The sequence below is a fragment of the Ruegeria lacuscaerulensis genome (assembly GCF_013033355.1).
Lineage (GTDB): Bacteria > Pseudomonadota > Alphaproteobacteria > Rhodobacterales > Rhodobacteraceae > Ruegeria > Ruegeria lacuscaerulensis_A.
Map to the genome: position 1 here is coordinate 1 of NZ_WQDY01000009.1, position 57,671 is coordinate 57,671.

At 54.8% G+C, this 57,671-nt stretch carries 53 protein-coding genes, 1 tRNA gene and 1 riboswitch (1 of these 55 running past the window's edge); of the genes, 27 read left to right on the plus strand and 27 right to left on the minus strand.

The annotated features are described in order from the left end of the window. Positions 1-372: 372 nt before the first annotated feature. The 7 genes from GOW48_RS15345 to GOW48_RS15375 all read right to left on the minus strand — a co-directional run bounded on the left by GOW48_RS15345 (position 373) and on the right by GOW48_RS15375 (position 9,411). On the minus strand, positions 373-765 hold the full coding sequence (locus tag GOW48_RS15345; RefSeq protein WP_214648671.1) for an FkbM family methyltransferase: 393 nt from the start codon (positions 763-765) through the stop codon (positions 373-375). A gap of 54 nt (positions 766-819) precedes the next feature. After that, a complete protein-coding gene (locus GOW48_RS15350) occupies positions 820-2,070 on the minus strand; it encodes an FkbM family methyltransferase (protein ID WP_170755116.1) in 1,251 nt (416 codons plus the stop codon). Between the two features lie 205 nt (positions 2,071-2,275). Then, the gene (locus tag GOW48_RS15355) at positions 2,276-3,445 is read right to left on the minus strand and encodes a class I SAM-dependent methyltransferase (protein WP_170755117.1); all 1,170 of its coding nucleotides are present in this window, start codon (positions 3,443-3,445) and stop codon (positions 2,276-2,278) included. Between the two features lie 71 nt (positions 3,446-3,516). After that, complete coding sequence (locus GOW48_RS15360) at positions 3,517-6,711, minus strand: glycosyltransferase (RefSeq protein ID WP_170755118.1); 3,195 nt, start codon at positions 6,709-6,711, stop codon at positions 3,517-3,519. A 728-nt stretch (positions 6,712-7,439) separates the two neighbouring features. Then, complete coding sequence (locus GOW48_RS15365) at positions 7,440-8,375, minus strand: UDP-glucuronic acid decarboxylase family protein (protein WP_414478920.1); 936 nt, start codon at positions 8,373-8,375, stop codon at positions 7,440-7,442. An 80-nt stretch (positions 8,376-8,455) separates the two neighbouring features. Further along, positions 8,456-8,875, minus strand: a complete 420-nt coding sequence (locus tag GOW48_RS15370; RefSeq protein ID WP_170755119.1) for a hypothetical protein — start codon at positions 8,873-8,875, stop codon at positions 8,456-8,458. A 191-nt stretch (positions 8,876-9,066) separates the two neighbouring features. Beyond that, positions 9,067-9,411: a hypothetical protein gene (locus GOW48_RS15375; RefSeq protein ID WP_170755120.1), complete on the minus strand. Its 345-nt coding sequence runs from the start codon at positions 9,409-9,411 to the stop codon at positions 9,067-9,069. A 335-nt stretch (positions 9,412-9,746) separates the two neighbouring features. Between GOW48_RS15375 and GOW48_RS15380 the strand changes: the two genes are divergently transcribed. Continuing rightward, a complete protein-coding gene (locus GOW48_RS15380; protein WP_170755121.1) occupies positions 9,747-11,315 on the plus strand; it encodes an alkaline phosphatase D family protein in 1,569 nt (522 codons plus the stop codon). Positions 11,316-11,368: 53 nt separating this feature from the next. Here GOW48_RS15380 and cobO read toward each other — a convergent pair whose 3' ends face one another. The 5 genes from cobO to GOW48_RS15405 all read right to left on the minus strand — a co-directional run bounded on the left by cobO (position 11,369) and on the right by GOW48_RS15405 (position 15,318). After that, complete coding sequence (cobO, locus tag GOW48_RS15385) at positions 11,369-11,968, minus strand: cob(I)yrinic acid a,c-diamide adenosyltransferase (protein WP_170755122.1); 600 nt, start codon at positions 11,966-11,968, stop codon at positions 11,369-11,371. A gap of 58 nt (positions 11,969-12,026) precedes the next feature. Further along, positions 12,027-12,962 (minus strand): DMT family transporter, encoded by a 936-nt coding sequence (locus GOW48_RS15390; RefSeq protein WP_170755123.1) that lies wholly within the window; start codon positions 12,960-12,962, stop codon positions 12,027-12,029. Positions 12,963-12,994: 32 nt separating this feature from the next. Further along, complete coding sequence (locus tag GOW48_RS15395) at positions 12,995-13,669, minus strand: HD domain-containing protein (protein ID WP_170755124.1); 675 nt, start codon at positions 13,667-13,669, stop codon at positions 12,995-12,997. Beyond that, positions 13,653-14,753 (minus strand): chorismate synthase, encoded by a 1,101-nt coding sequence (aroC, locus tag GOW48_RS15400; protein ID WP_170755125.1) that lies wholly within the window; start codon positions 14,751-14,753, stop codon positions 13,653-13,655. Before aroC ends, GOW48_RS15395 begins: the two co-directional genes overlap by 17 nt. 124 nt (positions 14,754-14,877) lie before the next feature. Beyond that, positions 14,878-15,318, minus strand: coding sequence for a 6,7-dimethyl-8-ribityllumazine synthase (locus GOW48_RS15405; protein ID WP_170755126.1), 441 nt, complete (start codon positions 15,316-15,318; stop codon positions 14,878-14,880). A 68-nt stretch (positions 15,319-15,386) separates the two neighbouring features. Beyond that, positions 15,387-15,535, minus strand: a riboswitch (FMN riboswitch). Between the two features lie 55 nt (positions 15,536-15,590). Between GOW48_RS15405 and GOW48_RS15410 the strand changes: the two genes are divergently transcribed. Then, complete coding sequence (locus tag GOW48_RS15410) at positions 15,591-16,205, plus strand: FMN-binding negative transcriptional regulator (RefSeq protein WP_170755127.1); 615 nt, start codon at positions 15,591-15,593, stop codon at positions 16,203-16,205. 2 nt (positions 16,206-16,207) lie between these two features. On the opposite strand, the gene GOW48_RS15415 is transcribed toward GOW48_RS15410, so the two are convergent. Both GOW48_RS15415 and GOW48_RS15420 read right to left on the minus strand, forming a co-directional pair. Continuing rightward, a complete protein-coding gene (locus tag GOW48_RS15415; protein ID WP_170755128.1) occupies positions 16,208-16,651 on the minus strand; it encodes a c-type cytochrome in 444 nt (147 codons plus the stop codon). Positions 16,652-16,755: 104 nt separating this feature from the next. Continuing rightward, positions 16,756-16,992, minus strand: a complete 237-nt coding sequence (locus GOW48_RS15420; protein WP_170755129.1) for a hypothetical protein — start codon at positions 16,990-16,992, stop codon at positions 16,756-16,758. A gap of 149 nt (positions 16,993-17,141) precedes the next feature. On the opposite strand from GOW48_RS15420, the gene petA reads away from it, so the two are divergent. Genes petA through GOW48_RS15435 form a run of 3 tightly spaced genes read left to right on the plus strand, consistent with a single transcriptional unit; the run spans position 17,142 to position 19,872 of the window. Further along, on the plus strand, positions 17,142-17,726 hold the full coding sequence (petA, locus tag GOW48_RS15425) for a ubiquinol-cytochrome c reductase iron-sulfur subunit (RefSeq protein ID WP_170355724.1): 585 nt from the start codon (positions 17,142-17,144) through the stop codon (positions 17,724-17,726). An 11-nt stretch (positions 17,727-17,737) separates the two neighbouring features. Then, a complete protein-coding gene (gene petB, locus GOW48_RS15430; protein WP_170355725.1) occupies positions 17,738-19,069 on the plus strand; it encodes a cytochrome b in 1,332 nt (443 codons plus the stop codon). A gap of 17 nt (positions 19,070-19,086) precedes the next feature. Then, positions 19,087-19,872 carry a cytochrome c1 gene (locus GOW48_RS15435; protein WP_170755130.1) on the plus strand — a complete coding sequence of 262 codons (786 nt, stop codon included), beginning with the start codon at positions 19,087-19,089 and terminating at the stop codon, positions 19,870-19,872. 142 nt (positions 19,873-20,014) lie between these two features. Here the strand turns inward: GOW48_RS15435 and mtaB are convergent, their stop codons facing one another. After that, positions 20,015-21,271 (minus strand): tRNA (N(6)-L-threonylcarbamoyladenosine(37)-C(2))-methylthiotransferase MtaB, encoded by a 1,257-nt coding sequence (gene mtaB / locus GOW48_RS15440; protein ID WP_170755131.1) that lies wholly within the window; start codon positions 21,269-21,271, stop codon positions 20,015-20,017. Beyond that, the gene (gene dapF, locus GOW48_RS15445; RefSeq protein ID WP_170755132.1) at positions 21,268-22,110 is read right to left on the minus strand and encodes a diaminopimelate epimerase; all 843 of its coding nucleotides are present in this window, start codon (positions 22,108-22,110) and stop codon (positions 21,268-21,270) included. Before dapF ends, mtaB begins: the two co-directional genes overlap by 4 nt. Positions 22,111-22,321: 211 nt before the next feature. On the opposite strand from dapF, the gene GOW48_RS15450 reads away from it, so the two are divergent. The 6 genes from GOW48_RS15450 (at position 22,322) to rfbC (ending at position 28,701) form a co-directional block, all read left to right on the plus strand. Beyond that, positions 22,322-22,397: transfer RNA gene (locus GOW48_RS15450), tRNA-Lys, on the plus strand. Positions 22,398-22,955: 558 nt separating this feature from the next. Beyond that, on the plus strand, positions 22,956-24,023 hold the full coding sequence (locus GOW48_RS15455) for a hypothetical protein (protein WP_170755133.1): 1,068 nt from the start codon (positions 22,956-22,958) through the stop codon (positions 24,021-24,023). Positions 24,024-24,353: 330 nt separating this feature from the next. After that, on the plus strand, positions 24,354-25,658 hold the full coding sequence (locus GOW48_RS15460) for an NAD(P)H-dependent oxidoreductase (protein ID WP_170755134.1): 1,305 nt from the start codon (positions 24,354-24,356) through the stop codon (positions 25,656-25,658). A 19-nt stretch (positions 25,659-25,677) separates the two neighbouring features. Further along, positions 25,678-26,787: an NAD-dependent epimerase/dehydratase family protein gene (locus GOW48_RS15465; RefSeq protein ID WP_214648672.1), complete on the plus strand. Its 1,110-nt coding sequence runs from the start codon at positions 25,678-25,680 to the stop codon at positions 26,785-26,787. Then, positions 26,787-28,136 carry a UDP-glucose dehydrogenase family protein gene (locus tag GOW48_RS15470; RefSeq protein ID WP_170755136.1) on the plus strand — a complete coding sequence of 450 codons (1,350 nt, stop codon included), beginning with the start codon at positions 26,787-26,789 and terminating at the stop codon, positions 28,134-28,136. Before GOW48_RS15465 ends, GOW48_RS15470 begins: the two co-directional genes overlap by 1 nt. Before the next feature lie 31 nt (positions 28,137-28,167). Next, positions 28,168-28,701 (plus strand): dTDP-4-dehydrorhamnose 3,5-epimerase, encoded by a 534-nt coding sequence (gene rfbC, locus GOW48_RS15475; protein ID WP_170755137.1) that lies wholly within the window; start codon positions 28,168-28,170, stop codon positions 28,699-28,701. Between the two features lie 248 nt (positions 28,702-28,949). Here rfbC and GOW48_RS22735 read toward each other — a convergent pair whose 3' ends face one another. The 3 genes from GOW48_RS22735 to GOW48_RS15490 all read right to left on the minus strand — a co-directional run bounded on the left by GOW48_RS22735 (position 28,950) and on the right by GOW48_RS15490 (position 32,533). Next, complete coding sequence (locus tag GOW48_RS22735; RefSeq protein ID WP_170755138.1) at positions 28,950-30,119, minus strand: glycosyltransferase; 1,170 nt, start codon at positions 30,117-30,119, stop codon at positions 28,950-28,952. A 109-nt stretch (positions 30,120-30,228) separates the two neighbouring features. Beyond that, a complete protein-coding gene (rfbF, locus tag GOW48_RS15485; RefSeq protein ID WP_170755139.1) occupies positions 30,229-31,143 on the minus strand; it encodes a glucose-1-phosphate cytidylyltransferase in 915 nt (304 codons plus the stop codon). Positions 31,144-31,330: 187 nt separating this feature from the next. Continuing rightward, on the minus strand, positions 31,331-32,533 hold the full coding sequence (locus tag GOW48_RS15490; protein ID WP_170756511.1) for an O-antigen ligase family protein: 1,203 nt from the start codon (positions 32,531-32,533) through the stop codon (positions 31,331-31,333). 395 nt (positions 32,534-32,928) lie between these two features. Here GOW48_RS15490 and GOW48_RS15495 point away from each other — a divergent pair, with 395 nt between their 5' ends. From GOW48_RS15495 to GOW48_RS15510, 4 genes are all read left to right on the plus strand, one after another. Beyond that, entirely contained in the window at positions 32,929-34,356 is a 1,428-nt protein-coding gene (locus tag GOW48_RS15495) for an oligosaccharide flippase family protein (RefSeq protein ID WP_170755141.1), read from the plus strand. Between the two features lie 285 nt (positions 34,357-34,641). Beyond that, positions 34,642-34,872: a hypothetical protein gene (locus GOW48_RS15500; protein WP_170755142.1), complete on the plus strand. Its 231-nt coding sequence runs from the start codon at positions 34,642-34,644 to the stop codon at positions 34,870-34,872. Between the two features lie 390 nt (positions 34,873-35,262). Then, entirely contained in the window at positions 35,263-35,967 is a 705-nt protein-coding gene (locus GOW48_RS15505) for a sugar transferase (protein ID WP_170355789.1), read from the plus strand. Positions 35,968-36,009: 42 nt separating this feature from the next. Continuing rightward, a complete protein-coding gene (locus GOW48_RS15510) occupies positions 36,010-37,314 on the plus strand; it encodes a polysaccharide biosynthesis/export family protein (RefSeq protein ID WP_170355791.1) in 1,305 nt (434 codons plus the stop codon). A gap of 120 nt (positions 37,315-37,434) precedes the next feature. Here GOW48_RS15510 and GOW48_RS15515 read toward each other — a convergent pair whose 3' ends face one another. Continuing rightward, entirely contained in the window at positions 37,435-39,669 is a 2,235-nt protein-coding gene (locus tag GOW48_RS15515) for an exopolysaccharide transport family protein (RefSeq protein ID WP_170755143.1), read from the minus strand. A gap of 356 nt (positions 39,670-40,025) precedes the next feature. Between GOW48_RS15515 and GOW48_RS15520 the strand changes: the two genes are divergently transcribed. The 11 genes from GOW48_RS15520 to GOW48_RS15570 all read left to right on the plus strand — a co-directional run bounded on the left by GOW48_RS15520 (position 40,026) and on the right by GOW48_RS15570 (position 50,718). Then, positions 40,026-40,736 (plus strand): WecB/TagA/CpsF family glycosyltransferase, encoded by a 711-nt coding sequence (locus GOW48_RS15520; protein WP_170755144.1) that lies wholly within the window; start codon positions 40,026-40,028, stop codon positions 40,734-40,736. Between the two features lie 73 nt (positions 40,737-40,809). Continuing rightward, a complete protein-coding gene (locus tag GOW48_RS15525) occupies positions 40,810-41,691 on the plus strand; it encodes a sulfotransferase family protein (RefSeq protein WP_170755145.1) in 882 nt (293 codons plus the stop codon). 37 nt (positions 41,692-41,728) lie between these two features. Next, complete coding sequence (locus GOW48_RS15530) at positions 41,729-42,694, plus strand: glycosyltransferase family 2 protein (protein WP_170755146.1); 966 nt, start codon at positions 41,729-41,731, stop codon at positions 42,692-42,694. Between the two features lies 1 nt (position 42,695). Beyond that, positions 42,696-43,622: a glycosyltransferase family 2 protein gene (locus tag GOW48_RS15535; protein ID WP_170755147.1), complete on the plus strand. Its 927-nt coding sequence runs from the start codon at positions 42,696-42,698 to the stop codon at positions 43,620-43,622. 334 nt (positions 43,623-43,956) lie between these two features. After that, the gene (locus tag GOW48_RS15540) at positions 43,957-46,245 is read left to right on the plus strand and encodes a glycoside hydrolase family 9 protein (RefSeq protein ID WP_170755148.1); all 2,289 of its coding nucleotides are present in this window, start codon (positions 43,957-43,959) and stop codon (positions 46,243-46,245) included. Between the two features lie 135 nt (positions 46,246-46,380). Next, the gene (locus GOW48_RS15545; RefSeq protein WP_170755149.1) at positions 46,381-46,815 is read left to right on the plus strand and encodes a hypothetical protein; all 435 of its coding nucleotides are present in this window, start codon (positions 46,381-46,383) and stop codon (positions 46,813-46,815) included. Then, on the plus strand, positions 46,812-47,477 hold the full coding sequence (locus GOW48_RS15550; RefSeq protein WP_170755150.1) for a MotA/TolQ/ExbB proton channel family protein: 666 nt from the start codon (positions 46,812-46,814) through the stop codon (positions 47,475-47,477). The genes GOW48_RS15545 and GOW48_RS15550 overlap by 4 nt, the downstream gene beginning before the upstream one ends. 31 nt (positions 47,478-47,508) lie before the next feature. Then, on the plus strand, positions 47,509-47,835 hold the full coding sequence (locus GOW48_RS15555) for a biopolymer transporter ExbD (protein WP_170356050.1): 327 nt from the start codon (positions 47,509-47,511) through the stop codon (positions 47,833-47,835). Further along, entirely contained in the window at positions 47,832-48,209 is a 378-nt protein-coding gene (locus GOW48_RS15560) for an ExbD/TolR family protein (RefSeq protein WP_170755151.1), read from the plus strand. The genes GOW48_RS15555 and GOW48_RS15560 overlap by 4 nt, the downstream gene beginning before the upstream one ends. Further along, complete coding sequence (locus GOW48_RS15565; RefSeq protein WP_170755152.1) at positions 48,206-49,369, plus strand: TonB family protein; 1,164 nt, start codon at positions 48,206-48,208, stop codon at positions 49,367-49,369. Before GOW48_RS15560 ends, GOW48_RS15565 begins: the two co-directional genes overlap by 4 nt. A gap of 341 nt (positions 49,370-49,710) precedes the next feature. Beyond that, complete coding sequence (locus GOW48_RS15570; protein ID WP_170355807.1) at positions 49,711-50,718, plus strand: porin; 1,008 nt, start codon at positions 49,711-49,713, stop codon at positions 50,716-50,718. Between the two features lie 51 nt (positions 50,719-50,769). On the opposite strand, the gene GOW48_RS15575 is transcribed toward GOW48_RS15570, so the two are convergent. The 5 genes from GOW48_RS15575 to GOW48_RS15595 are packed head-to-tail and all read right to left on the minus strand — an operon-like array spanning position 50,770 to position 54,967. After that, positions 50,770-51,312 carry a DUF3833 domain-containing protein gene (locus GOW48_RS15575; RefSeq protein ID WP_170355810.1) on the minus strand — a complete coding sequence of 181 codons (543 nt, stop codon included), beginning with the start codon at positions 51,310-51,312 and terminating at the stop codon, positions 50,770-50,772. After that, the gene (locus GOW48_RS15580; protein ID WP_170755153.1) at positions 51,309-51,926 is read right to left on the minus strand and encodes a DUF3833 domain-containing protein; all 618 of its coding nucleotides are present in this window, start codon (positions 51,924-51,926) and stop codon (positions 51,309-51,311) included. The genes GOW48_RS15575 and GOW48_RS15580 overlap by 4 nt, the downstream gene beginning before the upstream one ends. Then, a complete protein-coding gene (locus tag GOW48_RS15585) occupies positions 51,923-53,146 on the minus strand; it encodes an MFS transporter (RefSeq protein WP_170755154.1) in 1,224 nt (407 codons plus the stop codon). The genes GOW48_RS15580 and GOW48_RS15585 overlap by 4 nt, the downstream gene beginning before the upstream one ends. Then, positions 53,146-53,682 (minus strand): chalcone isomerase family protein, encoded by a 537-nt coding sequence (locus GOW48_RS15590; RefSeq protein ID WP_170755155.1) that lies wholly within the window; start codon positions 53,680-53,682, stop codon positions 53,146-53,148. Before GOW48_RS15590 ends, GOW48_RS15585 begins: the two co-directional genes overlap by 1 nt. Continuing rightward, entirely contained in the window at positions 53,645-54,967 is a 1,323-nt protein-coding gene (locus GOW48_RS15595; RefSeq protein ID WP_170755156.1) for an NAD(P)/FAD-dependent oxidoreductase, read from the minus strand. The genes GOW48_RS15590 and GOW48_RS15595 overlap by 38 nt, the downstream gene beginning before the upstream one ends. Before the next feature lie 189 nt (positions 54,968-55,156). On the opposite strand from GOW48_RS15595, the gene GOW48_RS15600 reads away from it, so the two are divergent. Next, the gene (locus tag GOW48_RS15600) at positions 55,157-55,882 is read left to right on the plus strand and encodes an SDR family NAD(P)-dependent oxidoreductase (RefSeq protein WP_170755157.1); all 726 of its coding nucleotides are present in this window, start codon (positions 55,157-55,159) and stop codon (positions 55,880-55,882) included. A gap of 15 nt (positions 55,883-55,897) precedes the next feature. On the opposite strand, the gene GOW48_RS15605 is transcribed toward GOW48_RS15600, so the two are convergent. Together GOW48_RS15605 and GOW48_RS15610 are read right to left on the minus strand one after the other, a co-directional pair. Beyond that, positions 55,898-57,550, minus strand: a complete 1,653-nt coding sequence (locus GOW48_RS15605; RefSeq protein WP_170755158.1) for a Y-family DNA polymerase — start codon at positions 57,548-57,550, stop codon at positions 55,898-55,900. 61 nt (positions 57,551-57,611) lie between these two features. Next, a protein-coding gene (locus tag GOW48_RS15610; protein WP_170755159.1) for an I78 family peptidase inhibitor crosses the window boundary here: on the minus strand, positions 57,612-57,671 show its end. The gene runs 228 nt beyond the window's last position; only the last 60 of its 288 coding nucleotides appear in the window; its start codon lies beyond the right edge, outside the window — the gene reads right to left on this strand; it ends in the stop codon at positions 57,612-57,614.

Below are 57,671 nucleotides of genomic sequence, written 5' to 3' on the forward strand. Positions count from 1 at the left end.
TCGCTCTAGCAGCAACCGTGCTATTCTGGCTGTAAATCAATGAGGCCAGAACATAAAGACGGTCGTCCAAGACTATCTCCCATGCGAGTGGTTACTTGCAAACTTGCTACATTCCTACCTCACCCCGGCTGAGCCTCCCCAACTGAACTGATTCACCTTCACGTAGCACGACGGGTTCCTTCGGTTGAGTGCTAGGCGGCGGGTCTTGGTTGGCAAGCCACTCCGTCAAAGGATGAAAAAATACTGCGACTGTATCGCAAGAATTCCAAAGTTTTTCGACAGGTCTCATGTTGGTATCTGTGCGAACGCGCCTGGAGTAGGAAGCGTCGTAAATGACGACCGGAAAGCAACGTCAAGTGGGATACTTCAGGATTAGGGATTAACATCCTGTCGTTGCCTCGCCCACAGTGTCAAAGAATAAGGTCGGCCAGCATCTTCGAGCGGGTGGCCAAGGTACTCGGATAGCGAAAAGTACCAAGCACGAGAAATTTCCGAGACAAATCCATGTTCCGCGAGGCGCGTCACCAGCTGTCCGAACAATGCCTGATTTGTTGCATCCACATGCACCTCACATACGATACGTCGAACAAGGTGAAACTTGTCTTCGATATCCTCAAACACATCGTATTCAGCCCCTTCGATATCAAGCTTTAGCAGGTCAATAGGGCCATCGATCCAGTCCCTAAGCCGGCGTAGATAGACTTGGATTACAAAACCGGAATAACGCAGCTTCTGACAGTCCAAAGTTGCGGAGGAGAGCACCACTCAATGCGTTAATCTGTCTTACACAGCCATCAGTCAAATAATGAGATCAAGCATCTATGGTCGGTTTCCATACAAAAGCGCTGAGGGGATTGAGTTTTCGTCGATCCTTCCTACTGGAGGTCCTGAGAAGGACAGCATAAACCCAGATTGAGTCAGCTGCGAGATCAATGTCGCGAGACGGTTTCCTGCATCTGGGATATCAAAGTGAATTTCGATCGCCAGTCGGCGAACTCTAGAAAGGCAGGCAACGTCATCGATGAGTGTGTCATATTCCGCGCCTTCAATATCAACTTTCAAGAAATCAACTTCTTCTGTTATTAGGTCCGCAAGCCGGATGCGAGGGACCTCGATAGTTCTCAAATCCCTTGAATCAAATCGTTGACGGCTCTGGGTACTTGCGCCCAATCCACCCCAAATGTTGTAATCTTGTGGAACAACAAGCTCTACGTTAGGCGAGGTACCGGATGCTACCGCGCCGCCAATAATGTGAACTCTATCCGATTTATACGGCGAAAGATTTTTTTTCAAAAGTTCTACGTTTTGGGGATCGGCTTCAACCGCAATAACCCTTGCATCCTTAAAACTCTCCAAAACCGAGGCAGCGAAGATACCATTGGAAGCACCCAAATCAACGATTAATGGATCTGGTTGACTCGGCACATAGCGGTAACAATCCTGCAAGAGAATTTCATCAATCAACATTACTGCATCATTCAAGTTCGCAAAAGTGAACTCACGCCCCAGTAGGCGAACCGGCCCATCTCCAAAAACTTTCTGCAACAGAATTTTGCGAAAATTAGGCGCCTCTACGATCGCAAAGTCATTCCGTTCGCACACAGCAATGCAAGCGTCGTAATCATCATCAGATAAGTATGTGTGTAAAGACGCAACAAAATCGAGCAGTGCTGATACTTCGCTGTAACGGTTGTCAGAAAGCAGTGTCGCGTAGGACGCAGAGGGGCCGGGTTGAACCACTGCCTCCCTTGAAAACGACAGTGTTTCTCCGTCGAAACAGACGTTCACCGTAACTGGCATTAAATCGGAGAGTTCGCCAAAAAATATAGTCTGAAGTTCCCAGCCTGGCGCAGGATCTTCATACTCCGGAAACTTGCTGGAAACATCTGTGCGACTCTTCCTAAGAATGACAGAGAACGAACTGTCTCCTGATGCTGTTACCAATTCGACAGATTGCAGATTTCCAAGAGCCCATCCAGAAACCAGCAAAAGGCCAGAGGATGGCGTATACTCACATCTGCTGAAACCGGCTCTGTTTGGAAGGGGGTCGTTTTGCGGCAGATTAGTCATTCGATTTCTTCCTATTGGTTTCTCGCCACCTAAAAGTTGACGCAGCCTTTGATAAGTTCCCTCCCCAAAAAAACGGCCTATCGAACCCAAACACAGAAACCGGTTACTTTAAAGTACCTTCGTATCTGACAGCCACCAAACACAGCGCGGACATGGTTAAGTTTTGCGAAGTGCCCGTCCGCCCGCCTTTCAAAAGGAAAAATTGTTAAGACAGCGCAATCAATGATGCGTCACTATTTTTTCTAAACTCGTGATCAAAAAACTCCAGATCTCGCGCCATCACGATGCTCCAAGAATTCATAAGATATTCGGTATGAAAGTCTCCATCGTCGTCAGCCAGCTTCTGGTTAAATCTGTCCACATACGCATCTAGCGCCGATTGCGCATGGGGTCGGTCATCCGCTTCCAAATAAGAGAGTATCTCTGATTCGAACTGTGCCTGGAAGTTTGCAACCGCCGATACCGCTCTTTCACGGCTCATAAATTCCGCACCACTACGAAAGTTTCGTTCAGGACTAACCATTGCACTGTGCCAACCTTGTTTTGAAAATACACTGGTCTCGGGCCATTTATTCACGACGTATTCGGCAGGACTACTAATCCTCTGTTTCTTCAAAAGAATTTTTATCACTATGTCCGTTGGCATAATAGTGAGAAATGGAATGCGGTAATGTGGCTCTGAAAGCACAATCGGTATTGCACGTGAGTTACCCTGATAGAAAAATATGGTTCCCTTTTCCGGTGTCATATTGCAAGCGCGGTCTATTGATTGATCGATGTCAACCACATGCTCGAGAACATCGAAGAAAGTAATGAGTGAATATGGAGGATTCAAATTCTCAGTCATGAAATCTCCAAACACATAGCCAACGTTACCCTCCGTTCCGGCATCAATGAGAGACAGGCCTGTATTGGCAAATGCTTGGTCGACTTCCACACCGTGAGCCTTTTGAAAACCAAGTTCCCGTGCGGCCATCATGGTGAAGCCAAGGCCACAGCCAACATCAAGATACCCCGTTTTGTCTTCGCAGAGAGAGGATAGCTGTCGCATCACATTCAAGTTCTTTTCGTATACTGCAAAGCGAGCCGATATCTTTTCTCTCAAGCTATCCCAACGCCGAGCCTCGCCGTTAACAACAGCGTTCTTCCAGGCGAGCGTATCGCGAACAATAAGCTTTTCGACAATAGTTCTATCAAGCGAGACAGCTTCCGCAATGTAATCGATGAAGGTGTCTCTTTTTGCTAGCATAAACCAATTAAAGAGAGCGTCATCATTCCACAATGCAGCATCAAATTCTTCATCAAGTATAGGCGCAATGTCGTGGCATAGCCGGTTACTGATATCGCCACGAAGCTGGTTAAGTTTGTCTTCCATCTTAATGACCGCCTTCTTTGTCCGATTTGTTTAGTTGGGTTGGCGACTTCTCAATTTGGGCCAACACAAGATTATGTCTCAATTGCTTTGGCCAGTCCCCGCAACATCGCGGCGATTTCCGTACGTGCGTCATTTTCCGGAAGCCCTTTCGCCAGCGCAGCTGTTAATTTGTTCAACCGTTCCCGCTCGTAGATTTCCGCAGCTTTGGCGCGAAATTCATCTGCTTCGAAATTTGATGCAGCTCGACTTGGTCTTACCAGCATCCTGGCAAATAACGAATCGATATCTTGGGCGAACCTCTGCCCTGAAGCAACTTGGGAGATGCCTTCATGGAGCCGGCGAGGCTCAGTCTGCGGTTTGGTGATCATTGAGGCAAGTGCTGAGCGCATCGCTGTAATGTCTCCCCGGGGAACAAACGTCGTCAACCCGTCGCTGAATTCTCGAAGGACTGGCAAATCATAGGCGATACAGGGCCGCCCCATATAAAGTGCTTCGATCGGTGGATATCCGAATCCTTCGAAAAGAGTCGGGAAAACCATGCATTTGGAGCGAGCAATCTGTTCGAACTTTTCGATGTCCGAGATTTTATGGAGCAGTTTTAGCTTCACATCATGAGCGGCGAATGCGGCACGTAATTTGTCTATTTCTTCGCCGTCGGGCAGATCAGCTGTTCCGACAATCAGCGCAAGAGTGTGCCCCCGGGTCGCGTCCGACAAAAGTGACGTCATGGCCCGGATGTTCTTGTGCTCCGAACCGGTGCCAAAACGGCTGATGCAAATGATTTGGTTTTCGGGCTGGAGGTCGCGAGCACGCACAAGATCCGCGATCGGTGTGTTTATCGACGGCGGTACCGCTGCGAACTCGCAGGAATCGGAGACTGTTGTATAGTAATCTTTGGCATAACCGACCGCCGCTTCAGCCGACGAGACGATGGCGTCCACATGACTCGACATTGCCTTCCAGAAACGCCATTTCGCAGGGTCTCTAGGGATCTTTGCGAGCTCGTTGAACCAATTCGGAGTCTCGAAATTGATCAATGATGTTATGGCACCAGTATCGCGTGCGAGGGTGAGCGCCTTTTCAAAAGGTGTAGAATCTGCGCTCATATCCGGAACGATAATCACGACATCGAAATCGCCAGCCGGCGGTTCACTGAATGGATTAACATGCAACTGAAGCCGGTAATGAGCAGGCTGGAGTGTAAGATTATTAAGCCAAGACGGATAGTTGTTTGTCCAGACAACAACGTCATCTCCCAATGAGCCAAGCGCCTCTGCCAACAACAAGGCATGATACCGTCCACCTGAGAAAAGCGCGTGTGGAGCTCGCATGACTAGACATATTCTTCGGCCGCTTGAAGGAACGGCGGTTACCGGCGTGTCCCTCAGCGCAATCTTCCCTTCCCCGCCATCTTTGAGAAAGGAACCGGGAACCGGTCGAGCCTTGAGAGCGGGCGTGTGAGACGGTCGTAATGCAAAGTAACGTTTGCCCTGAATTTCCCCTTCGACGCAGGATCGCTCCGTGCTGTCTAGAAAGCGTGCATGCGTTGCGATCTGGCGCCGCGCATTGAAGGTTGGATGGCACAAATGACCCGTGTCGACGAGTTCATGGTAATGAGCTCGAGGCGAATGAGCCCAGAAGTCCTCGTTCTTGTCCACGTCCGGATTCTTTCCATCGCATCCCAGAAAATAAATCGTTTTTGCGACTGTGGCGGCCAAGGGCAGCATGTGAATGTTCAATGTGCTATCGAGCCGCGGAAGGGCGAAGAAGGCCTCGAGGTCCGTGACTGGGTCGTCCGTTATTTGTTCTATGAGGATAATCCGTTCGGCGATCTCGGGGTGATGCGCGGCGATGACATAGCCAAGCCGCGCTGTCGTTACGAACCAAGCATCTGACCTCAAGATAAAACTGCACAGATCGGACCGAAATTGCCCAGCGTATTCCGACACACCCATGTGGCTGACGGCGTCACCCGCACAGACGAATTCGGGGCGAACATGGGCCAGAAGGGCGGGGTCAGAAACCGCAGTATTGCACACAATCGTCAGGCAATCGCGAAAATCATAGTCGAACGCGTGGTCGATGGATGGACCGGTTCCAAATACGACTGCTTTTTTGAGACCGCGCGAGCGACAAGACTCAATTGCGCGCCCAAGCCGGCGTTTACTCTGTTGCAGAATGTCTGTCCGCTGATCCGGGGTGAGCGCTTGCCAATTCGCTCGGGCATAGTTCCCGAATTCGACGGACGTAGGATCTTCTGTGGCCACGGGTAAGATTTCTGCGCCTGGGAGCATCTGCCGCATCGCGCGCAAGGCGTCGTCAGATATGGTCTTCCAGACTAGGATCAGTCGCGCTTTGGAAACGCGCTCGAAATAGTCTGCTTCATCAGAGATTAACTCGACAATATCCGGCCGTCCTGACGTTACTTCTGCAAACCCCGCCGGGCGCAAGTTGGGCCGTTCTAGCGACGTCCCTATCGTGCACCTGCGGACTTGGCCCGCTGGGCCCGTCAGATACCAAACCGCCCGAAAATAGTGATTAGCGAGGTCTTCTGGTGCCTTGAAATCCGGAAAAAGGGCGACGTCGTTGGACCCTTCCCGCTCTCGCACCGATATTCTATTGGGTGTATTCTTAGCCAGATCTTCAAGGTCTTCGGTCGATATAGATGAAAGTGATGGATCCCGCTCAATCGTCACGACTGGTGGCTTGTTGGGATTTTCCACCTTGATCGGTTGAGGCGATGACCGCACAACCCGTTCCCCTGGTATCTCTGCAATGACCGACTCTTTGTCCAGTACGCCAGCAGAGAGGCCTTCGAAAATCCAGCGCCTCACGGTTCCTTTCGATTGTTGCAGGCTTACCGCGAGCCCCGTCGAGGTTCGCCCAGAAGAAAAAGTCAAAACAGGAACCCGGTCGCTTTCCTGCGACTGAAGTTGGACCTCTATCCTCAACCACCGGCGGTCAGCGAAGTACGTAGCATTGACCGATGCATATTGCAGAATTTCAGGCCCGCGGTTGATTTTAGCATCTGGTGCCACTGCCTCAAGTGAGTCGGCTCTCCCGTGCGCGCTTAATTTACGCAGCGAGGAAAAAAGATCTCCGATCTGAGCCTTGATCAGAGATCGTCGAAACCGCAGCTTGGTACTAACAGGCAGACCAGGCAACTTAAGTGCAAGCCGCAGCACAGCTTTTTGCAGAATGGACTTTCGCTTTCGTTCTTCCGCCGGAACAACGTCTTGGATCACTTTGAGTAGTTCAGGATACATAATAGTTCGGTATCAGCCTCAGGTTCATGGAGCCGTAGTGCCTGAGAATGCATACATTGTGGTCGAGCCAGCGGCAACCATGTGGATTTTCCAATTTACTCAACATTCTGTCCTAAGCTGCAATTGGTTTCGCGCCCCACTGAGATGGCACACCCACCTGTCTAGGTCTTTGTTTCAGTACCACTGATTTGAGGTCTCTCTAGTACAGTTCCCGGAATTTGATGGGCGCAAATTTAATGCTTGTGCGGTCGGATTTGGTTTTATTGCTAGTGCCAGGCATTTGTGGTGACTTGGGCTTGCCTGGTGTGGAACCACTATGAATTGAGGCGTTGTCGACGTAGAGTTCCGTTGAAGCGTTGGTTGTTTCCTTTTTACCAAGGGATATCCGGGTAGATCTGCATCGGTTGGATACCAACCCGTCTGAGCCGATCCTGCAGATGCCTGGCAATCAACTCGGGGACATTTTTTTGATCGCAAATACTCAGGTTTGCTTTGTTTCATCGGCAGCCGATGTATTACATCCGGAATATCGTTGGCATTCATCTTTGATCGCCTAGCATCGGTCATTAGAGCTCAGAGCGTTCATTCGCTGCATGGTGAATCAGTGACAACTGCGCCGACAAAGCGTACACCTCGGTTTCTTTATTGCGCAGCCAATTTCAAACAAGGGCTATCGTCCGGCCACAACCGTTATAGACGAGCTCATGGATGGAAATCCTTTTCGCTGCTCATGCAGTCCTTAGCGTCGGAAGCAGTTCGCGGAAGTATTCGACAGTCTTGATCAGTCCGTCTTCCAGCAGTACTTCCGGCTGCCACCCAAGTACATCAATTGCGTTCGAGATATCCGGTTTACGCTGTCTTGGATCATCTGGCGGTAGTGCCTGCCGATCAATGCTCGACTTCGAATCCGTTAGGTTTACGACCATCTCGGCAAGTTGGCGGATAGAAAATTCGTCCGGGTTTCCTAGGTTTATGGGACCTGTCACCGAGGTATCTGTTTCCATCATGCGTAATAGCCCCTCTACTAGGTCGTCGACATAGCAGAAGGATCGGGTCTGCCGTCCATCGCCGAATATCGTGATTGGTTTGTCTTGTAGGGCCTGAACGATGAAGTTCGAGACTACGCGCCCGTCGGCGTGGTGAACGCGAGGACCGTAGGTGTTGAAGATACGAGCGACTTTGATCTTGATGTCGTGTTGGCGCCAGTAATCGAAGAAAAGGGTCTCTGCGCAGCGCTTTCCTTCATCATAGCAGGAACGAGGACCGACAGGGTTGACATTGCCCCAGTACTCTTCGACCTGTGGATGGGTGTTCGGGTCGCCATATACCTCGCTGGTCGAAGCTTGAAGGGTCTTGCAATTTAGACGTTTCGCCAGCCCGAGCATATTTATCGCGCCATGAACAGAGGTCTTTGTCGTTTGAACTGGATCGTGCTGATAGTGGAGTGGCGCCGCTGGGCACGCGAGGTTATAAATCTCGTCAACCTCGACGTAGAGCGGAAACGTCACATCGTGGCGCATGAATTCAAAAAGAGGATTGCCGTGCAGATGATCGATGTTCCGTTTGGTTCCAGTGAACAGGTTGTCCACGCAGATCACTTCGTGACCCTGATCCAGCAATCGATCGATAAGGTGCGAGCCTAGGAATCCCGCACCGCCTGTCACGAGAATCCTCTTTCTGCTGTCTTAAAAACGCACCAAAAATTTTCTCCATAAGCCTTTTGCTAGGCGTTCACGCGTACCCGTTACCTGCTTGAATACAACGCTTCAATATCTGGAAAAGCTGTATGTGTACCGCCTGCGAAGTGCATCATTACCCCGGGACGAACCGACCTTGGCCATTTCACCTGGATCGTGCTGATATCATCGCCCTTGATAGACACATCGTAGAGGCGGTCTGCGGGTGGATTCGTAATCGCGATATCGATAGGGCTGAGGATATTCAGCGTAGTTTCAAACTCAGCATTCAAGGCTGAGAGGCAGCGGAAGAAATCTTGGTCATGCCAACCAAAACCAAACTCATTACTATTCTTATTCGCGTTGAATGGCTCTGAAAGCATAAAAGCAGTCCATGCCTCCAACAATTCGAGAAATTGCTCACGATTTGCCATAAACAATCCGGTGCAGACCTCGGGTTTGGTTCGAGCAATTCCGATATTTTCCATCTGCCCTGCGTCGACAGCCTTCTGGAGGCGAGACACGCACGTATGCGCTATAGTTGGCAAGAGGCTCTGCGATACAGTAACCCTGTCAAGTTTATGTAACCCGAAGAGCTTTGAAACGGGGGCCACCATCAAGGTGTCGGGATCAGTGTAAATGTAGAGTCTCGAATGACGATGGCTCTCAAGAAACCATCTCAGGAAGAAAGGTTTGGCAATCTTTCCAAGCGGATGCACGTTTGAGGCAAGCACAGCATTGAGTCGTCTATCTCGCCGACTGGCAGCATTTCGACCTGAATGTCGGCCTCAGTGAGCCGATCAATTGATTCCACCGAGAGGTCGTCCGAAACCACAACTGTTTCCAGCTCCGTTTCCAAGTCCCAAAATGTTCGGAAGGACGCGAACATCGCCTCTATCATCTGAACTTGACCGTCGTTCCCATTTGTGACGACTGTGATACTATTGGACGTAAATTGAGTGCCTCCATTGGCGAGCAAAGGCTGGATTAGATCAGCTTTTGGTGGTCGTACCACGTCAAACATGGAGTATCTAGTCGTTCTCCGGGGTCTATATCGCAGTTTGTACTCCGCCTATATTGTCCTGTTGAGCTCTGGTGTGCATCGGCGGTGGTAATTCGCAAGATGCAAACTATCCACAAGTACGGATGGTGACTGTTTTTTCAGTTAGCTGTAGTGCAGCGATTGGCCCTACTGGGCCTATTTTGTTGAAAAATTCTTCCTTGATCGACGCATGAACTGCTGATCCGGATGCTGCTGGTCGGCTATAGCTTCGGCATCCGCTCCGAGCGGCGGCTGTGCTATTCTGGCTGTAAATCAATGAGTCCAGAACCTAAGGGCCACCAAACAGGAGAGCCCAAATGACCCGAATCTTACGCCCCAATCGCCGAGCCTTTCTGGCTGGCAGCACCGCCTTCGCCGCATCACTGTCCATGCCGGCCATCAGTCGCGCATCCTCGCGCCCGGTTTTCACCCACGGCGTTCAGTCGGGTGATGTTGACACCACCTCGGGTATGATCTGGACCCGCACGGATCGTCCCGCCCGCGTGATGATGGAAGTTTCCACTACCGAGAGCTTTGCTGATGCGCGCAAATTGACTCCGATGGATGCAATCCCCAACAGTGATCTGGCTGTCAAGCGACTGGTCGATGGGCTGCCGTCGGATCAGGATATCTTTTACCGTTTTGTGGCCGCCGATTTGCACGACATCAACGCCGTATCAGAGCCTATTGTTGGCCAATTCCGCACTGCACCGACCTCACGCCGGAATATCCGTTTTGCCTGGTCGGGTGATACGGCCGGTCAAGGCTGGGGGATCGACGACGACGGAATGCGCACCTACGCCACCATGGCGCAGCACAAACCAGATTTTTTCATCCACTCGGGCGACACGATTTATGCCGATGGTCCGATGCAAGATGAGGTCGTCAAGGATGATCAACTGATCTGGAAAAACACCACCTTGATCGACGAGAAACGCAAAGTGGCTGAAACGCTGGACGAATTCCGTGGTCAGTGGAAATACAACATGATGGACGAGCATGTGCGCGCCATGAACGCCGTCTGCCCGACCTTTTTTCAGTGGGATGACCATGAGGTCGTGAACAACTGGTCGGATGCGAAAGATCTGATCTCGGACGACCGCTATACCGAGAAGTCGGTCCACGTGCTGCAATCCCGCGCCGCGCGCGCCTTCCACGAGATGACACCGCTGCGCATCACCCCGGCCGAGCCGGGGCGGGTGTATCGCAAGATTTCATATGGGCCGATGCTGGACGTGTTCTTTTTGGACCTGCGCAGCTATCGCGGGCCGAATGGTGCCTCGATGGAGGATGAGATCAACGATCAGTCCCGCATTCTGGGGGCCGAGCAACTGGCTTGGCTGAAACGGGAACTGGCCGCATCTGAGGCGACGTGGAAGGTTATCGCGTCCGACATGCCGATTGGGTTGATCGTCTGGGACAACTGGCGCGAAAAGTCCGGGGCCGAGGCGATCTCGAACGGCGATAGTGGCCCAGCCAAAGGGCGCGAGTTGGAGATTGCCGAACTGCTGCGATTTATCAAAACTGCTGGGATCACAAATACGGTTTGGTTCACGGCTGACGTTCACTATACTGCTGCGCACTACTATGACCCTAACAAAGCGCAATTTCAGGACTTTGAGCCGTTCTGGGAATTCGTCTCGGGCCCGCTGCACGCTGGAACCTTTGGTCCGAACGCGATGGATGGGACCTTTGGTCCCGAGGTCAAATTCGTCAAAGCCCCGACTGAGGATCAGGGTGCCAACCTGCCGCCCAGCGCTGGCCTTCAGTTCTTTGGATTGGTGGATATCGACGGTGCAACCGAACAGATGACTGTACGCCTGATGGACCGTGCCGATACCGAGCTTTGGTCGATCACGCTGGACCCGAAGTCTCGCGCAATTTGATAGGATCAGAGCGCCCCTGACTTATGATCGGGGGCGCTCTTTCATCCCAATGTTTAGTAGTCCACGCCGCGCTGGGCCTTGATGCCAGCTTGAAACGGGTGTTTTACTTCGGTCATTTCCGTGACCAGATCGGCATAGTCTCGCAGGGCTTGCGGCGCGTCGCGGCCCGTCAGGAACACGCCAGTCTTGACTGCCCGTTCGTTCAGACCGTCAATCACCTGATCCTCCGTCAGATATTCATAGCGCAGGGCGATGTTGATCTCGTCCAGCACCACAAGGTCGTATTCGCCACTGGCCATCAACGCCCGCGCTTTGTCAAAGGCCGCGTTGGCGGCGGCGATGTCACGCTCGCGGTCTTGCGTGTCCCAGGTAAAGCCCTCGCCCATCGTGTGCCAGGTGACCAGATCGCGCTCTTCGAAAAAGCGGCGCTCGCCCGTTTTCCACTTGCCCTTGATGAACTGCACCACGGCCACTCTCTGACCCCAGCCAAGCGCCCGGATCACCACACCAAACGCAGCCGAGGATTTGCCTTTGCCCTTGCCTGTGTTGATCAAGACTAACCCGCGATCCGGGTCTACGGCCTCGGATACTTTCTTGCGGTGCTGGGCCTGCACCTTTTGCATCTTTTCCTTGTGATCCTGCGCGTCACTCATGAGAGGAACCTTTCATTCTGTTGCGCCCAACCTAGGTGAAGTTCGGCAAAGGTAAAGATCAGGTCTTGGGATCGGTTGCAGATTGGGCTTTATTGCGTTCCAAGCCCAGCTGACGTTCGCGTAGGATCACCACAACGTTGCCCGCAATTACCAAAGTGGCACCGATCAACATGACGAGTGTGGGCAGTTCGTCGAACCAAACGTACCCGATAACCACGGCAAACAGCATCGTTGTATAGTCGTAAGGCGCCAGCATGGAGGCCTGCGCGAACTTGTAAGACGTGGTCACCAAAATCTGAGCAACACCGCCTGTTATTCCTATAACTGCCAGTGTCAGAGTCTGTTCAAGGGTTGGTGTCGTCCAGCCCCACAAGGCCGTACAGGACGATAAAAGGGTTGCTGTCAGTGAAAAGTAAAAGGCCACGGCGGCGGGGTGATCGACCTGCACCAATTGTCGGATTTGGATTTGTACAAACCCACGCGCCATCGTCGCAACCAAAACGCAAAGCGCCCCGATCGCCGCTGTGCTTTCCATGTTGTTGCCGCCCAGCCGGGGCCAGATCATGATCAATACGCCGAGCAGCCCAAGACTGACTGCGCCGATGCGGATCATACGAATACGTTCGCCCAACATGAAGGCCGCCAGAATCAGGGTGAAGATCGGTGTGGCATACCCAATCGCCGTAACCTCAGGCAGGGGTAGTAAAGCCAGTCCGGTGAAGGTTAGTCCCATGGCTGACGTTCCCAGAACCCCTCGCCAGAAATGCCCCATGGGTTTTCTAGTGATTAGACCTTTTGCCAGTTCTCCGCGCCAAAGCAGCCAGCCAACGACAACCGGTATCGCAAAAAGTGATCGGAAGAACACGATTTCGCCGGGTGGAAAGTCATCCGACACCGCTTTGACCACTGCAGCCATCGCCGTGAACAGGAACAAAGCGCCCAGCTTCAGACCCACCGCCAGGACGGGTCGATGCGATGTTAAGGATTTTGCCATGGGCCGAACCCTGCGCCTTTAGTCGGCAAAGATCAACGGGTGGCCTCGCCGTTTATCCATGTATTGGGTAGTTCACTGCCGATTTCTTCGGCGAAGTCTTCCAGAAACCGGATCATCCGCGCGGTACGGCGTTTTGCAATCTGCCGTCCGGATTCGGTGAGCATATCGTCGGACAAGTTCAGCAATTTCACTTTCCAATGGTCCAGTGAAAAGTGCAGATCATCTAGCGTGCGATCAGCGGCAAAGGGATCAGCTGCATCGTACAGAGTGCGCCCCAAAGCGCCCGAGACCGAGAAGTTCCGTGCAATCCCGATGGCGCCCAATGCGTCCAGCCTGTCGGCGTCGCGCAGAATGCGGGCCTCGGGCGTTTCGGGTGGAATATTTGCCGAATAGCTATGTGCCTCAATGGCATGTTTGGTGGCGTCGATCTGGGCGCGGCTATAACCAAAATCTCCCAGAATAGGCTCTGATTCCAGGGCAGATTTACGTGAAGCCAAATGGCGATCCGGGTCATCTTTTGGCAGGTTTACCAGATCGTGGAGATAGCTGGCCGCCAGCAGAACAGTCATATCTGTCCGGTCATCAGAAATGGCCTGTGCGTTCACCCAGACGCGGTCCAGATGGGCCAGATCATGGGCCGGGTCTGTTTCCATGCGCTGCGCGACGACGCCGCGCAAGCGGCCGCGCAGGTCAGCCGATATGTCCACGGTTTTCTCCGATCTGGCCGCGATGTAGCAGCAGATGATCAAAGATCACACAGGCCATCATCGCCTCACCCACCGGGACGGCGCGGATGCCGACGCAGGGATCGTGGCGACCTTTGGTGATGATCTCGGTTTCCTCACCCGATTTGGTGATCGTCTTGCGCGTCGTCAGAATGGAGGAGGTCGGCTTGACTGCAAACCGCACGACGATGTCCTGTCCGGTCGAGATACCGCCCAGAATACCGCCCGCGTGGTTGGAGCTGTATTGTGGGCCGTTCTGACCCATGAAAATCTCATCGGCGTTGGCCTCACCGGTCAGTTCTGCGGCGGCCATGCCTTCGCCGATTTCGACGCCTTTGACGGCGTTGATCGACATCATCGCTGCGGCCAGATCAGTGTCTAACTTGGCGTAAACCGGCGCGCCGATCCCTGCGGGGACGCCGCGCGCGACGACTTCGACCACAGCGCCAACCGAGTTGCCGGATTTGCGCAGATCATCCAGATAGGCGGCCCATTCGTCAGCGGCTTGGGCGTCGGGTGCCCAGAACGGGTTCTGTTCGATCTGCGACCAGTCGAAGTTGGCGCGGTCGATTTTGTGTGGGCCGATCTGGGTCATATAGCCGGTGATCTGCACATTTGGCGCGATCTGTTTGATGGCCTCGCGCGCCAATCCTCCAGCGGCAACACGAGATGCGGTTTCGCGCGCCGAGCTACGCCCGCCGCCGCGATAGTCGCGGATGCCGTATTTCTGCCAATAGGTGATATCAGCGTGGCCCGGACGGAACTTGTCCATGATATCGCCGTAGTCTTTCGAGCGTTGATCGGTGTTCTCGATCATCAGCTGAACGGGCGTGCCGGTGGTCTGCCCCTCGAACACGCCGGACAGGATTTTGACCTGATCGGGTTCGCGCCGCTGGGTGGTGAATTTGTTCTGACCCGGTTTACGCTTGTCCAACCAATGCTGGATCATACCCTCGTCGATCGCAACGCCCGGAGGGCAACCATCCACCGTCGCCCCTAAGGCGGGGCCGTGGCTTTCACCCCAGGTGGTGACGCGGAAGAGGTGTCCGAAACTGTTCATCGACATGGGGCGTGCTCCTTTGAGGGTTGTGATTAGCGGGGAGAGCCTCTGGCCTCAAGCGGATTTGCGGTTGGGGCGGGGTGCGCTGCCCTGTGGGCAGCGCGTTTGAGTATTTGCGAAAAGATGAAGATCAGGCCGCCTGCGCAACTTTTTCGCGGGTTTCGGTGATTTTGAGTGCAGCCTGCGCGGCCTCGCGCCCTTTTTCCACGAAATGCGCGCGGTAGATCGCGTTGTGGTGGTCAGTTTCCTGATATTGATGCGGGGTCAGCGAGACCGACAGGACCGGTACGCCCGTGTCCATCCCGGCGCGCATCAACCCATCGACCACGGCCTGCGCCACGAAATCATGCCGGTAGATGCCACCATCCACCACAAAAGCGGCACAGGCGATGGCCGCATAGCGCCCGGTTTGTGCCAGGTCGCGGGCCAGTAGGGGCATTTCGAACGCGCCGGGGACGTCAAACACGTCGATCTGGTCGGCGGGGATAAATTGCAGGAACCCTTCCAGCGCCTGATCAACGATATCGGAATGCCAGTTGGCTTTGACGAAAGCATAGCGGGTGTGTGTCATCATGATCTCCTACGTAAACAGACACGTCACCCAAGGCGATCACGAGCAGCCGCGCCGAGGGGCACGCTGCGCGTTCTCTTTCATCCGGACTGTAACCGTCGGCTCTGGCTTCTCACCAGATCTGCTTGTCACCTCGTGTACCGAGGCCGCTCGCGGGCTTACGGATCAGCGCCCGCATACCGCCGGTGGGGAATTTCACCCCGCCCTGAGAACGACGCGGACCTTGCCAAGATCGCTGCGAATCTGCAAGGCGTTCCGTTAGGAGATTTGATATGCACCCAAACCCGGCTTTCCGCTCTGAAGATCAGGCCCTAAGCGTCGAATTTGCCCGCGCGCGGACCTTTGGCGTATTGGCGCTGTCCACCGAAGGCGCGCCGTTGATCAGTCATGTACCTTTTCTGCTGAGCGAAGATGGCGCGGTCGTAGAATTGCATCTTGTGCGGTCAAACCCGATTGTCCGCGCGCTGACAGTCCCGCGCGCGGCGAAAATCGCCGTCGCCGGTCCGGACGGCTATGTCTCACCCGATTGGTACGGGGTCGAAGATCAGGTGCCTACGTGGAATTATGTCGCCGTTCACTTGACGGGAAAGCTGGAACTGCGCCCGCATGATGAATTACGGGATCTTTTGGACCGTCAGTCGGCTTTTTATGAGCAGCGGTTGTTGCCTAAACCAGCTTGGACAACCGGCAAGATGACCCCTGATGCACTGGACCGGATGATGCGCATGATCGTGCCGTGCCGGATGCAGGTCAACGATATTCAGGGCACATGGAAACTGAACCAGAACAAACCCGAAACCGTGCGCTTGGCCGCGGCGGATCAGGTGGCAGAGGGGATCGGTTCAGAGCTTTCGAGGCTGACCGCGCTGATGCGGGGTCAGCGCTAGGGTCAGTCGCTGAACGTTGCCAGGTAGGCCGCGATGTCCTCGGCCCCTTTTTTCAGCTTTACGCTCATGTTGGGACGGGCCGTTTCGTCGTCAAGATAGTCTTTGATAAAGCGAATCGGATCTTTGGAATAAGCGGCGATGTTGTCCTCGGTCCAGATCAACCCTTCCTGGCCCGCAAGGATCATGTCGTCGGTGAACATTCCGATCGGCAGCCGTTCACTGCCATTCAGGTAGTCGGTTTCGGTGCCAGCTATGCGCCCGACAACACCAAAGAGATTCGGCCCGGTGATTCCTCCTTTCACCAAAACCTCACCATCCTTGATGATCGCGTGGCAAGAGGAACACCTGTTGTAAAGCGCCTCGCCCTTGGCTGGATCTCCGGCCGCGAGGGCCTGTGTCGATAGTAACAAAGCGAAAAGCAGCGTGATCCGTGAAGTCTGTGGCATGGGAAAAGTCCTGCTAAAAGTTGTCCTGACCCGCGCCTTCTTGCATTCGCGTGCCACGTGCTATCCAATTCCGAGCGTATGGGGTCATTCTGAAATATCTATTTTTAATTCAATAATTTATACGCTCTGATTTTAGCTGAAGTTGAAGAAAATAAGGCAAGAATTGGGAATATTCTTGAAAGTTTGACCTCTTCGGTTTCTGCTTTGTAAAGCCTGACGGTTCGCGCGCGAACCTGCCCGTTAATAGCGCGAATCACCTGAGCAGAGACATGGCCCTGGTGCTCGAATCCTTTGGCTAAAATCAGCTCCAACCTTGAAAAAAGTACCTGACGTAGTGACATGAATGCCCAGATGCGGCGTAGTGCGCGCCTATGACCGCTGGACGAACCGATTTCTCCCGGCTAGATAGCCGCGATGAGACGCCGCTTTGATGCGGTGCTGATGCATGTTTGCCCGGTATCCTCCGGGCGCCGGAATCGGAGAAAACCTCGTGTCCCACGCAGAAGACAACGAAGGCACCCGCAGAGATTTCCTCTACTACGTCGCTGGCGGCGCAGGTGTCGTTGCGACGGGTGCAGCCGTATGGCCCCTGATCAACCAAATGAATCCCTCGGCAGACGTTCAGGCGCTGTCCTCGATCCGTGTGGACGTGAGCGGCGTTGAGCCGGGGACGCAGCTGACTGTGAAATGGCTGGGTAAACCCGTCTTTATCCGTCACCGCACCGGTGCCGAGATCCAAGAGGCCAAAGAGCAGGACGCCGAAGGTCTGGATGCGCTGCCCGATCCGCTGGCGCGCAACTTCAACCAACCGGCTGATGCGCCCGCGACCGACGAAAACCGCGTCATGCCCTCGCCTGAGGGCGAAGCCCCCGGTGCCTGGCTGGTTCAGATGGGCGTATGTACGCACCTGGGCTGTGTGCCGCTGGGCGATGCCGGTGACTTTGGCGGCTGGTTCTGCCCCTGCCACGGTTCGCACTATGACCTTGCCGGTCGTATCCGTAAGGGCCCTGCGCCTGAAAACTTGCCTGTTCCGCCCGCTGAGTGGACGGACAACAGCACCATCAAACTCGGCTAAGGGAGACCCAAATGTCCGGAATTCCCCACGATCATTACGAGCCGAAGACAAACGGCGAAAAGTGGCTGAACAGCCGCCTGCCCATCGTCGGCTTGCTGTACGATACACTCATGATCCCCACCCCCAAGAACCTGAACTGGATGTGGATCTGGGGTATCGTGCTGACATTCTGTCTCGCACTGCAGATCATTACCGGCATCGTTCTGGTGATGCACTACACCCCGCATGTTGATCTGGCCTTTGCCAGCATCGAGCACATCATGCGCAACGTGAATGGCGGCTATATGCTGCGCTATCTGCACATGAATGGCGCATCGCTGTTCTTTGTTGCGGTCTACATCCATATCTTCCGTGGCCTGTTCTACGGCTCGTACAAAGCGCCGCGTGAGATTACGTGGATCATCGGGATGCTGATCTACCTGATGATGATGGGTACTGCCTTCATGGGCTATGTTCTGCCCTGGGGTCAGATGTCCTTCTGGGGTGCGACCGTGATCACCGGCCTGTTTGGTGCGATCCCCTTCGTTGGCGACGCGATCCAGACCTGGTTGCTGGGCGGACCCGCAGTGGACAACGCCACGCTGAACCGCTTCTTCTCGCTGCACTATCTGCTGCCGTTCGTGATTGCGGCGCTGGTCATCGTGCATATCTGGGCCTTCCACACCACCGGCAACAACAACCCCACAGGTGTTGAGGTTCGCCGCACGTCGAAAGCCGATGCCGAGAAAGACACGCTGCCCTTCTGGCCCTACTTTGTGATCAAGGACCTGTTTGCGCTGGCCGTGATCCTGGTCGTGTTCTGGGCGGTTGTGGGCTTCATGCCGAACTATCTGGGCCACCCGGACAACTACATCGAAGCCAACCCGCTGGTCACACCTGCACATATCGTGCCTGAATGGTACTTCCTGCCGTTCTACGCGATCCTGCGGGCCTTCACCGGTGAAGTTTGGGTTGTTCAGTTCGCAAGCTTCATCACCGGCGGCATCATCGATGCCAAGTTCTTTGGTGTGATTGCGATGTTCGGTGCGATCCTGGCGATGGCTCTGGCACCGTGGCTGGACACTTCCAGCGTGCGTTCGGGCAAATACCGTCCGATGTTCAAATGGTGGTTCTACCTGCTGATCGTCGATTTCTTTGCCTTGATGTGGCTGGGTGCGATGCCGGCCGAGGAGCCCTATGCGACCTTCTCGCTGATCGCCTCGGCTTACTGGTTCGCCTATTTCTTCGTGATCCTGCCGATCCTTGGTGTGATCGAGAAACCTCTGGCCCAGCCCGAGACCATCGAAGAAGACTTCAACGCGCATTATGGCAAGGCTGACGCCGAAGCCACGCCGGCCGAGTAAGAAGAGGGACCGGAAACATGTTCAAGAAACTTGCAATCGGTGCCGCGTTTGCTCTGGCCCTCACCCCTGCTGCGTCCTTCGCGGCAGGCGGCGGCGAGCAGCATATCGAGGACTTCAGCTTTTCATTCGAGGGGCCGTTTGGCACCTGGGACAAGAACCAGCTTCAACGCGGCCTTCAGGTCTATACCGAAGTCTGTGCGGCTTGCCACGGTCTGCAATATGTACCTCTGCGTGACCTGGAAGCGTTGGGATATTCGGAAGAAGAAGTCATCGCCTATTCGGCAGAGAATTTCGAAGTATTCGATCCGGAACTGGATGATTTCCGTCCTGCGATCCCAACCGATCACTTCCCGGCAAACACTGGTGTCGGTGCACCGGACCTGAGCCTTATGGCAAAGGCCCGCGCCGGGTTCCACGGCCCTTACGGCTTGGGGATTAACCAGTTCTTCAAAGGCATGGGTGGTGCCGAGTACATCGCGTCCCTGCTTGATGGCTATACTGGTGAGGAAAAGGAAGAGGCAGGCACCATTCTGTACGAGAACAAAGCCTTCCCCGGTGGTTGGATCTCGATGGGGCCGCCGCTGTCCGAGGATCAGGTCGAATTCGCCGATGGCCATCCTGCCACGGTAGAAGCCATGTCCGAGGACATTGCGGCCTTTCTGATGTGGACGGCTGAGCCCAAGATGATGGAGCGTAAGTACTCTGGCTTTGTCGGCGTGATCTTCCTGTCGGTTCTGTCGGTGCTGCTGTATCTGGTGAACAAACGTCTGTGGGCCGGTGTCAAAGGCAAGCGTCAGCACTAAAGCTTTTGCATTTCTGAAATTGAAAACCCCCGCGCCATCCGGTTGCGGGGGTTTCTTGTTTCTGGCGGGATAAAGGGGCCAGCCCCTTCTTGGCCTACGGCCAATTCAACCCCGAGATGTTTTTAGCCAGATGAAGGACGGATCAGGCTTTGAGTTGGCTGTCCGTGTAATCGGTGATCGAGGCGGTTACGATCTGACCTTCGGGTTGGGGCGTATCGAAAGTGACTTCGGTGAACTGTTCCGTGCGGCCCATATGTGGGTTTTCCATCAGGATGTGATGGGTTTTGCCCAATTGTGCGGTCAGGTGTTTCGCGACCTGAGCGTCTCCGGCAGCGCGCAGGCGCGCGGCGCGGGCTTTGATGATGGTGCCGTTGATCTGCTGCGGGATGCGGGCCGCGGGCGTTCCTTCGCGTTTGGAGTAGGGGAAGACATGCAGCCAGGTCAGGTCACAATCCGTGACCAGTTTCAGCGAGTTTTCGAAATGGGTGTCTGTTTCGGTGGGGAAGCCTGCGATGATATCCGCGCCAAAGGTCATGTCTGGACGCAGTTTGCGGGCCTCTTCGGTGAAGCGGATGGCGTCGTCGCGCAGGTGGCGGCGTTTCATCCGTTTCAGGATCAGGTCATCGCCATGCTGCAGCGACAGGTGCAGGTGGGGCATAAGGCGCGGTTCGGTCGCGATGGCCTGCATCAGGTTTTCATCCACCTCGATCGAGTCGATCGAACTGATCCGCAGGCGCGGCAGGTCCGGCACCAGCTTGAGGATGCGCATCACCAGATCGCCCAGCTTGGGCTGTGCGGGCAGATCGGCGCCCCACGAGGTCAGGTCGACACCTGTAAGCACAACCTCGTTATAGCCCCGGTCCACCAGCCGCTTGATCTGATCCAACACGACGCCCGCAGGGACGCTGCGCGAGTTGCCACGCCCGTATGGAATGATGCAGAAAGTGCAGCGGTGATCACAGCCGTTCTGGACCTGCACATAGGCGCGGGATCGGGTGCCGAAGCCATCGATCAGGTGACCTGCGGTCTCGGTCACGGACATGATGTCATCGACCTGTACCGCCTCTGTCTGACCGATGAAATCGGCGGCCATGCCTTTCCAGGTGTCGGGTTGCATTTTTTCGGTATTGCCGATGACCGCGTCGACCTCGTCCATTTTGGCAAAGGTTTCGGGTTCGGTCTGAGCAGCGCAGCCGGTCACGATCAGGCGGGCATCGGGGTTCTCGCGACGCAGCTTGCGGATTTCCTGCCGGGCTTTACGCACGGCCTCGGCCGTCACGGCGCAGGTGTTCACCACCACGGCGTTCGACAGACCAGCCTGTTGCGACAGTTCTTTCATCGCCTCGGTCTCGTAGGCGTTCAGGCGGCAGCCCAGAGTGGTGAATTTGGGCGCGCTCATCCCAGCGACCTCAGGAATTCAGGGGTCAGAGTGCCCGAGAAGACATGGACCGTGGGGCCGGTCATCCAGACGCCGTCGTCGCGCCAGTCGATCCAGATCGTGCCGCCATCCAGTTCGATCTGCACCTTGCGCCCGGTCAGGCCGCGCCGGGCCGCCGCCACCGCCGTGGCACACGAAGACGAGCCCGAGGCCAGCGTAATGCCCACGCCACGCTCCCACACGCGCATACGGATGTGATCGGGGCCGATGATCTGCGCCACCTGAACGTTCGTGCGTTCAGGGTAGAGCGGATGGTATTCGTAGCGCGATCCGAACTCCTCCAGTGGGATGGCCTCGGCATCGTCCACAAAGAATGTGCAGTGCGGATTGCCCATTCCGGTTGCCGAGGGAACGCCTTCGATAGGCAGTTCCAGCGTATCAACCTCTTCAGCCAGCGGAATCTCGTGCCACTCCAGCTGCGGTGGGCCCATGTTGATCGAGGTCAGCCCGTCGCCCGCGTCGCGCGCATAAAGCGTGCCGCGTTCCGTCGTCAGGGTCAGCTCGGGCTTGCCGGTTTCCTCCATCAGGAAGCGGGCGATGCAGCGCGTGGCATTGCCGCACGCGGCCGAAGTCGACCCGTCCGCGTTGTAGAACACCAGATGCGCATCCGATTCGCCGTTTTCGATTACTGCCAACTGATCAAAGCCGACGCCAAACTGACGGTGCCCGATTCCCTTTGCCAGGGCGGGTGTTAGGTCAATGCTTTGCGCACGCGCATCCACAATGACAAAGTCATTGCCTAGCCCGTGCATCTTCATGAAGGGCAAACCCGAGGTCAGTATTCGTTGCATGGCGGGCATATAACCCTGCCTTTGAAATGAATCCACCCTATCGCGAAGATTCCTGAAAAAAGGGGTTGACCCCCCAGCGTCCCCTGCCTAATTAGGCCGCCTATCGGATCGCCGGAAAGTAAGTAATTACAGGCGAAACGAGGCGTGAAATAAGGACTTGCACCCAATCGGGAAAATGCCTTAGAGAGCGCCACGGATCGAAAGATCCTAACAAAAGAGTGGGCCGTTAGCTCAGTTGGTAGAGCAACTGACTTTTAATCAGTGGGTCGCAGGTTCGAATCCTGCACGGCTCACCACTTTTTCGAATAAACACAAGCTGTTGATTGGTGCACAAAGGTGGCCATACGTTCTCACTTGGTTTCCGAAAGCAATACGGAAGCATAGTGACACCAATTAAACTGTACCCAAGGAACCACAGCGAGAACGCCTTAGCAAAGGGCCTAGATTTCGAACTCTTCAAGGATCACCGCTTTGCCGGAAAAGCGATATCCTTTTGGGAAAGGACCTCAGACACGAGAGCGACGCGGCCCGGCAAAGGCCGAAGCTAAGGTATGGGTAGTCCATATCGCTTTCACTCGGCAGCGGAAGCTTGGAAACTATCGGGCCTATGGGTAGGCGCTTAGATGGAATAACTCGATTTTCGTACCCGTCTTGCGACAAACGACGGCCGAGTTGCGAGAGAAATGCAAATGTGCCAAGTTTTCCGAGTAAGGTTTTACCGACAACGAAGCTACGTTCTTTAGCGGGAACGACAGACCAGCCAATGGTCAAAAAGCTTTAGGTGTCTGTTAGCGAAGCAAGACGGCAGTTTTGAAACTTCGGATTGTTACTCTGTTTTAGACTGGAATTCCATTGTGTTAAAAGAATTCGCCAAGCAAGTACTGCAGATTTCTCCGAAGATACCGCTTTTTATCCTCGATCGGCTAATTAAAGAATCGCAGCCAACCGACAAACGCGCAAAAGTCGTATTTTCGGCCCTGACAAAGGCTGGGCCACTCGCCAACGGAAAGGTTTCGGCATTCGAGTTCCTTCCGACGTTCTGTGACACTTTGCGAAGGAATGGGTTCGCAACCGAATGGGCGTCGAATGTTGCTGAATTGGATGCGTCTCTGAGCGATGAAGTGCCGGTTTTTCTGGTCCACCTATTTGGTGAAGACCATAGTGATATTTTCAGTGCGAAGGTGCTGGATCTCGAAAAGAAAGCCATCGCGACATTCAATACCGCCGAGGCTGGTCAGTTGTTGGCGGACAAGCTGGCGTCGCACAAGGCATTTGTGGATGCTGGTATCCCGGTTCCGACGCTCAGGGAAACCGGGGGCTTCGTCAGAAGTCGTTTCGGGACGGCCTTACCGACCGAGATTCAAGAGGGAACCGATGCATTACCTGCTGAGGATGAACGGCGGATATTCACTGACTTCATTGACACGCGGATCGAGTACGACGGCCGACTGTTCTACACGACCGTCAGAATTGTTTGCATCGACGACACGATCCTTCATTCATATCCAAGGGCCCGCGACGCGAAGGAAGAGAACCCTAGTGTGCATGCCAAAGATACTCCCCTTGAACCCGCTTTGGTCGAATACCTGAACGACGTTCTGGTCGTCCCAAATGCTGAGGCATTCGAAGGCATAGCGCGGAACCTACACCATGTTCTTGGCCACGGTTTTTTCGCGCATGACTTGGTAATCGATAACGTTTCAGGTGAAATCTTTGTTTGCGAAGGTGGATTTAAGTTCGACGACCCTTCCTACTGGCGGCATATGAAGCGCATTTCCTCTGATTTACCCAGTCAAGCTGTCCTGTTTCCAATTCAAAGCTTTGCAAAACATTCGTCGGAAACATTTTGTCGACGCTGCCTGTCCATTCTTGAAGAAACTCAGGTCAAAGCGGCGTCGGCAGCAGGCCTAGGGTCCAATTGACAGAGCAGACAGACGCGGAGCGCACCGAGCCATTGATCACGAGGCGAGTGACGCATGGTTCGGATGGTTTTGAGCAAGCACACCACAAATCCGGCGGTACTTTTGACTATTCTTTGGACAATCCTTTGGAATGCGCCGTCTTCAATCATCCACTGAATGCTCAGATAAATCGAATCGTTTATGTGAATCACGATTCCAGTTTATCCTTTGATCAAGTGCTTGTGAGCAAAGCGCGTTGGTTTGCGCAAGGCCCAGTCTGACTAAAGTCTGCCACTTGCTATCCACTGGCGCAAAGATCGAACTGTTAGTTGTTTTATTGGTTGTATGTAAATGATCATTGTCGATACCCTTCTCAAGAACCGTGCTGCCGAGAATAACCCAGTCCGGATCGGTGTATTTGGCGCCGGGTTCATGGGGCGCGGTCTGGTCAATCAGGTTGTGCGATATACCCCCGGAATGCATGTCGGCGTCTTGTGTAACCGCACTGTTTCCGCCGCGCGGAAGGCATTGCTGGATGCCGGCGTTCCCCCCAGTGATATCGTCGAAGCTGAAACTGTCGCTGCCGCTGACATAGCTGTCGAACAGGGCAAGTTCGTGATCACCGCAGACCCTTTGGTGGCCTGTGCGATGTCACAGGTCGATGTGTTGATCGAAGCAACTGGCCATGTGGAATACGGCGCTCGGGTCACGACAGCTGCTATTGAGAACAGCAAACACATGGTTCTGATGAATGCCGAGTTGGACAGCACGGTCGGGCCTCTGCTTAAGCAAATGGCAGATCAGGCGGGCGTTATTCTGACCGGATGTGATGGCGATCAGCCGGGCGTGCAGATCAACCTGCTGCGATTTGTTGAAAGCATCGGTCTGATCCCTCGGGTTTGCGGCAACATCAAGGGCTTGCAGGATCGTTACCGCAATCCGACCACGCAGGAGGGTTTCGCCAAGCAATGGGGGCAAACCCCGCACATGGTCACCTCGTTCGCGGATGGCACCAAGATCAGCTTCGAGCAGGCAATTGTGGCCAATGCGACCGGGTTCAAAGTGGCCCAACGCGGTATGATCGGGATTGAGCACAAAGGTCATGTGGACGAGTTGACCGGGGCCTATGATCTTGACCAGATCCGCGCATTGGGCGGGATCGTTGAGTATGTGGTCGGTAGTCAGCCCAGCCCCGGCGTGTACGTCTTTGCCGAGGCGCAGGACGATATGCAGCGCCACTATCTGAACTATGGCAAACTGGGGCAGAACGACCTTTACAGCTTTTATGTGCCTTACCACCTGACGATTTTTGAGGTACCGTTGTCCGCCGCGCGTGTGGCTTTGGCCCAGGATACCGTGATTGCGCCTATCGCCGGTCCGGTCGTGGATGTAATCACCTGTGCCAAGACCGACCTGAAAGCCGGGGCCAAACTGGATGGTCTGGGCGGATACATGACCTATGGCATGTGCGAAAACTATGACGTGGTGCGGTCGCAGAACCTGCTACCGATTGGTCTGGCCGAGAACGCAACGCTAAAGCGCGATATCTCGAAAGATGCCGTCCTGACATATGACGATGTCGATCTGCCAACCGATAGCCTCACGGTCAAACTGCGCCAGCAACAAGACGAAATGTTCCCTGTTACCAGTCCTTAACTTTAAAGAGAAAACTCTCGTGAAAACTGCTCAAGATGTTGTTTCTGCTGATTTAGACTATATCGCCCGCAAGATTGGGCCCGAGTTTCAAGCCATGTCGGGTCAAAACCTTCTGATCCTCGGAGGCGCAGGGTTTCTGGGATTTTACCTTGTCCAATCCGTCCTGCATTGGAACAAGCTGTCCGGCCAAAAGCCGATCTCGTTGACCGTTTTCGACAATTATATCCGGGGCGTTCCCGATTGGCTGAAAGCGATCGAAGGTGATGCCAACCTGACCTTGGCCACGCATGACATCACGAACCCCCTGCCGGATGATATGGGCGATTATGACTATATCATCCACGCGGCCTCGATCGCGTCACCGATCTACTATCGCCAACACCCGCTCGAGACGATGGACGCGAATGTCGGTGGCCTGAGGTATATGTTGGAATATGCTTTGAAACAGGCTCAAAAGGGCAACCCGATCAAAGGGTTCCTGTTCTACTCGACCTCCGAGATTTACGGCGATCCGACCCCCGAAAACATTCCCACACCCGAGACGTATCGGGGCAATGTGTCCTGCACTGGCCCACGCGCCTGTTACGACGAATCCAAGCGGTATGGAGAAACGCTGTGCGTCGTGTTCGCGCAACAGCACGACCTGCCGATCACGATCGCGCGGCCCTTCAACAATTATGGGCCGGGGCTTAAGATCTCGGACCGGCGGGTTTTGCCGGATTTCGCCCGCGATATCTTTGCGGGGCGCGATATCGTAATGCTCAGCGATGGCGCACCAACCCGGACGTTTTGCTACGTCGCCGATGCGGTCTGTGGCTATTACAAGATCATGCTGAACGGAAAACCGGGTGAGGCCTATAATATCGGGATCGAAGAACCTGAGATTTCGATGGCCAATCTGGCCGAGCGTGTCACCGCGATTGCCAAGGATGAATTCGGGTATTCCGGCAAGGTCGTGTTTCAGGTCTCGGACGACAAGGACTATCTGGTCGACAACCCAAACCGCAGGTGTCCGGTGATCGCCAAGGCCCGCGCCGAAATCGGATATGATCCCGAGATCGGCGTGGATGAGGGCCTGCGGCGTGCGCTGCTGTGGTACAGCGACAATCAAGAGTCAGAGGATAAGTGATGCGCGTCTCGGTTATCGGAACAGGGTATGTTGGGCTGGTTTCAGGCGCTTGTCTTGCGGGTAAAGGGCACGATGTGGTTTGCGTGGACACGGTTCAGCAAAAAATCGACCAGATCAACGCCTGTACCCCGCCCATACACGAAGACGGACTGGCCGAGCTGTTGCGCGAAACTGTTGGCAAGACCCTGCGCGGAACAACAGACCTGCGCGAAGCGGTGCTCAACTCAGACATTTCACTGATCGCGGTTGGAACGCCGTTCGACGGCAGTGAAATTGACCTCAAATACATCCGCGACGTGTCCCGTCAGATTGGCGAGGTGTTAAAAGACAAAGACGCCTACCATGTCGTGGTGGTCAAAAGCACGGTGGTGCCCGGCACGACGGATACGGTGGTCACGCCCATTCTTGAGGAAGCCTCTGGCAAAAAAGCAGGCCAGGATTTCGGCACCGGTATGAACCCCGAGTTTCTGAAAGAGGGTGAAGCGATTGCCGATTTCATGCATCCCGACCGGATCGTGATCGGCGGCAATGACAGTCGCGCAATCGCCGTGATGGATGAGCTTTATTCGGTTTTCCCCGGCGTCGACATTGTGCGGACAAACCCGGCGACAGCGGAAATGATCAAATATACAGCCAACTCTTTGTTGGCGACGTTGATTTCCTTCTCGAATGAAATCGGAAATCTCTGTGCCAAGGTCGGTGTCGACGTTGTCGAAGCGATGGAGGGGATGCATCTGGACAAGCGGTTCACGCCGATCCTGCCGGACAACGCGGAAAGGGTCTGGCCGGGGTTCATAACCTATCTGGCGGCGGGTTGCGGCTTTGGCGGAAGTTGCTTTCCAAAGGATGTAAAAGCGTTGATTGCCTATGGCGAAAACGCAGGTGCACCCATGCCTCTGCTGAACGCGGTAATCCAGACGAACACCAAACAGCCGCATCAGATGATGGACCGGCTCAGATCGCATATCCCGGCTTTGGCCGGGCGGCACGTCACTGTTCTGGGCGTAGCCTTCAAGCCGGGTACGGATGATATCCGCGAAAGCCCTGCTTTGACCATTATCAGCGAGTTGTTGGCAGATAAGGCTGTTGTGACCGCTTATGATCCAATTGCCCGGCATGAGGCCGAAGCACTGTTCGGGGACAGGATTACCTATGAGGACGATCTGAAACAGGCTCTAAATGGGGCAGATGCAGTCATGATCGTCACGCGTTGGCCCGAGTTTTCCGAGCTTCCCATGCTGTTGAACGGTCAAACGGTACAGCCTTTGGTGATCGACGGGCGCCGGATGATACCCAAGGACAGCGTTTCTCGGTACGAAGGTATCGGTCTGCAGCCTGCGGTGTCCTAACCAACGGCAGTGGAAGGGAAAGGGGACAACGATGATCTTTCAGGAAACGCCTCTGTCCGGTGCCTATCTGATCGAGTTGGAGCGGCGCGGCGATGATCGCGGCTTCTTTGCCCGGACGTTCTGCGCGCAAGAGTTCGCAGCGCAGGATCTTGTGACCAATTTCGTGCAGGGGAACATGAGCCTCAGCCGTGACGCAGGGACTTTGCGCGGTCTGCATTTCCAACACGCCCCGGCGCAAGAGACCAAGTTGATCCGATGTGTTGCGGGCGCGTTGTTCGATGTAATTGTTGATATTCGCCCCGGTTCCAAGACCTATCTGCAGAGTTTCAGCGCTGAATTGAGCGCACAGAACGGACTTGCCATGTATGTGCCCAAGGGCTTTGCACACGGCTTTCAAACGCTGCAGCCAGACTCAGTCGCCAGTTACATGGTTGACGAATATTACTCGCCGCAAGATGAGGGCGGGTTTCGGTACGACGACCCAGCGCTTAGTATAATGTGGCCGCATGAAGTGACTGAGATTTCAGCCAAGGACACAAGCTGGCCGCTGATCGAAAACGACTGATACGGGGAGCGTGTTCTCAGGCGAACGCGATTCCTGAAAGCGATCAATCGAATCGGTTTTCAAGCGATAGTTTCCAAAAAGTTAACAATCAGTTTCCATTCGAGGAGTGGACACAATTTTGCCACAATGTCATTCTTCTCGTGTGGGCGGCAAGTTTGATTTTAGCACGTTCTGGTTTTTTGACTGGTTTTGAGGGGGTACTGAGTGCGACCTGCCGCCCCACGACTTCACCACAGAAATGGGATGGATCAAGTGGCCGCCAAGGCATTCGGACCAAGTGTCTGTTCCTGTTGCGTTGCACCTAGTTTCCCGGCGATATCTGAAAGGTGCTGACGACGTTTTAGCATACCGTCGGGCTCGGGCAGGTTAAGATGGTCCAACACTTGCGCCCAACGATGCATCCAGTCGTGTTTTTGCAGGCCGTGCGCAAAATTAATCCTGCGAATCCGATCCTGTTCGGCGGGATCATCCCAAAGGGCCACGATCCTTTCCAAGGCTTCATCGGGGTCTTCGGGCAATCTGATGACCGAGTCGGGCCAGTCGAAGAACCGATGATAGTCCTCCATATCCGGGGCGTATCCGACCTGAATAGCACCGCCTGCAAAGCCCTCAATGTGTCGCGGGCCCCAGGCGATATTGCCTGCTTTTTGGTCTGCATGGCCCAGTTTGGCGATATCCACCATGAACAGCTTTGAGTGCTGAATCAGATTCGCCAGCAAATCGCGATGCACCGTATGATCGCCGGTGATCGGGGGTTTGGTGGCAGAATCGTAGATGTAAAAGCCCCGTCTCTGCTTGATCGCGGCAAGCAGGTTCTGGTGCAATTCAGCGCGACGTCTGCCCATGGAATACATGTCGACCGGCCGATCGACGTTCAGCGAGTCGGGCGCGAACCGGACCATATCCGCGGCGGCGGGCATCTGGATGACGGGGGTGTCGGTCAGATCCTGAATCATGCCGCAAGTTTCGGCAAAGGCGCAGGCGATCAGGTCGAATTGCGAGAGGGACTTGATCAACGGAGTGTATAGATCGATATCGCCGCTCCACACCTCTTCCAGTACACAGACTGCCGTGTCGCACTGGTCGCGCCAGTTCGGTACTGCATCCAGTACCAATAGCTCATCAGGTCTTTGAACATTGCAAAGAAAAAGATCGTAATCTTTGGTCAAGCGAGATTGCGGCACACCAGAGGGCCAGTGCTGGAAAAGGTCCGTCCGTTTGGATAACCATCGCTTGGGATTCAACGGAATGCGAGGTTGTCTGGTACGGGTCGGTGTCAGAACCTGAGCGTCCTCGATCTCGGCAACGACATCCTCGAACTCATAGCCCGAGCACCGAGAGATATTTGCGTTGAGTTTGCGTTGCGAGAATATCAATACCTCGCGTCGCACCGGTGCGGAAACTGCGGAACTGGTCACACTTTTACTCCTTACACACAACGCACGCCTGGACCTGATCCAAGCTTCGCGCCTTATCGCAACGCCTTTCTGACAGACGGTCTATGCCCGGCCCTAATGGCGGTTTGTGTCACAGGGACTTGTATCGCACCCAATCGCCGGGATTGCCGCCTCGGCCTATTCCGGGGCGGTGTTTTCCGTTGCCATCTTCTGGGGCCTGGGGCGCGTTGCTATTCGCGTTTTCCCAGGTTGCCCAGGGCCGGTTGCCGCTTTTCCACATATCTTCAAGGCGACGTTTGTCGGCAAGGTGATCCATGCAATACCAAAAGCCGGAATGGCGATAGGCCATTAGTTGGCCCAATTCCATCAGCTTGGGCAGAGGGCCTTCTTCCCACATGATTTCGTCGCCATTGACGTCTGCCACTGCGTCGAACACTTCGGGTTCCAGTACGAAAAACCCGCCATTGATCCAGTCAGCGGCCGTTTCGGGTTTTTCCATGAAGCCTTCGACCAAACCATCTTCGCGGACCTGCAAATGGCCGAACGTCGTAAGGGGTCGTACCATGGTGATCGTGGCCAGCTTGCCATGTGACCTGTGGAAGGCCAGCAACGCATCAAGGTCGACGTTGGACACGCCGTCGCCATAGGTCAGCATGAAAGTTTCGTTGCCCAGATAAGGCTGCAGTCGGGCAAGGCGCCCGCCGGTCATGGTATTGGTCCCAGTATCAATAAGATCAACCGTCCAGGGCGGCATCTGCGCGTCCAGCACACTGTTGTGATATTCGGGCTCGCCGAACAATTCGCGTTTGGCGAAATCCACTCGGAGGTTTCCGTCGTGCTGGCATAGATCGGATATATACTGCTTGATCAGATCGCCCATATACCCAAGGGCCAAGACAAAATCGTGATGCCCATAGGTCGAGTAGTGCTGCATGATATGCCAAAGGATCGGCCGGTTGGCGATTTCAACCAGAGGCTTGGGGCGGATGCGGGTTTCTTCGATCAGGCGGGATCCTTTGCCACCTGCAAATATTGCTGTCTTCAATTGGGCCTCCCCAAAAGTTCCTAAGATTAGAAAAAGACTCGAATTTTCAATATTCAAAGTCGACAACACTTGGCGGGTTGCTGTCAATCTTCCCGCAAGATCAAAGCGCGATTGCAGAAGCAGTTTTTGGAAACATTACGCAAAAAATGCAATATTATTTCCATAACGGAAACGTGCCGCGCGAGTTTTATTGTTGGGCTGAAGCTTGACCAGTGCGCACGGTTTTAACGATCAAGTTCATCTTGGTCGCATAAGCCACGAAAAACATCCAAGTGGCGGAAAGCCTCTCCAGAATAAAACTTTCAGTTATGTTGCCAAAGACGAACATCATCCCAAGAACTAGGGTGAAGGCGATCGAGTCGCGGTTCTGGATGAACCACAGGCTGTAGAAAATCGCATAGAAGAACCGCATGAGCGCAAGAAAAAACAAAACAACGCCGACAAATCCGACATTCAGAAAAGTTTCAATCAGGCCATTGTGGGAATAGAAAGGCTGAAACACCAGCTTTATGAAGTAAATGCGTAAGTGCGGTGCGTCTTCGTACCAATGCGCGACATAGCCGTATCCCAGCCAAAACCTGTCCATCGCGTAAGGCCACACGGCTTCCCACAGCGGAATACGGTCCGAAAGCGTTGGCTTGCGCCCGATCAACGCGAACAAAGGCTCTGCGACAGGTGATGTCAGAACAAATGCAGTCACGCCTACCAAAAACAGCGAGATTAGTATGAAGCAGATGGCCCACATGATTTCGCGATTTGGGAAGAGGCCGCGTAAAAAAAGTGCAGACATCGTCACCACAGCCAGAATCTGAGAGGTTCTGGATTCTGATGCAATAAGCAGAAACAGGGACAGCAATGTTAGCAAAACAAACAGAGTTTTCAGTTTTCCCGTAAGTGTTTTCACTGCATAGGTGCAAGACAACAAGGCAGCTGTGGCCGCTGCCCCAAGCCCATTTTTGTGCATATAGATCCCATTCCAAGTGTCCCCCCACGGCGGGATACCCCTTGCTTGCGGGAACGCAATGATTGCCCCCATTGCCAGCACCATGGATAAGCCGAAAAATGTCGCAATGAACAAAAGCAACCCTCGCAGCGACATCATACTGCCCAGGGCCAGGCCGAATGCGGTTGTTACGATCAGCGGAATGCTGCGTTCCAAAGACTCGGCGGGATAGGTGCTCCACGTTACTGATGCTGCAGCAAGGATCACAATCAACACGATCTCGGGTGATGCGACGGCCCCCCGGAGCAAATGCCGATAGTAGAGGCACGTGATTGCAAGCATCGGCGCCAGAGATAGGATTTCGATTTTATTCGCCAGCGAGTTTTGCCACAGCACGATGGACAAAAACCCAGTTCCCGTCAGAACGATCAGAACCTGGCACACCATTAATACGACCTGATGGAATGTGTTCCCATCCAGGGTCTGGCTCGAAAATGTGCGGTATGTTGCTTTCATAGGGTCAAGGCACGATTCGGGGTCCGGACTAAAAGTGGCCTATAAGCTCCAATAGACGGCTCAGGCCTGGAAAGCGTACTAACCACCCTACGCCTTGTCTATCTTCGTGAACTCAATCGAAACGGGTCGGTCCCTAGAACGCTCGTTCAAGTCTGCTTCAGAGCCCGCTTTGCCTGCTCGAGCAAGGGGGAAAGTTGACAGGTCAAAAGGAGGGCTCCATCCTTGCTGCAATTCCAGTGCAGTTGTTTATGAGTCGTGTAAGTGCCTGATCACGGCAGTTAGGTTCTAATGAGTTTCAAAGAGGCGACCACAGGGTGCCGGTCTCGATGACTTGGTTCTTTGTTCCCAGAATCCTGTCCGCAGTTTTTGTGGTGGCGATCCTAGTCGTAATTACCCGTGTTTTGGGGCCGGCAGATTTTGCCAAGTATAATCTGACAATGTTACTGGGGACTATTCTGTTCTCGTTTACGTTTCTCTGGCTGGTTATCGCGATCAGCCGATTTCACCATGCTAAAGAATTCGAAGGTACCACGATTGCAATGACCTTGGGCGCGGGCGCGATCTTGTCGGTCATGGTATTGGTCGTTTCCGTAATTGCTTCCTTGATTTTGCCCGGAGCATGGGTGGACGGGCTGTTTTACGCTGCGATCTTCAGCGTCAGTCTGGCAATGCACGAAGTGGGAACAACGTGCCTTCGGCTGTATCACGAAGGCCCGAAATTCGCTGCGGTCACCCTGCTGCGTCATGCGCTTGGCGTGGCCTTCGCGATCGGGTTTGTGATGAGTGGCGGGGGGTACAAAAGCGCGGTGATCGGAATGTCACTGGGGGCTGCGCTGACGGGTGCCTATGCGCTGGGTATCGCGTTAAAGAAGTCTGGTATCGCCTGGCCACAGCTCAGCGCAATAAAAACCTACCTGTGGTTCGGTTTTCCGCTGGCCGTGGTTGCGTCAAGCTCAACGTTTTTCGCGATGTCGTCGCAATCTCTTTTGGCTGCGTTGGCCGGGTTAGAGGTTGCCGGATACTTCGCCGCTGCGCAGGCACTGGCTACACGAACTTTGGGGCTACTGATGAGCACCATAATGCGCGTTGTCGCGCCCTCTGTCTTTGAAATGCAGGAAAAGCATGGCACCGCAAGCTCGAACGCTTATCTGGAGCGTTACTTTTCGTTCTTGATGCTGGTTTCGATTCCCCTTGCTGCGGCGCTGATCTGCGCTCCTGAGGTCTTGGCCAGTCTTCTGTTCGAGGCTGATTTTGTCGAGAATTCTTCAGAATACCTTCGGATATTGACGCTTGGTTCGTTTATTTTCGGGCTTCAGGGTGCCTATATCAGCTTTTCTTTCACGCGGGCGAAACGGACGGGGTTGCAACTGACCATAACCTGCTGTGCCCTGATAGCGCATGTGATCCTGTCTTACTTAATCATCGAGCTCTTGGGCGCGCGAGGCGCCGCTCTTGCCTTTGCACTGAGCGCCCTCCTGAGTTTTATGGCCTATCAGTATTTCGGTCGCAAAATTGATCCGGTCACTGTGCCAGCGCCTGAAATCTACAAGGCCATTGCCGGGATCGTTGCCTTTGTTCCATTGGGGCTATTGGCCAACTCGTCATCGGGCTTGCCGGTTCAACTTGGCTTGTTGACCCTTGCCGCAGTGGCGATGTTTGCCACTCTTGTGGCCGTAAAACAAACTGCCGCTCTTGTTGTCGTCGCAAAAATCAGGCGCGGGCTGAACATCGGCGAATTTCCCTCTTTGAAATAGCGTATTATTAACAGCTTCTTAACCAATGCCCGCAAAGCTCAATAATATTGGGTGGCACAATTTTGCCTAACGACGCTGCGTATTTTGGTTTTTTGTGCCGGATGAGTCGTTGTTCCAGAGATATGATGGTAATATGACACCAGCTTCAAAATTATGTGTCAAAGCATAACGAAAGGATTCACTGACCTATATTGGTGAGTGGATGCCCCAAAAAACGCACATTTGAGGCGCATGATAGGCAGAGTAAAAATACGCGAAACACCAAGAGCAAGAGCTTAGAGAACAATGCTAGCAGTCTACTTACTGGCAGGTCCGTTGATCGCCGCAATGTGTTTTGTAGCATTTCTTATTTCCGGAACGACCATTGGATCAGCTGCGTTGACCAGCTTGTTCATCGGATGCTGTGCTCCGGTTCTGATCGCAGGTCTTAATTTTGCGTTCAACGTAAAGTTGCGTGAAAAATTCACGCGTAAAGTGTCGATGAAAACCGAAAACTCTTCTGGTCGCAATGCCTGACGGCGTATTGTACGATTAGCTAATCTGACTCTTCGAGCAAAAAAATTCTACATCGTCCTGCGAACCGTCGGCGCCCGGATTTTGCGGAAAATTCAGGCAGCTGAGCCTATCCACTTTGTCAATTAATAACAAAAAAGTTGTTTCGCCTCGTCAGAAGTGCGATCATCTTGTGGGGCTACAATTCTGACCACGTTTTTTAGTGAGTCGGGAGAATATAATGGGTGGGTAAACGCGCAACCCTGCGCGCGACCTCGAATCTATTGAGCGAGAATTAGGTTTGCTGGAACGTCGTGAGCCATTTGGGTTCCAGGCGTTTCTCGGGTGCATTTTGTTTGAAGAATGCTCCGTCGATGTGGCCGTTGTCCGAAAGTGCTAGTTTTGGGGGTTACCATGAACCAACTTCGAGGTTCTTTCCAATTAGAAGACGCTGAAATTTATCAAAATAATCAAGCTTCTGTGCAGCTTGAGAGTGACAAAGACAGTTTGAAGAGTTTTTATGCCGTAAAAGGGAAGCGCATTCTGGATGTTTTTCTGGTTGTGATTGGTGCCCCATTTGTCCTTCCGTTGATGGGTTTAATTGCCCTTATGATCAAGCTTGAGGGGGGGTCTGTCATCTACCGGCAAAAGCGCATTGGATTGGGTGGCAGGGAATTCGACTTTTTGAAGTTTCGCTCGATGGTGCCTAACGCCGATCAGCTTTTGCAGAAACATTTAGACGATAATCCTAACTTTGCGTCTGAATGGGAAACAAAGCAAAAGTTGGACGACGACCCAAGGGTGACGAAACTCGGGCGATTTATCCGCATGACCTCCTTGGATGAACTGCCTCAGCTATGGAATGTTTTGATTGGTGACATGAGCCTTGTTGGACCACGTCCCATGCTGCCTGAACAGCAGAAGATGTATCCCGGGAAGGAGTACAATCTGATGAAACCGGGCATTACCGGACTTTGGCAGGTTTCCGAACGCAACGACGTTGGATTCTCGCATCGCGCGATTTTTGACAGCGACTATTCGCGGAAGATCAGCCTTTGGTTTGACCTTAAGATACTGGTTCGAACCGTTGGGGCGGTTTGCAACGGTACCGGCTGCTGACTGCGACGTGTCACGGTGTTTTTCGGTAAGAGATATTTTGAAATGAAACGCGACGAAAGAAACGGTGACTGCGGCGTGCAACGGGCGAAAGCCATTCGCTTGGTCTCCGGAGTGATTTTGGGCTTGTCCCTTAGCCAGTTGGTGGTGACCACGGCAGCCGCAGATTTTGATCTTGAGCCGGGGGACGAAGTGACTGTCGCCTTCACCGGGCTCGAGGATCTGTCCTTTGACGCGACCATAGATGCGCATGGGGATGTCAATTTAAAATGGTTGGGACAGTTTCAAGCTCAGGGCAGGTCCACGGATGAACTTGAACAACTCGTCCGACTGGATGCGGCCGGAAAAATCGTCAAGCAATACGACCAGAACGGCGAGATCTACATTATCCAGCTGGACGGCGATGAGATTGAAATCGTGCGCAACGGCTACCGGCCGATTATCGTAGGGGGCGATGTTGCGCAAACCGGTCAAATCGATTTTCGGGTGGCAATAACCGCGCGCGAGGCTGTGGCTTTGGCCGGTGGCGTCCGAAGCCGCCTGCTGACTGACGATATCACCATTGATCCTATTCAATTGCTGCGATGGCAAACCGCTTACGGACAAGCAGCACTAAAACATGCAGAAGGTATTGTTACAGCGTGGCGTGCCTCGTCCGAGATTGCTCAGGACATGGATTTGCTGCCGCCGGTGGAAACTGCGGTTTCGGTATCACCTAAAGTTCTGAGTGAATTGGTGGCCGAGCAAATCAGAATCCGGAAAATCAACCAGGAAAATGAGGCCGGTGAGCGCGAATTTTTTACGAATGCAAAAAAACAAGCTTCTGAAAGAATTCGGATTCTCGAAGAGCAAAAGACCGAATTGGCCAAGGCGCTGAAGGCCGACGAAGAGGAAGAAGCTAGAGTCGTCAGCCTTGTCGACAAAGGTCTGGCTCCTGGGTCCCGTTTGGCTGATACGCGGCGTACGACCGTTCTTTCAGCGACCCGCCTTTTGGATGTCGAGGAAGACCTCGCAGGCACAAGTCTGATCATGACCCGGCTGATACGGGACCAAGAGCAATACGAACAAGAGCGATCGTTGCGGCTGCTTCAGGAACGAAGGGCAGCTACTTTGGACGTTCGCGACGCGCGGCATCAGATGGACACTATTTCGAAGTATCTTGCGGGCGCCTCGGATGAAATCGGTACTGAAAGCCTGATTATGGATATCGACTACACCGTTACCGTTTTTCGGATGGTAGATGGCCAGTTGCAATCCCGAGAGGTCGACAAGCTGACTCAGTTGCTGCCTGGGGATAGCCTTGAGATCTCGGTCCAGGAAATCGCGCCGGAACCTCCGCTGACGGAGTGATCGCGTTCTCTTCCGGCCTTGTGCTGAACCGAAACTGGCTAAACTGTGTTTATCGGCAGGTCGTATTCAAACGCACGACGGCAGACGTTCTGCACGCTTGAAACCACCGGCTAACCCGGCTTACGCCATTAGCGGATCGCCATATTTTCTAATTTGCTTCATATCCACGCGAGTTGCGACCAAGGCAGCCGGACGTACCCCTGCATTTTCCAGCTCACGCATTGCCTGCATAACATAGTTTCTGTCAGTCTTGTTCCAGCGCGTGAACAGAATGACACGCTGCGACACCTGAGAAAGATAGGCGGACTCCACGGCCTGCAAAAGTGGTGGCGTGTCCAACAGAATGACCTCGTATGAATCCGCCAACCCATGCAGTAGGTTCAGGAAAGTTTGAGAACACAGAAAATCCTCAACGGACTTGATCAGTTTGGTGTCCTTTTGCGTTCCGACAAGGGGAAGAACATCCAACCCGTCCTGTGGTGTTCCAACTATGAAATCCTGCAGAGATAACGGGTGGTTGGCAGCGTATTTCAGAGACTCTTCGGTGACTTGAGACAGGTCTCGATAAGTCGAAGTTACTGTGTCGCAATCCACGATCAATGTTCGATACCCCGCCTGGGCACCGACAGCACCAAGCAGTAGAAGCGTAGAGGTCTTGCCTTCATCCGCCAGAGCGGTTGCGCCTGAAAAGATCATGCACCCGTTTTCCGGAGTACGATGGTTGCTTTTGATGTCCAGACTCTTCGAAAAAAACTCAGCAGCTTGAGACGTCGACAATTCCCCATCCTGGCGAAGTGTACGTAAGCCAAAATCGGCGTTCGCCAAAAGTTTGCGCCCGTAGTGAAGAAGCTGGGAATCAATCTTACCGTTCTTTGTAAAAAATGTTTCGAACGGACGGTTCCGTTTCATTTCTGGCACAATCGCCGACAACTTGATGCCAGTAGCGTTTTCAAGCTCGTAAGTCGTTCTCAGGCGTTTTTGGAATATTTCGCGAAGAACAACATATGCCAACCCAAAGAAAACAACCACGAACATGACCATAAGCGCAGTAACCGAGCGCCGTGGTTCGGAAGGCTCAACGGGAACCCGTGCGGTTTCGATAATATGCGCGCCAGCGTCCAGGTACTCTCCTTGCTCTGCACGACGGCCAAGCTGAGAAACAAAATCTCGATAGATTGCTTCAGCGACCAAAATTTCGTTTTCAATTCTCTTGGTGACTGAATCGTGCTGAACTTGACGAACCTGTTGTTCCTTGAAGTTTTCGATAGTGAGATTCAGTGCCGCAAGTTGCCCTTTCAGAACGTCAGATCTGCGTTCTGCAGCATTTTGGGCATCTTCGAGCACCGCAACGCTTTCCTTAGAGTCGAGGGCCTTGCCCGGAACTTGGGACATCAGCCCGGTCTCTGTCGCGAACTCGACCGCCTCAATCAGTTGATCATTGCTTTTCAGGAAACGCAGGGCCTTTAACTTCCCGTCGATCTCGAACAGTTCATCACCAACCAGAGCTGCTCGTTTTTCGGCCTTAATTCTCTGCGCCTTGATTGTCGCGTATTCGTCCGGAGTGAAGGGGGTATCAATCGAGTGCGCCTCGAGATCCGAGCTGAGCGTGTTCAGGTCCTCGCGTATTTGACCGATCCGGGTGGCAAGCCATTGCTGCGATTGCACAAGGTCGTCGCGCTTCATTCTGGTCAAAAGCGTCATATATTCACTGGCCAGACTGTTTGCGATTAACGCCGCTTTTTGCGGAGATTCCGAGGTTACCCGAATTTCGTAAACCGCCGAAAGATCGCCAATCTGTTCAATACTTCTTGAGTCTTGCAGGTTTTTTATGGTGGTTTCCCGCGTCAGGTCCAGTTCTGGCTGACCGTCACCGCTGGTCGCCAGCTCGTTGTCTTCTCCAACAAGGTAGGCGACCAGCTGGTCTTTCAGCCCCCGTGCCAGATCAATCGGAGACAACGAAATAGCTTCGTCTTGCCCTGAAAACTCGGGGTCGTTCTGCAACTCCAACCGGTCAACGACAGTTTCTATCAAGTCAGTCGAGCGCAATAAGACCAGTTCGCTTTCAAGGGAAGTTAGCGACAAGGGCAAACCGGATACTTGCGGTGTGAATTCAGTTTCCGTCTGAACGCGGGTTTCGATCATTACCTTGGCGTTCGATGTATATTTTGAAGCCGATAGATACGTCAGGGCATAGGCCACAACTGCCGCCATGAAGCCTAAGCATAGTACCCAAAACAAAGAACGCCGGATTGCCCAGGCAATGTTTGACAGAACCCTAAGCTCCGGGTCGCCTGCCGAGGTCAGTCCCAGTCCTGATAGTTCCGCATCCAAACTTCTTCGGTACTGATCGGTCATAACTCACAAACAAACTAAATATCTATATCTTGAAACATAAGCCGAGAGGGGGGCATTCAACAGAAAAATCTGCAATTGCGCGAACAATGGGCTAAAATTTTAACTATTGATGCTAAAAGTCGAGATAACGTGATAACAATAGTCTTAACTTAGGTTAATTCGCCCGCAATCCGGGTTTCAGAGCCAAATTTAATAGTAAGAATCACTACGCCTGCTAACCTTACGCCGTACCTAGTATCTACCTTTGTTTTTAGGGACGACTGATTATGAGTAAACATGCCGAAATGCGTTTGCCGCATATTTTGGTGGGTGGAATGCCTGTCGCAGTTGCAAGTGACGAAGAACTCACGTCAGCCATGGTTGAAGACGTGAAGCAACGTAGGTCAGGACAGCTGGGCCGTGCGTTGACGGTGTTTTCGTCCAATGCGCATGCAATTTCTGCGTATTCCACGGATGAACGGTTCACAAAGGTCATGAACTCTGCCGATATTGTTCATGCGGACGGCCAGATTGTTGTCTGGGCCTCCAAGTTCATTAAGGGTCAACCCAGAATCCCTGAACGAACTGCGACCACTGACTTTATTCATTCGGCGGCAAAAGTCGCCGTGAAGAATGATCTTAGTTTTTATTTGTTGGGCGGCGTCGAAGAAATAAACCGCGACTGTACTGAAAAACTCAAGGATTTGTATCCCGGTTTGAAGATTGCCGGACGGCGCAATGGGTACTTCGATGAAAGCGAAGAAGATGCCATTATCGAAGATATCAATGCGAGCGGCGCGGATATTCTTTGGGTTGGGTTGGGTAAGCCGAAAGAGCAATATTTCGCTGCGCGCATTGCTCCAAAGTTGGAAAACTGCGCTTGGATTGTGACCTGTGGCGGGTGTTATCATTACATAGTTGGTGATTACGCTCGGGCGCCTTTGTGGATGCAAAAGTCGGGGCTGGAATGGTTGCACCGAATTGCAACTGGTCCGCGATACCTGATCAAAAGGTATGTGCACACCATTCCGCACGCGCTGAGTATTGTTCTGAGAAAAGACATATCCCGGCGATTGCGGCGGCAATAACACACACCGCCGGCGTATTTCGTATTTCAAGTCGTCGGGCGGGTTCTGTTGATGAGTTGGAAGGTGTTTTAAAGTGGCGAAAGTCGGATTTATTGGCATTGGCGCGCAAAAAGCCGCGACAACATGGCTGCATCATGTCCTCGCGGAACACCCGGAAGTGGTAACCAGCGAAACGAAAGAGCTGAACTTTTTCACTGCAAATTATGACCGTGGGTACACGTGGTACGAATCCTGTTTCGACGACAATTCTGAGGGCCGTATCAGGGGTGAGTGTTCGCCCACCTATTTTTTCAGTCGCGACGCAGCTCAGAGGGCACGGGCCTACAACAAAGATCTCAAACTGATCTGCATTTTGCGTGATCCGATCGAGCGGGCGTTTTCGAACCATATGCACGAAATACGCAAGGGCCACATTGATCCGGCAACTTCGTTCGAGACCGCATGGGCGCAAAACCCTGCCTATGCGCTTCAAAGTCACTACAAGGCCAATCTGGAAAGTTGGCTTGCCCATTTTGATCGAGATGCGCTGCTGTTGCTGTTCTCCGAGGATATTTCCGCCGATCCTCGTGGCACCTATGACAAAGTTTGCGACCACCTTGGCGTCGCGGCCGAGGCCAACCCCGTGTCCCTGGGTGCCCGTCACCACGAAAGCATCACGTATAGGATGCCCGGGGTGCAAAAAACACTCCGATATGGCGGCGATACAATCCGTTCGTTGGGCATGCCGGGTCTGGTAAGTTCCCTGAAGGAATTGCCGGGATTGAAACAGGCGCTGTCGATGAACAGGCAGCACCTGAAAACCAAAGTGGCACCGCCAATGCCGGAAACGCGGCGACGCCTGGCAAGTCAGTTCATGCCGGACATGGAATATGTGGCCCAACAAGCTGGTCGGGATGTCTTGCCGTGGCCGACATGGCGGGACGTGTTTGCTGACCGTTCGGAATCCCAAGGGTGAGTCATGGGGTTCTTCCAACCAGTTGGGGCGATTGAAAATGTGCGCTAAGGTTCAGCAAGACCCCATTCTGCATGTCGCGATTTGCATTGCGACTTATCGGCGACCGCATGGGCTGAAAATGCTGATCGAAAGCCTGAATGCGCAGGATCTGGACGGTTGGAATGTCCGGATCACGCTGGTCATCGCGGACAACGCGCCGGATGAAACGGCACAATCCCAGTTGGGTGACATACAGGGGCTTAGCCTTTGGCCGGTGATCTACGTGATCGAGCACGAGCGTGGCATTGTTTCGGCGCGCAATCGGACTCTGGCTGAGGCCCCATATGATGCAAGGTATTTCGCCTTTCTGGACGATGACGAAACGGCCTCTCCTACTTGGTTGGCGCGCATGCTTGATGTGATTGAAACACCCGAGACGGTTGCTGTGCAGGGCGCAGTCCAGCCCAAATATCGGCAAAAACCGCCAGATTGGGTGGACGCACTAGGGCTGTTTCAAATGGGGCCTTATGAACATCGGGCTCAGTTACCTTCTGCCGCTACGAACAATTCGATTGCTGATGCTGCGGTCATTCGGGCGCATGGCCTGCGGTTCGATATGCGCTTCAACACGACCGGAGGCGAGGATGAAGAGTTCTTTTCGCGGTTAAATCAAACGGGCGGCATGATCCGGTCTGCAGCCGATGCGCTGGTTTGGGATGATGTCCCGGAAAACAGGACCACCATGCGTTGGCTAAGCCGACGTTGGTTCCGCAAAGGCAATACATTGGGGCGCATCGCGTTGATCCGGCGTCAGGGGGTGGTTCTACGGATGGTCAAAGGCGTCGGGGCCATCGGGTGGGGGGCAACCTTGTGCCTGTGTTTGGGTTTCGGCTCCAGAGCAAGGATGTATCGGGGTGTTCTTGAAGTCTGTCGTGGTGCGGGAATGCTGGCGGCGATGGCGCGATTAACCTTTTCCGAATATAGCGCGGCGGCCGTTCGGGTCGATCGCATAGGGGGGCGTTGACATGCAGCAGGCAAACCCGGTGTTTTCGGTGGTTATTCCCGCACGCAACATGGAACGTTTCATCGAAGAAACGTTTCAAAGCCTTGTTGGCCAGACCTTCGCAGATTTCGAGGTTCTTTGTATTGACGACGGCTCGTCCGACGGAACTCGAGGCATCATCGAAGAGTTTGCCGGTCGCGACCCGCGTTTCATTCCCGTTGTCGGGCCGGCCAAGGGTGTTAGCGCCGCACGAAACTTGGGTCTAAGTCTGGCGCGTGGTGTCTACGTGTTATTCCTGGATGCGGATGATCTGCTGCATTCTGATGGGCTGCTGTTTTACAAGGACGCTCTCGAAGGTTCTGACGCAATCGGTGCGCTGGCGGGCGTCCAGCGTATTAATGTCGATGGTGAACATCTGCGCGGTGCTGATAACAGGTCGCTGGTACCGGACGGAGAACAACTGCCTGCCTTGTTGAAAAAGAACTTTGTCGTAAACGGAGGCGCGCTTGCCCTGCGCACCGAGGTGGCACGGCTGTCCGGAGGATATGACGAAGACCTGACCGCCGGGGAAGATTGGGAATTCTGGTGCCGTGTCTTGCTGCATGGCCAATTCAGCGTGATCCGAGGCCCGGCTTTGTTGTATTACCGTCAGGTCGCAAACGGGGCGAATTTCAAAACACGCAGTTCGCTGTTTGTGCAGCAGGTGCCTTGCGTCAAGAAGATTGCGGTTAATCCTGAGATGCAAAAAGAATTCGGCGCGCGTTTGCGTTTTCTTTTACGTGCGCGGCACATAGATGCGTTTTGGTCGGGTGTCCGAAATCAGTACCTGTATGGGCGCAAACCCGTCGCCTTGTTCGAAGGCTTGTGTGGCGTGATCATGTACCCGGACAGCTTGTTTCGCCCGAAATTGATCTGGCGCTTCGTTCGCAGTTTGGATCGAAGGGTGTAAGATAGGCGAATGATCAGAAGGGGGCGCATGATCAATGGCTTTGTCTCGGCGTATTTTTTTGTTGCAAAGCACCTGTTTGGCAGGGCTTTTGTCGATTGGGGCCGCGCCGGTTCATGCTCAGGCGCGACAGCATGTGACAGAAGATAGTGTTGGATTTATTGGCGCAAGTACTATCCAGCTCACTCTTGTTGATACCAAATTGGCAGCACCTGAATCTGTTGAAGTGACCCCTAGTGACCGAGTCGTATGGTCGCCGGACCCAACAAAGGATTTCGGTTCGGTTGGGAAGTTGAATGGTCGTTCAGGGAACTTCTCGGGGAATGAGAGTGCAACCATGCCTCAACTTTTCACAAGTTGGGCCAAAGTCGAGAAGGGCAGCCGCTTGGGCGGGTTTCGTCTGGGCAAAGAAGACCATCAAAAGCACGCTTTGGCTGATGAGGCCGATCAGTGGCAAGTGACCGTCGACGGTACAGCCGTGCAGGTGACCGCGCTGTACCGCAAATCTACACCTGTTCAGACGATGGCAGTCGCAAACGGACGTTTCGAAAGCACGAAAAGGCATGTTGTAACCTTCGAACTGGATCAAGACATTCCCGACGGTGCGGTCGTTGCTATCAAGGGGCCATCTGTAAAAAAGATCGAACACCGCCGAGAAAAAAACCCGTTCAGCGAAGCGATCCACATTTGTCACGCCGGATATCCTCTGACCGGGCCAAAGAAGGCATATGTCGGTGCGTGGTGGGGTCAGGACCAGAACGGCCGGGCCGGAAACACGGATGGCGCAGTATCGGAAGACACGGTTTGGCGCCTTACGTCCACCCAAGACGGGGCCGAAGCGATGTCAGGTCGTTTGCGACTTGTGAAACCTGGGGCCGAGCCGCATCGGAAAGACCTTAATTTCAATGGCTGCGATATATATGAGGCTGACTTTTCTGACCTGAATCTCGAGGGAGATTTTCATCTTCATGTCGACGGGTTAGGTCGGTCCTTTCCCTTCCCTGTATCACTTGCACCTTACGACAAAGCCCTGCGACTGGCTGCCCGCTGGTACTATTACCAGAGATCCGGTTGTGAAATTGTGGAACCATTCGGCGAGGGGATATCGCGGCCGCGCGACGGCCACCCCGACGATGGGCTCAGAATATGGCAAACGGACGTTAAACTGGGCGTTACAAGCGAGGGCTACGGAAAAGCGCGCGTTTTTGAATTGCTGTCCGAGTATGTGCAGGGGGCAGGAGGTACCGACGCCGCGCCCGAACTGTCGACGATGTCGACCAATCCAAGCGCATGGGGTGGATGGCATGACGCGGGTGACTGGGATCGCCGCGTGCAGCACATGGATGTGGTCTTTCACATGGCCGAACTTGTCGAGGCTCATGATCACTGTCGAACTCTGGACCTGAATCTGCCTGAAAGCGGCAAACCTTTCGCGCATCCGGCCGTGAAGGCCAAAAAGAACGCGCAGGATATCGGAGATGGTCAAACCGTCCTGCCTGATCTGATCCACGAGGCACTTTGGGGCGCGTCTTTGTGGCGTCGCACACAGCACGAGGATGGTGCGATCATAGGGGGCGTCGAGTATTCCAGAAGCGGGATATTTGGATCGGTTTCATGGAACCCGGTGCAGAAAATCTATGCCTATGGACCCGAGGTCTGGGCCGCTTATCGGTTCGTCTTCGGCGCAGCCAAGCTGGGGCATGTGATCAAGAACACCTGCGCAGACCAGGTGCTGGGCGATGCGATCATTGCCGAAGCCCTGTCGGCGTGGAATTGGGCGGAACAGCAACCCGTGCCGGACATGGACGAAGCTGATGAGACGGCCGTTTTGTCGAAAAGCAGGGTCGCCGAGGCTCGTGTCGCTGCCGCGGCGGCTTTGTATCGGGCGACCGGTAACAAACAGGCGCGCGCCGCGTTTGAAGCTCATAACCCGTTTGCCCCGCAGGCTGATACGCCTGCGGACGGCGTTCGATTGGGTGTCTATCCCTACAGCAATACCGAATATATGAAGGCCGCCAAAGAAGGCAGGCCCGTAAACAGCAAGGTGTATTCCGCGATCGGTCGATGGATAAAATCGCGCGCTTTAAAAGGCGAAAGAATGGGGCGGGATTTCGGGTTGCACACGACGGCCACGTACCCTTGGGGCCGGGGTTGGATGCGTTTTGGTCCCGGCTCGAACTGGAGAGCGGGGCAGTTTGCCATGTACGGTGCGTTGGTAGAGGACGTGCCGCAGGATTTGCTGGACAAGGCTGCGGAAGGCATGTGGTTCGGGCTGGGCTGCAATCCCGCCAATGTCAGTTTTGTGCAAGGAATGGGGCATCGCGATTTTTCGGACCCTTTGATGACCGACCGGCGTGGAACGGCCACGATTCCCGGCCAGATCAGCTTTGGAGTAGCCGGAGGCAAGATGCACAAATGGGAGCAGAGAAAGACACAAGGGTCGATTTACCCTTCTCTCCAGGATGACTGGCCGATTTACAATCAGATCTTCGAAAGTCGCAGTATCGCCGTGACAGCGGAACATGACATGAAGGCGAACGCGATGGAATGGTTGGTTGCCTGTGCATTCGCAACGCGTCGACCCTCTGATGAGGCGTCGGGAAATGGTGACACTACAACCGAATAGGCGCAGGTCTGCCACGAAATTCACAAAGCCGTCTGCTGCTCTTTTACCGGCTTGCGGTGTTCGCTATGTGTAGCTGATCGCCAGTCAAGTGTCGTCGGTTTTCGATGTCCACTTTGAACAATCGGGAGCACGTAAATGCCGTTTCTCCGCCCGGCCCTTGTGGCTTTGATCTTCTGTAGCTTGCCGTTCGCGTCTGCCGCGCAGTCTCAGGACAGTGGGCCGGGGAATTTGCAGATTGAATTGAATGCCTTGCAGGATGTCGAACAGGGCTGTCGTATGAACTTCCTGGTCGAAAACAAAACCGGTGTCGACATAGAAGACGCCAGTTTCGAAACGGTTATCTTCGACACATCCGGCAGTCTGATCACCCTGACGCTGTACCCTTTTCGCGAACTGCCCGTGGATCGTCCCCGGTTACGGCGATTTGACCTGCGCGACGTAAGCTGCGCGTCCATCGGCCAAGTGCTGATCAACGGTGCAAAGAAATGCTCGGTCGACGGCGCAGACAGTCCGATCTGCATTGAGGCACTGAAGCTGAGTACCCGCACAGATGTGGAGCTTCTGGGATGAGCCCGATTGACGCGCTGCGCGAAATCCTGAACCTTGGCGGGCCGGTTGTTGCAATCCTGATTGCCATGTCTGTCGTGACCCTTGCGGTGACGCTCTATAAGGTCTGGCAGTTCACTGTGTCAGGTGTTGGACGGCACCGGGTGTTGTCGCAGGCATTGGCCGCCTGGGATGATGGCGACAAGCAGACGGCGCGCGCGCGGCTGGCCAAAAGCCGCAGCTATCTGGCCCCGTTGGTCGAAGTGGCCATGGATGCGCCGGATGCACCGGGGCTGGACCAACGTCTGGATGCCGAAGCCGGGCTGGCGCTGGCCGGGCTTGAACGCGGCTTTCGCCTGTTGGACACGGTGGCGCAGTTGGCCCCGCTGCTGGGTTTGTTCGGGACTGTTCTGGGTATGATCGAGGCGTTTCAAAGCCTGCAATCCGCTGGCTCGTCTGTTGATCCGTCACTTTTGGCGGGCGGAATCTGGGTGGCCCTGATCACGACTGCTGTAGGGTTGGCCGTGGCAATGCCGACCTCAATGGTCCTGTCTTGGTTCGAAAGCCGGACGGCACGTGAAAGAGTATTCGCCGACAAGGCGCTGCGCACGATCCTTGTGCCGGGGCAAGCGATCCCGCTCGCCGATACTGACCAACCCATGGAAACCGCACCGGGACATGCGTAACAGGGCACCCTTTGTCAGACGACCGCTGTCGATGACGCCGCTCATCGACGTGATCTTTCTGCTGCTGCTGTTCTTCATGCTCACGTCAACTTTTTCGAAATACGCCGAAATCGAGCTGAGTAACGCGACCGGCGGCGGCACTCCCTCTGATACCCCGACCGAACGGTTTTTTGTTCAACTCGGGCCCGAGACGCTGACTTTGAACGGTGCTGACATTACGTTTGATGATCTGACGGCGCAGGTCGAAACCGGCCAGATTCTGATCAGTTTGGGCGAGGCGACCACCTCGCAGCGGTTGGTGGACCTTTTGGTCCGGCTCAGGGGGCGCGAAGGTCTCAGCGTTTTGGTGCTGGAATGATCCGCTCAATCCGTCCCCGCCGCAAACGCGACTCCACGATCGCTCTGATCAATGTCATCTTTTTGATGTTGATCTTCTTTCTGATCGCCGGAACGGTTGCGGTGCCGCTGGATCCGGATCTTCAGCTTGTGGATACGTCCGAATTGGATGGGCGCGAACCTCCCGATGCTTTGGTAATGCACAGTGACGGCAGCCTGAGTTTTCGCGGAACAGAGATTGAGCCCGAAGCCTATATGCAAGGTCGAGAGCCCGGCCCGGTGCGGATCGTCCCCGATCGCGAGGCGCTGGGCGCGCGTCTGGTCGAAGTTACGGGGACATTGCGTCGTCTTGGGGCAACATCTGTATTCGTGGTGACCCAAAAGGCGTTGGAATGATCCGGGGGTCCATTTTCATCGCGGTTGTCGCCGTGCTGGTGTCATTGCTTCTGCATTTCATGGGGCTTGCTTTTACGACGCCAAATCTGGTTCAGGATGCTGGCACTTCGGACGCGCAAGATACGGTTGAACTGGGCAACAGTTTCGAAGACCTTGCCGAACCCGCATCAGCACCGGAAGAGCCGGAGCCTGTCCCCGAGCCCGAGCCGCCAGCCGAAGAAGAAGTTGTCGAAGAACTGCCAGAGGAACCTGAAGTGCCGGTCAGCGAGGCGCTAGTCGCCTCGGAAAACCCTCAGCAGACCTTCTCACCGGATGTTGGTGAGGCCGAAGTTGTGCAGCCCGTAGAAACCGAGCCAGTCGAACCGGATGTGGCTGAGACCGAAGATACATCTGAAGGCGAAGAAGCCGCGAGCGATGAAATTGAAGAAACTCCGTCCGTGGAAACAGCAGAGGTGGTCGAGATACCCGAAGGCGATCCGGACGTTTTGCCCGAGGAACTTGAGGCCCCCACCGAAACGCCGCCCGTGACACCGGAGGTCGAAGAACTTGCAGCGCTTCCTGAACCCGAAGCTGAACCTGTGCCCGAAATTTCCGTCGTGCCGGTTGTGCCGCTTGAAGATGAAGCGGTCGATCCCGTTCTGCCCGAAGCAACCGCCGAGCCGGAAGAGACCGAGGCCGATTCGGAACTGGCTGTTCGGTCCTCGATCCGGCCACAACGGCCCGAACGCGAGCCGACACCCCGACGGCAGGGCGCAAGTAATGGCGCGCGGGATTTCAGTGATCTGAGATTCCCTTCGCAAGAGATCGAGTCGCCCTTATCCACCTATCGGCGCAGCGGGGTCGATAACTTCACCCGAGGCAACAGTGGCACTCGGTCTGGTGGGCGAGGGCCCGGGAATTCGGACACCACCAACTATGCGGGCGAGGTTCTGGTCCATCTGAACCGCGCCCCGGTCGTCTTTGTCTCGGCGCGCGGCTTTGCGCAGGTTTTCTTCCGGATCAATCCTGACGGATCACTGGCCTTTGTCGATGTGGTGGACAGTTCCGGCTCGCCCGAAGTCGACCGCGCTGCCCGCGCGCAAGTTCGCGCCGCCGAGCCGTTCCCTCTGCCGCCCGGAGGAACCAGCCGCAGTTTGTCGTTCTTTTACACCAGCAATTGACCACCATCGGACATGCAGATCGTTTTATCTGCACTCAAAAATTTGGGTTTTGAATTTACCCTTATTTTCAATGCGACAGTCCGGCGCTTGGCCGTTTCAAGGCCCGCCGCCATTTTTGTTGATCACACCTTTGTAATGTTTCTGGTGAATCCCCGAATGGTTCTTAAATAAACGCTAACCGCATGCGGCGGGATCAACGATCAGTGCAAAGATGCAACAAACTCCATTGCGCTGACAAAAAAACGCAAGATACATATTGCGTAATTTCTGTAAATCTAAGAATGGAAGCTCAAGTCGCAATTGCGCGGCTGTCCTCCTCTCGAAATTTATGGAATCACACCATGAAAAAACTCCTCATCGCATCGACCGCGCTGATCGCAACCGCAAGCGTTGCTGCCGCGGAAGTTAAATTCAGCGGCTACGGTCGTTTTGGTATTGGCTACGAAGAAGATCGTTCTGCACAAACCACAACCACGACCGCCGGCGGCGCCGTCAACGTGAACAATCCTTCGACCGACAATACCATTCTGGTGTCGCGTTTCCGCCTGAACATCGACGCCAATGTCGAAACCGACAGCGGTGTCGAATTCCAGGGCCGCGTTCGTTTGCAGGCCGACGACGACTCGTCCACCGGTGAACAGAACGAAGCTGGTCTGAACGGCGCCCGTTTCTCGGTCATCTACGGCGGCTTGCGTGTTGACGCGGGCAACGTCTCGGGTTCGTTCGACAACCTGGATGACTATTTCGGCAACGAACCCGGCCTGGAAGAATTCCTTGGCCAGTACGTTGGCGTTAACTACTCGTTCCTCGAGTACAGCTCGACCGGTTCCGGTGCAAACGCGGTATTCTTCCGTTACACCGTCGGCGATTTCGCGTTCTCGGCCTCGTATGATCAGGACACTCAATTCCTGGGCGCGGGTCAGACTGACGATCGCGATCGCTGGGACGTAAGCGGTTCGTACACATTCAACAACATCACCGCGTCGCTGGCCTATGGTGAGACCGACGAAGGCGCTGGTGTTGAAAAAGAAAGCCTGGCCGTTCTGACCATCGGCGCAGAACTGGGCGATTTCTACGGCACCCTGTTCCTGGCAGACGACGACGTTGCTGACGATGCCGAAAACGGCACTGCCTATGGTCTGTCGGCATCCTACAACGTTGGCGCAGCAACCACCCTGCAGTTCGTTTACGGTGACGGCAATGCGGATGACGATACGCGCAACATCGGTGTTGGTGCCATCTACGACCTGGGCAACGGTGCAACCCTGCGTGGCGCTGTTGGCGAGATCAAAGACGGTGACGAAGACGGCCGCATCCGCGCTGACTTTGGTGCTCAGTTCAACTTCTAAGTTGATTTGAACCATACAGACTATTGGGCGGGTCCTTAGATCCGCCCTTTTTCATTTCTTTTCAAAGAACAGAATGACTTCGCCCAAGCGCACGCCGTAACGCGAAACATAAGCGCGGTTCAGCAACCGGTCATCCGACAACAGCCACATCCAATCGTCGAAGTTCACGCGCATTGTGCCTTCTTTGATGGGCAAGTCGATTTTGTATTTCCAGTTGAACGTATCCCCACGCTCGACACCCGAGGCGGTGCCAAGCACGCCCGGAGCGGTTCCTGTCCACGTATCTTCACCTGTTTTGGTCAGAGTCCAGATCCGCTGTTCCGTGGCGCCATCGTCATAAACAAAATCTTCGACAAGCGTCAGCGTTTTGCCGTCCCATGTGCCGTCTATATCCACAGTAAACCGTCGCGGGACATTGCCCAGAACGTCTTGGAACTGCCCATAGGCTACGGTTTCACCCTCAAAGAACTCTTCCAGATTCAATTGCCGGTCTGACAGGAACGTCTTTGGAACGCGCGGCTTGGCGGAACAGGATGCCAAAGCCACAATCCCCACGATCGCCAGAGCTGAGACAGTAAGCCGCCGGATCATCATTGCAGCGGCCTCACGTCGCTGTCTGCATCATAGCCGTTCGCCCCGTTCAGATGCGCGGTCTTAACCTCGGGCGCAGGTCGCATCGTGGCAACCAGTTCGGCAACCTTTATTCCGAACTTGCGCATCTCGGATCGGTTCATGATCACACCGTTTTCGGTCAGATACATCCAATCGGTCACGTCCAGAGTATGCCCGCCTGAATCTTGCGGCAAAATGATCCGGTACTTCAACTTGACTGTAGACCCCGAGATCGTGCCTTGACCCTCGCCCACGATGTCATCTGCAGTGGCGGTAAACGTGTTGCCAGTGCCCAGTGTCAGATACCATTTGCGGGTCATCTGCTTGCCGTTGGAATAGGTGAAATACTCGGCCAGTGTACCGGTGTTTCCGTTCCATTCGCCAACCATACGGGCAACAAAGCTGTTGGTCATCTTGCCGTTGGGTCCATAGATCAACCCCTCGGACAGGATTTCCCCGTTTAGGTTCTGTTTCATGTTAAAGGCAGGGCCTGTGCTTGCGTAGTCCGCAGGTACCTGTGAGCGAAAGCTCAGGAACCTCCGCTTTGCAATGATCACCAAAAGGATGGCGGCAAGAAGGATGGCAACAAGTGTCATTTGGAAGTGACCTCCGTTGGCAACGTCAGAACCATTCCGAACGCGCCGAGTTTCAGGATGCAGGGCAGCACTGCGTAGGCGAGGTTGAGCGTATTCAGAGCCTCGGCCGAGTTTGCTTGTCCCGGAGCGAATCCGCTGCGTTCGAGCAGCGGCAAAGTGAAGAAGGCGGCCAATGCAAGGCCCAGTTTGCCCGCAAATGACCAGATGCCAAACGCCGCGGATGCGTTCAGGCCAGCGCGCGTCAGTACGACCGAGAACATCGCTGGCAACACGACCATATCCGCGCCCAATGCGGCACCAGATGCAATACAGATCACCGCGAACCCAGTCAGGTTCCCCGCCGACAGAGTGGCGGCACCGATGAAGCCTGCGATCGAAAGGGGCATGGCGATTATCAGAGTCTGTTTCGGGCCGATTCGGTTGCTTAGGCGTGCCCAAAGCGGAACGCTTGCCCCGGCGCTGAGGAAAAACAGGATCAATAACGGCCCGGCTTTTCCAGGCAATTGCAGGCGATCTTCAACGAAGAACAAAAACAAGGTTGATGTGATGGCCACAGGCAAACTGTTCACCAGCGCCAAAGCCAACAGACGCAGCGCACCTGCCTGACCCAGCCCTGCAAAAGATAACCCATCGCCGGTAATCGGCGTACGCAGCCAAATGGGGTACGTCACCGCGCATGTCAGCACCGCTAACAGGCCCAAGAAAATGCCGAAAGCTGGATATCCCTGAGCGGCCGCTCCGAACGCCAGAAACAGAGCAGGGGCACTGGCTGCGACGACCACTCCCAACAATTGGCCGCCTTCGCGCCATGCGGCCAATGTCATCAGTTCTTTCGGATCTGTCTGTTTTGCAAGGGTGGCGCTGCGGCCATACAAAAGGATCGTGCCGAGGCTGTAGGCCGAAAACAGTAACACCAGAACAGAGACTAATGCTGCGATGCTTGCGCCTTCGGGCAAGTTAAAGAGGACCGGAAAGCCAATGGCCAATCCCAGCGCAGCCATTGCTGCGAATACAAGTTGGGCCTTGGGCCAACGGTCGATGGCCCAGCCGATCAAAGGATCCTGCACCAAATCGACCAACCGGATCACCAGTAGGACAGAACCGATTACGCCCAGTCCGATACCAAGATTGACGGCGGCGAAACGCGGCAGATGAATATAAAGCGGGATACCCGCTGCCGCGAGCATCAGCGCATAGAGGCTGACCCGCGGATACAGCATTATTGTCCCCGCAACTTCTGCGAGAAGGAGGCTGAGCGCGTGTTTTCACCCAAGAAAACAGACATGAAACTGCGCTTGATGCCCGGATAGGACATCGTGCAGGTCTTGGCTCCATTCAGCCAGAAAGATACGCGATCTGGTCCATCTGATACGGCCAGGTATCGGTCGCCTTTCTTCACGGCCTTGAAGCAGGTTTCAAGCTGATCGCGCACTGGGGCCGGGCTGCCGATGCGCTCCATCTCATCCAGTGTCGAATTGATCAGCGCCTTTTTCGTCACGTTGCGGCGGTATTGAAGTTCAAGGGCAAAGTCCTGCCCCCAATCAAACGACGCACCGCGCTGTGTGAACAGCTGCGCATTATACAAAGGCAACCCCAAGTACCGGTAGGTTGCCGTGCCATGCAGTTGAGGGTTGTCCAGCGTGTTAAGGCCCGGTGAGGCTGCAAGCCCGCCAGGGGCCAGCAGCAACACCGAAATCAACGCCGCGCGGAAGCCACCCTTAGGCAGGGATGGCCGGGCCTTTTGCAAGAGTGTCATTTTCAGCTCCGAGGGTTTGCGGGGTGCCGTTCAGCTGCGCAACAACATGCATCGCGCTGGCAATCCCGTCTTCGTGAAAGCCGTGCCTGTTATAGGCGCCGGCAAACCAGGTTCGGTTCTGTCCCTGCATCTCGCGGATTTGCCCTTGTGCTTTCAGGGCTGCTTTGTCGAATACCGGGTGGGCAAATTCGACTTGATCATAGATTTTATCCGCAGGAATTTCTGATGAAGCATTCAGCGACACGAAAAGGGGGTCACTGTCCGGAATATTCTGAAGCCGGTTCATCCAGTAGGTTACGCCAACATTTCCAGCCTGCGACCGATAGGTCCAACTGGACCAGCAGGCGCGTCGCCGTGGCATCTGGCGTTCGTCGCAATGCAGAATCGCTGTATTGGGCTGATACCGGATTGCGCCAAGTGCCGCGCGCTCGGCTTCGGTCGCGGCATCGCCCAGAATGGCCAGTGATTGATCGGAATGCGTGGCGAGGATAATCTCGTCAAACTGATCCGCGTGACCTTGGCTGTGGACCGTAACACCCACATCGTCGCGTTTCACGTGATCAACCGGTGCAGCCAATCGGATATCACATCCGCGCGCGCGCAGGGCGGCATCGATGCGACGCACATATTCGATGCTACCGCCTTTGACGGTATACCATTGGTGCTGCTTCGCGCGTCCACTGGCCAGCAGAGCGTGGTTTCGGAAGAATTGCACCAGCGAGCGGGCCGGGAACTGATCCACGAACTCAACTGGGGTCGACCAGATCGCGCCACACATGGGCATCAGATAGTTGTGGCGGAACCAATGGCCCAGGCGCAGCTGATCCACCAACTCTCCGATTGTGGTGTCATCGTCTTGGGCGGCCTCTGGGGCCTCTTTTCCGAACCGCAGGATGTCGGCGATCATTTTGTAATAGGCGGGGCGGGCCAAGTTGCGTTTCTGCGCCGTCAGGGTGCGCAGGTTGTTCAGCCCGTATTCGATGCGGCCATTGTCAATGGTGGCGCCAAAGCTCATTTCCGACTTGATGACCGGAACGTTCAACTCGTCAAATAGCGCGGTCAGGTAGGGATAAGTCACATAGTTGAAGACGATGAACCCGGTATCCACCGGTTGGTCGCCATTCTTTCCGGCCATAACCGTGCGCGCGTGACCGCCCAGCCGGGGTTCGGCCTCAAAGACGGTTACGTCGTTGTTTTCTGACAGGTAGTAAGCTGCGGAGAGACCCGAGATGCCTGCGCCAATGACTGCGATTTTTTTCCGGCCGCCCCGGGATTCGTCGAACATTCAAGCCTCGTTATGTAACGTATTACAATAAGATACGCAGGATATGCGGGGGTGGATCAATCGGATTAGGTGTTTTTCTTGAATGCACTATGTTGTGACCTCGGGTTACAGAAGACCTGGCGGATCTGCTTTTGATCCAGCGCCCCGTCGCGGTCGTAAAAGAAACACAACATATGAAACGGTCGCGGAATGAGCAGCTTTGACGGAAAAACCTATTGGATCATTGGTGCCAGCGAAGGTCTGGGGCGGGCTTTGGCCCAAGCTCTCAGCCGTCAGGGCGCGCATCTGATCTTATCCGCGCGCAATGCCGACCGTCTGGCCGAGATGTGTGAGACTTTGCCCAACGCTCGCGCAATCCCCATGGATGTGACCGATCTGGATTCGGTTCGCGCCGCAGTGGCCGGGGCGGGCGCGGTGGATGGTCTGGTTTATAATGCCGGGGCCTATGATCCCATGCGCAGTGGCGATTGGGATACGGAAACCGCGCTGAGGATGGTCGATGTGAATTATCTGGGGGCCATGCGCGTGTTGGGGGAAACCGTGCCCGGTTTCGTCAAGGTCGGACAGGGTGAGATCACGCTTATAGGGTCTCTGGCCGGATACCATGGGTTGCCTGCTGCAATTGGCTATGGGGCCAGCAAAGCCGCGCTGGTGTCTCTGGCAGAGACGATGCGGCATGATTTGGCTGGAACTGGTGTGACTGTGCGGATCGTCAATCCGGGCTTCATCAAGACCCGCCTGACCGAGAAGAACAGCTTCAAGATGCCCATGCTGATGACGCCCGAGGACGCGGCGGATCGCGTGGCCAAAGCCATGGCGCGTCGCCGGTTCCGCACCGATTTCCCTGCGCCGTTTTCCTGGGTGATCCGGCTGATTGATTACCTGCCGGATTGGCTGGTGTATCGCGGTAAGTAGACTCTAATCAGGGGTTTATCCAAACTGACCATGGCAAAACCAGCCCGCCGACATGGTGCCGCCGTGTCCGTAAAACAGCCACAGCCGCTCGCCCTGTTCGGTCACAACCACCCAGTAATCGCGCACGCCGCTGCGCCAGTTAGGGTCATCCAGCCACCATTCCGGTGCGATCCGTTCCGGCCCGGTGGCTTGTGTCAGTTGCCAGTTTCGCCCGCGCCAGCGAAATGTGTCTGGCACGTCTGGGGTATCTGGAGCGGCTACTGGCTCGGGTTGCCACATCTGCAAGGGACGCGGACGCGGTGGTGCAGGCCAGTCTTGCGCGGGTTCGGACCACGCAGCAGCCAGCACCTGTGCGGTTTTCTCGGGGATATGCGAGGCCGCCGGGTGCCGCCTTGTGATCGCCTCCAGCCCGACCCGCGCACCTAGTTTTCCGATCAGGTCTTCGACAGCGGTGTTACCGTCCAATCGGTTGCGGGCGACGCGGCGCGCCTCGGCATGACCGGCCATGGTGCGGGCGTGGATGGGTTCCGTCTGCACCGCCTCAAGTCGTAGCATGTCGATGCCATAGCCCGCATCGATTTGGTCGATTTTCATCTCTAACAAAGGGCGAATGCGGTGTTTATCATAGGTTGGACGGGCCAGCCCGACCTCGATGATCTCAGCCGCCTGATCGGCGCGATGGGCTTCCAGCCGCAGAGTCCGCACCCCGCGCGCTTTCTCCTCTAGCTTGGTGCAGAGCGTTGGCAGAACGCGGTCGATGGCGGCCATCACATCCTCGGTCAGGCCGATCGGGTTGGGTAGGGTCATCCGCACCGCAAAGTGATGCGGCGGGCGGGCGGGGGAGACCGGCTCGGGCGCGCTGCCCATCGCCTGATCCAGCCGTAGCACCAGCCCCCGCCCAAATCGCCGCGCCAGCGAGGCACGCGGCTGCCCCAACAGATCGCCGATCCGGCGCAGACCCAGACGGTTCAGTTGTGCGACCACCTGATCCTCAAGCCGCAGCGCCGCGATGGGCAGGGGGCTGAGCGCGCCATAGGATTGCCCCGGCGCTGCGATCCGCGCGCCACTGCCCACAGCCACCACTTGCGGTGCGGCCCCGCCCTTGGTCCAGTGCCGCCGCTTGGTGGCGCGGGCGCGGGTGGCGCGAGCCTCTTGGCTGATGGCGTCGCCATTGCGGTCGGAGGTGGCCTGTTGCCCCGCGTAGCGCGCCAGCGCCCAGGCCGCGCCCAGCGTGTCGGCGATGCCCATCTGTACGCTCAGCCCCATATCTGCGCAGTCGGTTTCGATCACGTTCAACAACGCTTCTTCCCCGCCGAACAGATGCGCGCAGCCTGACAGATCCACGATCAGGCCGTCGGGGGCTTCTTCGGCAACCCATGGGCTGAACTTGCCCACCCACCGGCGCAGGGCGGTCAGAAACGCAGCCTCGGCCGGGGCGTTGCGGGGGCGTGTCACCAGATTGGCGCACATGGCATGGGCATCGCGCACTGGTTGGCCCACGCGCAACCCGGCGGTCTGCGCCGTGGCGTTCAGCGATGTGATCACCTGCATGTTCGACTGCTCGGTCACCACAGCCAAAGGCCCATCCTGCAGCCCCCGCGCAGCGCGGATCAGCCGTTCAGCCCCCAGACGAGGAAACCAGAGTGAAAGTATTCGGCGTTTTGGCATCGGCAGACATCAAAATGTTCCCATTTTGTTCTTACCGTAGAATCGTCTGCCGAGTCCACGCCTAGCCGCAGGTCAGGCGCTGAATGATCCCGGTCTCATCTACAAACACATTCAACCGGTC

Excerpts from the sequence above, each read along its gene's own strand:
- GOW48_RS15350 (WP_170755116.1), bottom strand. The coding sequence starts at position 2,070 with ATGACTAATCTGCCGCAAAACGACCCCCTTCCAAACAGAGCCGGTTTC.
- GOW48_RS15355 (WP_170755117.1), bottom strand. The coding sequence starts at position 3,445 with ATGGAAGACAAACTTAACCAGCTTCGTGGCGATATCAGTAACCGGCTA.
- GOW48_RS15360 (WP_170755118.1), bottom strand. The coding sequence starts at position 6,711 with ATGTATCCTGAACTACTCAAAGTGATCCAAGACGTTGTTCCGGCGGAA.
- GOW48_RS15370 (WP_170755119.1), bottom strand. The coding sequence starts at position 8,875 with ATGGAAAATATCGGAATTGCTCGAACCAAACCCGAGGTCTGCACCGGA.
- GOW48_RS15375 (WP_170755120.1), bottom strand. The coding sequence starts at position 9,411 with ATGTTTGACGTGGTACGACCACCAAAAGCTGATCTAATCCAGCCTTTG.
- GOW48_RS15380 (WP_170755121.1), top strand. The coding sequence starts at position 9,747 with ATGACCCGAATCTTACGCCCCAATCGCCGAGCCTTTCTGGCTGGCAGC.
- cobO (WP_170755122.1), bottom strand. The coding sequence starts at position 11,968 with ATGAGTGACGCGCAGGATCACAAGGAAAAGATGCAAAAGGTGCAGGCC.
- GOW48_RS15390 (WP_170755123.1), bottom strand. The coding sequence starts at position 12,962 with ATGGCAAAATCCTTAACATCGCATCGACCCGTCCTGGCGGTGGGTCTG.
- aroC (WP_170755125.1), bottom strand. The coding sequence starts at position 14,753 with ATGTCGATGAACAGTTTCGGACACCTCTTCCGCGTCACCACCTGGGGT.
- GOW48_RS15405 (WP_170755126.1), bottom strand. The coding sequence starts at position 15,318 with ATGACACACACCCGCTATGCTTTCGTCAAAGCCAACTGGCATTCCGAT.
- GOW48_RS15410 (WP_170755127.1), top strand. The coding sequence starts at position 15,591 with ATGCACCCAAACCCGGCTTTCCGCTCTGAAGATCAGGCCCTAAGCGTC.
- GOW48_RS15415 (WP_170755128.1), bottom strand. The coding sequence starts at position 16,651 with ATGCCACAGACTTCACGGATCACGCTGCTTTTCGCTTTGTTACTATCG.
- GOW48_RS15420 (WP_170755129.1), bottom strand. The coding sequence starts at position 16,992 with ATGTCACTACGTCAGGTACTTTTTTCAAGGTTGGAGCTGATTTTAGCC.
- petB (WP_170355725.1), top strand. The coding sequence starts at position 17,738 with ATGTCCGGAATTCCCCACGATCATTACGAGCCGAAGACAAACGGCGAA.
- GOW48_RS15435 (WP_170755130.1), top strand. The coding sequence starts at position 19,087 with ATGTTCAAGAAACTTGCAATCGGTGCCGCGTTTGCTCTGGCCCTCACC.
- mtaB (WP_170755131.1), bottom strand. The coding sequence starts at position 21,271 with ATGAGCGCGCCCAAATTCACCACTCTGGGCTGCCGCCTGAACGCCTAC.
- dapF (WP_170755132.1), bottom strand. The coding sequence starts at position 22,110 with ATGCCCGCCATGCAACGAATACTGACCTCGGGTTTGCCCTTCATGAAG.
- GOW48_RS15460 (WP_170755134.1), top strand. The coding sequence starts at position 24,354 with ATGATCATTGTCGATACCCTTCTCAAGAACCGTGCTGCCGAGAATAAC.
- GOW48_RS15470 (WP_170755136.1), top strand. The coding sequence starts at position 26,787 with ATGCGCGTCTCGGTTATCGGAACAGGGTATGTTGGGCTGGTTTCAGGC.
- rfbC (WP_170755137.1), top strand. The coding sequence starts at position 28,168 with ATGATCTTTCAGGAAACGCCTCTGTCCGGTGCCTATCTGATCGAGTTG.
- GOW48_RS15490 (WP_170756511.1), bottom strand. The coding sequence starts at position 32,533 with ATGGTGTGCCAGGTTCTGATCGTTCTGACGGGAACTGGGTTTTTGTCC.
- GOW48_RS15495 (WP_170755141.1), top strand. The coding sequence starts at position 32,929 with ATGACTTGGTTCTTTGTTCCCAGAATCCTGTCCGCAGTTTTTGTGGTG.
- GOW48_RS15500 (WP_170755142.1), top strand. The coding sequence starts at position 34,642 with ATGCTAGCAGTCTACTTACTGGCAGGTCCGTTGATCGCCGCAATGTGT.
- GOW48_RS15505 (WP_170355789.1), top strand. The coding sequence starts at position 35,263 with ATGAACCAACTTCGAGGTTCTTTCCAATTAGAAGACGCTGAAATTTAT.
- GOW48_RS15510 (WP_170355791.1), top strand. The coding sequence starts at position 36,010 with ATGAAACGCGACGAAAGAAACGGTGACTGCGGCGTGCAACGGGCGAAA.
- GOW48_RS15515 (WP_170755143.1), bottom strand. The coding sequence starts at position 39,669 with ATGACCGATCAGTACCGAAGAAGTTTGGATGCGGAACTATCAGGACTG.
- GOW48_RS15520 (WP_170755144.1), top strand. The coding sequence starts at position 40,026 with ATGGTTGAAGACGTGAAGCAACGTAGGTCAGGACAGCTGGGCCGTGCG.
- GOW48_RS15530 (WP_170755146.1), top strand. The coding sequence starts at position 41,729 with ATGTGCGCTAAGGTTCAGCAAGACCCCATTCTGCATGTCGCGATTTGC.
- GOW48_RS15535 (WP_170755147.1), top strand. The coding sequence starts at position 42,696 with ATGCAGCAGGCAAACCCGGTGTTTTCGGTGGTTATTCCCGCACGCAAC.
- GOW48_RS15540 (WP_170755148.1), top strand. The coding sequence starts at position 43,957 with ATGCCTCAACTTTTCACAAGTTGGGCCAAAGTCGAGAAGGGCAGCCGC.
- GOW48_RS15545 (WP_170755149.1), top strand. The coding sequence starts at position 46,381 with ATGCCGTTTCTCCGCCCGGCCCTTGTGGCTTTGATCTTCTGTAGCTTG.
- GOW48_RS15550 (WP_170755150.1), top strand. The coding sequence starts at position 46,812 with ATGAGCCCGATTGACGCGCTGCGCGAAATCCTGAACCTTGGCGGGCCG.
- GOW48_RS15555 (WP_170356050.1), top strand. The coding sequence starts at position 47,509 with ATGACGCCGCTCATCGACGTGATCTTTCTGCTGCTGCTGTTCTTCATG.
- GOW48_RS15560 (WP_170755151.1), top strand. The coding sequence starts at position 47,832 with ATGATCCGCTCAATCCGTCCCCGCCGCAAACGCGACTCCACGATCGCT.
- GOW48_RS15565 (WP_170755152.1), top strand. The coding sequence starts at position 48,206 with ATGATCCGGGGGTCCATTTTCATCGCGGTTGTCGCCGTGCTGGTGTCA.
- GOW48_RS15570 (WP_170355807.1), top strand. The coding sequence starts at position 49,711 with ATGAAAAAACTCCTCATCGCATCGACCGCGCTGATCGCAACCGCAAGC.
- GOW48_RS15575 (WP_170355810.1), bottom strand. The coding sequence starts at position 51,312 with ATGATGATCCGGCGGCTTACTGTCTCAGCTCTGGCGATCGTGGGGATT.
- GOW48_RS15580 (WP_170755153.1), bottom strand. The coding sequence starts at position 51,926 with ATGACACTTGTTGCCATCCTTCTTGCCGCCATCCTTTTGGTGATCATT.
- GOW48_RS15585 (WP_170755154.1), bottom strand. The coding sequence starts at position 53,146 with ATGCTGTATCCGCGGGTCAGCCTCTATGCGCTGATGCTCGCGGCAGCG.
- GOW48_RS15590 (WP_170755155.1), bottom strand. The coding sequence starts at position 53,682 with ATGACACTCTTGCAAAAGGCCCGGCCATCCCTGCCTAAGGGTGGCTTC.
- GOW48_RS15595 (WP_170755156.1), bottom strand. The coding sequence starts at position 54,967 with ATGTTCGACGAATCCCGGGGCGGCCGGAAAAAAATCGCAGTCATTGGC.
- GOW48_RS15600 (WP_170755157.1), top strand. The coding sequence starts at position 55,157 with ATGAGCAGCTTTGACGGAAAAACCTATTGGATCATTGGTGCCAGCGAA.
- GOW48_RS15605 (WP_170755158.1), bottom strand. The coding sequence starts at position 57,550 with ATGCCAAAACGCCGAATACTTTCACTCTGGTTTCCTCGTCTGGGGGCT.